Below are 57,671 nucleotides of genomic sequence, written 5' to 3' on the forward strand. Positions count from 1 at the left end.
AAATTCTAAAATATGACGAATAACAGGTTTAGTAAAATATAATGCAAAATTTAATTTCATTAAGTACTGGATTATTGATGAATTTTCTGTTATTCCTTTATTATGAGACATTTGCTCCATTCCTATGGTTAATATTGTTTTGGTACAGCAATATATTAATACAATAAAAGTGAGCATTTGTCTCTTATTGTTCATTAAATTTTTCATGTAAGTTTATTATGGTAATTTATGTTAGTGAATTTTCTCATCTATAGATTGAAGATTGTAGTTTTAGTTATTATTATGGGGAGTGGCGATTTTATGCTATCGAGAAGTTAAGAGACTTCAACACTAAAAAACTTTTCTTAAAATCCAGCTATCAATGCTCATCCTTAGAGTGATAGTGAGGTCTTTTTTTCAAAAAAACCTAAAAATACTTGACACGATCTGGGCCATATAAAATATTTGCATAATGACTTTAATGGTGCCTATAATTTACTTAAAAAATGTGAGAAGTATTTTTTAGCACGATACTATTATCTCGATTTATTGCTGCTTTATGATGATTTATACAATATGACAAAAGACATTTCTTATTAAAGCAAAGCAAAATGAGATTATGAATATGAATGGGAGAAAAAATATAGTGATGGATTCATTGCTGAACCATCACACATAGCTATACAAGTTTTTTCTCCTCTTTAATCCTTTCAAAAAGTGGCGACATCTGCCTCAATCTATCTACTATCTTAGGCAGCTTGTTTATTACCGTATCAATTTCTTCTTCCGTATTTTCTTCTCCTATGGTAATTCTCAATGAACCACGTGCTATTTCTTCTGGCAGGCCGATTGCCAATAGCACATGAGACGGATCAATGCTTCCTGCTGTACATGCAGAACCGCTGGATACGCAGATTCCTTCCATGTCAAGGCTTAGTATAAGCGATTCACCATCAACAAATTCGAAAGAAACATTGACATTCCCAGGAAGTCTTTTTGTTGGATGTCCATTTAATCGGGTATATGGAATTTTTAGTATCCCATCAATAAGCTTGTCTCTAAACATTGTCAGTTTCTTTATGTGCTCATCGATATTTTGAGTGATAAGTTCTATCGCCGTACCAAATCCTACAATTCCAGCCACATTTTCTGTCCCTGCTCTCCTATTTCTCTCCTGTGCACCACCTTGTAAAAGTGTATCAATTCTTAGGCCCTTTCTAATGTAAAGTGCTCCAACTCCTTTAGGCCCGTATATTTTATGGGCTGACATTGACAACATATCCACATCCAATTTTTTTACATCGATAGGCACATTCCCAACTGCTTGTACTGCATCTGTGTGAAACAATACGCCTTTCTCATGAGACACACTTGCAAGCTCTTGGATTGGCTCTATAGTGCCTATTTCATTGTTTGCGTACATTATCGATACAATTATCGTACTGCCTTTTATAGCTTTTTTCAATTCATTTGGATCTACTAATCCATACTCATCTACAGGTAAATAAGTTATTTCAAATCCTTGACTCTCAAGATATTGACAGGTATGCAGTATTGCATGGTGTTCTACGCTGGATGTTATTATGTGATTGCCTTTCTCTTTTAAGGCATATGCAGCACCTTTTAAAGCCCAATTATCTGATTCTGTACCTCCGCTTGTAAAAAAAATCTCATCTGCATTAGCGCAAATTGCAGCAGCTACTTTATCTCTGGCTTCTTCAATTGCCTTTTTAGCTTCTTGTCCATAAGAATAAAGTGAAGACGGATTGCCAAAGCGACTGTTTAAATACGGCATCATTACATCTAAAACTTCTTTTCTTAATGGAGTAGTCGCTGCATTATCGAGATAAATCCTATTCATAAAAGCCTCCTATATATAATACATGTAAGAATTTTTCTGTATCATCTTTTTGTAATCATCAACCATATCCTGGAGCGTAATAGAATCAATCACTTTATTTATAGCATCTCTGATTTTTTCTAATACAACTTTTGTCGGACATCCACCTGATCTGCTGCATTCAAACGGTATATCCTCTACAACACAATCTGAAGGAGCAAGTGACCCTTCCAAAGTTCTAATGACATCGCCTACTGTAATCTTATCAGGTGGAGCTGATAACATATACCCGCCTTGCGCTCCACGTATACTTTTAACCAAATCAGCTTTTCTCAAAACAGCAATAAGCTGTTCTAAATAATGTTCGGATAAACCCTCATTTTCAGCTATAACCTTTAAGGATATCGGTCCCTCACCATAATACAATGCAAGCTCAAACATGGCTTGAACTCCATATCTTCCCTTTGTCGATAATCTCATATAGACCCTCCTTAATACCGACTATTCTGCTCGGATTTCTACTAAATAAAATAACATTATAAATTTGTTTTGTCAATAATTTATTCGAATGTAAAACTAAATGTTATTGTATCCTTATGGCAAATAATTATCCTTAACTATCACCGCTATCTTTTATAAACTTAAGCCACTCAGATATTTTCTTTTCAAACCCCATTGAAGATGGATTGTAATATCTTTTTCCTATTAATTCGTCTGGAAGGTATTGTTGTTTTACATAGTGATTTTTAAAATCATGTGCATACTTATACCCAACACCTCGATTTAAATTTTTTGCATCTTTATAATGGGCATCTTGAAGGTGCATTGGAACAGCACCAGTTTTTAGATGTTTGATGTCATCAAGGGCACTATCTATGCCCATTATAGCTGAATTGCTTTTAGGCGCACAGGCAACATAAATTGCAGCCTGTGCAAGTATTATTCTTCCTTCAGGCATACCGATCTGATTTACTGCTTGCATAGCAGATACGGCTATATTAAGCGCATTAGGATCTGCATTTCCAACATCCTCTGCTGCACAAATAACTATTCTCCTTGCGATAAACATGGGGTCTTCTCCAGCGTATATCATCTTTGCAAGCCAATATAAAGCAGCATCAGGATCAGACCCCCTCATGCTTTTGATAAAAGCAGAAATAGTGTCATAATGATTGTCACCATTTTTGTCATACTTTAGCACTTTTCTTTGGATACACTCTTGAGCTACTTCAATGTCTATGTTAATTACTCCATTTTCATCTCTCTCTGTAGTTAAAAATGCTAATTCTATCGCGTTAAGTGCCGTCCTTGCATCACCATCAGAATATGCAATTATATGATTTAACGCATCATCTGTAACCTTAATCTTTTCATTTCCAAGTCCACGCTTTTCATCGTTTAAAGCTCGTAAAACTATTTCTCTTATATCATCATCACTAAGAGGGTATAGTTCAAATATCATAGACCTTGATACTAAAGGACGGATAACCTCAAAATAAGGATTTTCAGTTGTAGCACCAATCAAAATTATCGTCCCATCTTCAACATACGGAAGCAGTGCATCCTGCTGCGATTTATTAAATCTATGTATCTCATCAACAAATAATATGGTTCTTTTTCCATACATCGACAATCTATCTTTTGACTCATTTACTATTTTCTTTATATCTGTAACTCCTGATGTTACAGCATTTAATTTTTCAAAACTAGATTTCGTCGTATTAGCTATTATATTTGCAAGCGTTGTCTTACCTGTACCAGGTGGCCCATAAAATATAAGCGATCTGACTTTGTCAGCTTTTATGGCTCTATATAGAAGCTTATCATGCCCTAATATATGCTTTTGACCAACAAACTCATCAAGAGTAGTAGGCCTCATGCGATCTGCCAACGGTGCATTGCTTTTTCTAAAATTGTCTTGTGCAAATTGAAACATATCCATGATTTTCACCTTTTACAAACTTTATTCATACATCAGCATTATTATACTATACATATGTATATATATAAAAGTAATTGCAAATAAAAAATGCCACCTTTAATGATGACATTTATCCACCAAGTGTAATATCTTGTTTTGAATACCATTCAAGGGCATCGTAAAAATGTTGAGGCTTAAAATCCGGCCAATAATCATCAATTACATAAAAATCAGAATATATCGACTGGACAGGCAAAAATCCGCTTAACCTCCTTCTGCCACCCCACCTTATGATTAAATCTATTCGCGATATTTCTTTTGATGAAATTAGATCTAATATATCCCTTTTTTCTCCACTGCTTAAAGCCTTTAATGCATTATTCAAATCCCACTGCCATCCATAATTGACAAGAAAATTAACTTTCATCTTTCCACTGCCAATTCTTTTTCGTTTACAATATGGCAACAATTCTTGCGGAAACATGGGAGAATTATAATTTCCTATGACTAAAAGATTTGCATCTTCCTTTTCAAGCATTTTAACAGCATCAATACACGCTTTTTTAAATGCTTCTGTTTGAACAGATGGTCGCTTTGTGTTATCCTGCGTAAATCCATAGAAAGTTAATTCTTTAATGCCAATCTCTCTGCACATCTTATACAATGTAATTCCTGGTTCTAAACCGTATGAATATCCAGCTTCTTTAGGCATATTTCTATTTTGTGCCCAACGTCTATTTCCATCAGGAATAACGCCAATGTGATTGGGAATTCTATACATTTTGTCCTCCTTTCTTTGATTTGATATATACAGTTTTTCCAATTTAATATCTATTATACTCTAATGTATAAATATTTTAATTAAAAAAAACTGTTATGCTATAAAAGCGATAACAGTTTTTCCTTTGTTATAAATTTCTATTTATAAAATCTTCAAAATCAGATTTTGGCCTTGCTCCTATGATTTTATCTACCATTTTGCCACCTTTGAAAAGTCCTATGGTAGGGATGCTCATGATCCTAAATTGCATAGCAAGCTCGTTTTCTTCATCCACATTGATTTTGCCAACTTTCACTTTTCCTTCATAATCTTCAGCTAACTCTTCTATTATAGGCGAAACCATTCTGCAAGGTCCACACCACTCTGCCCAAAAATCTACCAAAACAGGTATATTTGAATTAACTACCTCCTCCTGAAAATTGTCCTTTGTTATTTTAACTTCAGCCATTTTTCTACCTCCTAATTATATTTTAAAAATTCTTTAACTATTAGCTTTTTCTTTTAGATTTATTTTATCCAATAAATAAACCTAAAAATCTTTAAGTCATTTCATAAATTTCATAAATGTCTCAACAAGCTCGTCAATCATGTCATCTTGCTTTTCAGTATTTATAGCATCTTTCACGCACCCAAGAGTATGACTTTTAAGCAATATTTTACCTACGCTATTTATTGCAGATCTAACGGCAGCAACCTGTATAAGGACATCTACACAGTATATGTCTTTTTCTATCATTTTTTGTATTCCCTTTATTTGTCCTTCGATTTTTTTTAGCCTTCTTAGCAAATCGTCTTTTTCATCTTGATATGAATTCATAATTACCTCCCATACCCCTATTAGGTACAAATTTAGTATAATCTTTCCGCGAAAATTTGTCAACATATTTTTCACTTGTACCCAAGTATATCCTTTATGACTTCACCAGCCAATATAAATCCTGCTACAGGTGGTACAAAAGATACACTACCTGGTATCTGCCTTCTTTTGACACAAGTTCTTTCTTTATTTGTGCATATACACTGTTTTTTACAAGTTTCCACATCCAAAAGAGGTTTTATGGGCTTTTCTTTAGAATAAACAACTTTTAGCGATTTTATACCACGTTTTCTAAGCTCATATCTCATAACTTTTGCAAGAGGACATATACTCGTATCGTATATATCAGCCACCTCAAACTTTGTAGGATCCAGTTTATTTGCTGCGCCCATGCAGCTTATAATAGGTATGCCCATCTCATTGCATTTAACGACAAGATCTATTTTCGACGATACTGTGTCAATAGCATCTACTACATAATCATAATCGCAGGACAACAAAATATTGCTATTCTCGCTACTATAGAAAGTTTGATGTGATATAACTTTAAGATTAGGATTTATCTCTAAAAGCCTCTCTTTCATAACTTCAACTTTTGGTTTACCAACTGTCTTTCTTGTAGCATGTATTTGTCTATTTATGTTAGTTAAGCAGACTGTGTCATCGTCTACTATTACCAATTTTCCAATGCCACTTCGTGCTAAAGCTTCTGCTGTGTACGATCCTACACCGCCCATCCCAAAAACAGCGACAGTAGATCTTTTTAATTTATCTAAATTATCTTTCCCTATTAATAGTTCCGTTCTCGAAAAAGCGTGTAACAATGCTGATTCCTCCAATAAAAAATCCCCATAGTGCCGTTAAGTCGGTGGTTTTGAACCTGCTCTCGCAGGTGGGTGCCCTCCTGATAACTTCATATGTCCATTCAAAGATGGCTTATATTCCATTACCAGAGCCCAGGCTCCCTTTTAATAGGTGTTGGCTCAAAACATTACCGCATTTCACGCACACCATAGGGTTTCTAAAAATATATTATCACATTTTTAAGCATTTTTCAAGGTTAAACGTTTATAGGTCAACCTTTATGTGTAATTCATCCAACTGTTCTTTCGAAACTTCAGATGGCGCATCCGACATAAGATCGCATGCATTCTGGGTTTTTGGAAATGCGATAACATCCCTTATATTATCTGTACCCGTAAGTATCATTGTCAATCTGTCAAGCCCATATGCAATGCCACCATGTGGCGGTGCTCCATATTTAAAAGCATTTAATAAAAATCCAAATCGTGCCTCAGCATCTTCATCGTTAAAACCAAGCACTTTAAACATCTTCTTCTGCAATTCTGTATCATGTATCCTGATACTGCCACCACCTATTTCCATACCATTTAGAACTATGTCATACGCTTTTGCTCTTACCTGGCCCGGATTCTTGTCAAGCATTTCTATATCCTCGTCTTTTGGAGCAGTAAACGGATGGTGCATCGCAACATACCTTTTTTCTTCTTCGCTGTATTCCAACAATGGAAAATCGACAACCCACAAAAATTCGTACTTGTTCTCGTCAATAAGATTGTATCTTCTCCCCATTTCCAATCTCAAATGACCTAAAGCATCATAAACTATCATATTGTTTCTGTCAGCTACTATTAATATCAAATCGCCTTTTTCTGCTTCCATGGCATTTAAAACCTGTGCCAACTCATCCTCTTTCAAAAATTTTGAGATTTGGGATTTTGGACCATCATCTGACATCTGTATCCATACAAGTCCTTTAGCTTTATATGTTTTTACGTATTCTACAAGCTCATCTAATTGTCTTCTAGGAATAGATGCTGCACCTTTCACATTTATTGCCCTTACAGAACCACCATTTTCTATTGCATCTCTAAAAACTTTAAATTCAGAGTCTGCAAATATTGATGAAAGATTTTTCAACTCCATTCCAAATCTTAAATCAGGCTTGTCAGAGCCAAACCTGTCCATTGCTTCCTGCCAAGAAATTCTCCTAAAAGGAACTTCCAAGTCGATATTCAAAATTTCCTTAAATATTTTAGCTATCATACGCTCATTTATGGATATGACATCATCTTCATCGACAAACGACATCTCTATATCGATCTGCGTAAACTCAGGCTGCCTATCTGCTCTTAAATCCTCATCTCTTAAGCATTTTGCAATCTGATAGTACCTATCAAAACCTGATATCATTAAAAGCTGCTTAAATATCTGCGGTGATTGTGGCAACGCAAAAAATTTGCCAGGTTGTACCCTACTTGGAACAAGATAATCTCTAGCTCCTTCTGGAGTGCTTTTTATGAGAAGCGGCGTTTCTATGTCTATAAAGCCGTTTTTATCCAAAAAGTCTCTCACAATTCTCGTTATCTTGTATCTTGTAATCAAAATCTTCTGCATCGATGGTCTTCTTAAATCCAAATACCTGTACTTTAATCTAATCGCCTCAGACACATTATTTCTATCCTCCACCATGAATGGTGGTGTCTCAGCTTTGCTTAAAATTTTAAATTCGCTTACGTAAATCTCTATGTTTCCTGTCTCAAGATTTGGATTCACATTTTCTTCCGATCTCTTTACAACTTTACCTGATGCAGCCAAAACATACTCATTTCTCACATGCTGAGCTTTATCAAATGCTTCCTTTGAAAGCTGCTCACTAAAAACAATCTGTATAAGCCCGGTCCTATCCCGCAATTCTAAAAATATGAGTCCTCCAAGATCTCTCCTTCTTTGAACCCATCCCATCACAACGACATTTTTCCCAACATCGTTAATTGTAAGTTCTCCGCACATATGTGTTCTTTTCATGCCTGCCAATTGCTCTCCCATCAATATACCTCCATCTATTCTGATATTTTATCATAAATTTTATCAAGCTCAATTGCACTTTCTTCTCCAGTGTCCATGTTTTTCATTTTTACCTTGCCATTTTTAAGTTCGTCTTCACCTAAAATTATCGTATACCTTACATTTAGTTTATTAGCGTATTTCATCTGTGCTTTAAGACTTCTTCCCATATTGTCAATCTCAACTGAAATTCCCAAACTCCTAAGTTTTGTAGCCATAGAAAACGCATATTTCTTTGCTTCATTTCCGATTGTGCATATGAAAAGATCTGGACGCTTTGGAGCGGGTATTTCAATGCCGCTGTTTTCAAGCGTCAGCAACAAACGTTCAAGTCCCAATCCAAACCCTACACCAGGTACAGAAGGACCTCCACATTCTTCTACTAAACCATCGTATCTTCCTCCACCACAAACAGTACCTTGTGCACCTATGTCGTTTGATATTATTTCAAAAGCTGTTTTAGTATAATAGTCAAGACCTCTAACTATCTTAGGATTAATGATAAAGTTAAATCCCGCTTCTTTTAAATAAGATTGAAGACTTTCAAAGTGATTTTTGCAATCATCACAAAGATAATTAAGCATTAACGGTGCGTCCTTCAATATTCTTTTACAACTTTCAACCTTGCAATCAAGGACTCTCATGGGATTTATCTTATATCTTTCTTTGCAATCATCACATAAATTTTCAATATTTTCTCCTAAAAATTCTTTCAACGCTTTGTTATATTCCCTTCTACAGTTAGGACATCCAATGCTGTTGATATTTAGCTCCAAATTTTTAAGTCCCAATTTATTGAATAGAGTCATAGCAACACTGATTACTTCAGCATCAGCCAATGCGTCATGTGACCCAAACATTTCTATTCCAAATTGATGGTGTTCTCTAAGCCTTCCTGACTGAGGTCTTTCATATCTATATACTGGTGTTATGTAGTAAATCTTAACTGGCATCGTTTCTGCGTATAAGTTGTGTTCAACAAACGCTCTTACAGCAGGCGAAGTTCCCTCAGGCTTTAAAGTAATACTTCTACCGCTCTTGTCATTAAAAGTGTACATTTCCTTTCTGACAATATCAGTTGATTCGCCAACACCTCTTAAAAATAGTTCAGTGTGCTCAAACCCAGGCGTCCTGATTTCTTTGAATCCAAAATCTGCACATATTTCTCTTATCATATTTTCTAAATACTGCCATTTATATGCTTCTGATGGAAGTACGTCTTTTGTCCCTCTAGGCGCTTTTGTAAGCATAAAATCAACTCCTCTTTATACTTAAGTATTATATAATATAAAATTCTCTCAATCCCGCAAATAAATTGCAGGGACGAGAGAATTTCCCGTGGTGCCACCCTGATTACAACTCTTTCCTTTAACGCAGGTTTACGTATTTGGCCTACATATCGACCAATATGCTAATAGGCGTCTTTCGCAAAGGCAGTGATATAAAGATACTCTCAGTCACGGTATCTTCTCCCTTTTATATGTGCTTTTGCTACTCTCCTACTCATCGCAGTATACTATATCAAGCTATTTATTTGATATTATAACTTTAATATATTGACGTGTCAAGCCAGAAAAGAACTACTGCTTTTCTTTTAATACTTTCATTAACTTTTCAAAATATTCAGGAGTTGGTGCCTCAAATTCCATATAAACTTTCTTAGATGGATGCACTAAGCCTAAAAGCTTTGAATGTAACACCTGACCTGAAAGATTAAATCTCTGTTTTTTATATCCGTAAACTTCGTCACCTACAATTGGATGCCCAATATATGCCATATGAACTCTAATCTGATGAGTGCGACCAGTTTTTATTATCGCTTCTACAAGAGAATTGTTTTTATACCTTTCGAGAACTCTGTATAATGTTAAAGCATAGCGTCCATCTTTTACAACAGCCATCTTTTTTCTCTCAATATGATCTCTTCCTATTGGAGCCTCTACAGCTCCTTCATCGTTTTTAATTACTCCCTCAACGATCGCTAAATATTTCTTTAAAATAGTCCTGTTTTTTATTTGATTTGAAAGCTCAAGATGAGCTTTGTCATTTTTAGCAACAACCATTACGCCAGAAGTATCTTTATCAAGCCTATGGACAATTCCCGGCCTTAATTCTCCATTTATGCCCGACAAATTTGTGCAATGGTATAAAAGCGCATTGACAAGTGTACCACTTAAATTACCAGGAGCAGGGTGAACCACCATGCCTTGAGGCTTATTTACAACAATTATATCATCATCTTCGTAAATAATATCAAGAGGAATATTTTCTGGTTTTAAGTCTATTTCTTCCGCTTCAGGTATATTTAAGTTTATCACATCACCTTCCCTTACCTTATAATTAGGCTTTACCGATTTGCCGTTAACTTTAACAAGTTCATCTAATATCAATTTCTTTAAATATGATCTTGTATAATCTACTTCCGAAGCTAAAAAAGAGTCTATTCTTTTATCTACATCATCTTTTTCTGCAATTATATTCACAATATTAACTATGTTCATGAATTACAACCCTTCCAAGCATATAACCTACTATTATTGACTTTCTTTTTTAAATATCAAAGTATAGCACAACAATATAGCGCCTACTACTATCATGGAATCAGCTAAATTAAAGACTGCTGGAAAAAACCTGAAGTCAATGAAATCTACAACATACCCTAATCTGACTCTATCGATCAAATTTCCGATGGCTCCACCGAGAATCATGGATAAAGTAAACTTATAAAATGTACTGCTGGGTATATTTATAATTGAATACACCAATATTGTCCCAACAATAACCGTTATTATTATAAAAAATACTGTCTTATTTTGCAATATTCCAAAAGCAGCACCTTTATTTTCAACGTACGTAAAGTTAAATACATTGTCTATTATAGGAAAAGTCCCAATGGGTTTTAAATACCTCACTACAAAGTATTTTGAAATTTGGTCAATTAAAATAGAAATAAAAACAATGATAATTTCCAAAATTTATCCTCCTAAGTAAAAGCTTAAAATTAGGGCTTGAAAATCGAGCCCTAATTTAGATTTCAATCTTTCAAAAATTATTTTACGTACTTGGATAACAATTCTTCTATCTCTTTTTCATCTATAGATGGTCTTTTAACATTATCGTATAAAATCCATTCTTCTAAATGCACAGTTGATGCACCAGGTTCTAATTTTACCATAGGACCTAATGACTCCATTTCCATCATCCAATCTGTCGTATATGTTTCGTAAGAAGCATTGTAATCCGGATAAACTGCATTTTCATCATGTTTAAATTTCTTTATAAAAAGATGTCCATGATTAAAGTACGCTGCCCATCCTTTTTCATTTTGAATTCCAAATTTAAATGGTTCTTTTTTATTAGGGTCTTGCTCAAAAATTATGTACTTGTCTCCAAAGTGTATTCTGTGATCTTTCATGTGGGAGTAAGGCCACAATACTAAAGCTCTATTTGGCAAAAGTCCAGTGTCTTTCATAGGTTGCTCAACGACTTGAAGACCTCCTGTTGCCATGACAGATATAGCCCATGGTGAAAGCTCTACCGCCCAAGCACCTTTATTTGTAAGCATATGCTTAACATTTACAACAGGTTTATCTGGTTCTAAAGTTATTTCAATTTCCTTTTGTATGTATGCATAATCTTTAGGCTCTTGAATAAGCTTAATGCCATTTTCTATTTCTTCGTACTTTATTGGAAAATTATCAAGTGTATATGTTCTTGGCATGGCTTCAGGGCTGTGCCACAATCTATGCCCACCATAATTTCTCCAAATGTCCTCACCTTTTTTACCTGCATCTTCTTCATTAATGCTGAATTCATTTTCTTGTCCTACAAACCCAAATCTCATTATCCTTGGACCTATTTCCGTTGTAGCTATAAAATCAACCACCCCATTAGAAACTTCAATGCAATTATTCCAACCCGAAAATGAAACCTTTTTAATCGTAACACTCATGATACCATTCCTTTCTTAAATAAAGCATACTTGTATGATTCCTAAAAATTTTTGAATAAGAGTGCGATAAAGCACTCTTATTCATCACTTTAATAGCTCTAATACCTTGTTGACGACATTTTCAACAGTGAATCCAAATTCTCTAAAGAGTATTTCACCAGGCGCAGATGCTCCAAAATGATCAAGACCAATTACACAGCCATCAAGACCAACGTATTTATACCAGCTCATAGTACTTGCAGCCTCTACTGCAATTCTGGCTCTCACATTATCAGGAAGCACTGTTTTTTTGTATTCATCTGGTTGCATATCAAATATCTCCATTGAAGGCATGCTTACTACCCTCGCCTTAATCCCCTTCTCTTTAAGCACTTTGTATGCCTCATAAATCAAACTAACCTCTGAACCACTGGCCAATAAAATCACATCTGGATTTCCATTTTCAGCATCACACAACACATATCCGCCTTTTAAAGCATCTTTTGATGTCTCATCGTAAACAGGAAGATTTTGCCTTGTCAATATCAATGCTGTTGGACCGTCTTTTTTGTTAAGAGCGTAGCACCATGCAGCAGAAACTTCTTTTGAGTCTGCAGGCCTTATAACCGTCAAGTTTGGAATGCTTCTTAACATTGGCAAATGTTCTATCGGTTCGTGTGTTGGACCATCCTCGCCAACGCCAATGCTGTCATGAGTAAATACGTAAATTACAGGAAGCTTCATCAATGCAGATAACCTTACAGCGCCCTTCATATAATCACTGAATACGAGGAATGTAGATACATAAGGTATAATACCGCCATAAGCAGCCATTCCATTCGCAATCGCTGCCATTGCATGTTCTCTAACGCCAAAGTGAAAATTAGAGCCACCTCTGTTTTCGCTGCTATAGTCGCCTCTATCTTTTGTGTAGGTCTTTGTAGATGGCGCAAGATCTGCAGAACCACCTATCAGATTTGGGACAAGCTTAACCAAATAATTCAAAACGTCTCCAGATGAAGACCTTGTAGCCGTCTTTACTTTAAAATTCCAAAGGCCTTCGTCAGCGACTAAATCAACCGGTAATTTCTCACTGTGCCATTTATCCCATTCTTCTGCTAATTCTGGATAGTCTTTTCTATAATTTTCAAACATTCTATTCCATTTTTCTTCTTCTTTATTTAATTCTTCTATGATATTTTCAAAATGCTTACGCACTTCATCTGGAACATAAAATTCCTCATCATAATCCCATCCCAAAAACTTTTTAGTTGCCTCTACATTTTTATCTCCCAGTGGCTCTCCATGTGCTGAAGCTTTTCCTTGTTTCTCTGGGCAGCCGTATCCAATCACTGTCTTTACTATGATAAGTGACGGCCTTTCTTTGTCTGCCTTTGCTTCTTCAATAGCTTTTCCTATCTTTTCTACGTCATTACCATCATCTACTTTTATAACTTGCCAACCATAAGCCTCAAATCTTTTACCAACATCTTCTGTAAAAGCAATATCTGTACCACCTTCGATAGAAATGTTATTGGAATCGTACAATGCTATCAATTTACCAAGCTTTAGCGTTCCAGCTAAAGAACACGCTTCAGACGAAATGCCCTCCATGAGGCATCCATCGCCAACGATAGCGTATGTATAATTATCTACTATGTCATACCCTGGACGGTTAAATTTGCTTGCCATATAAGTCTCGGCGATTGCCATGCCAACAGCGTTTGAAATACCTTGTCCCAATGGACCTGTAGTAATTTCAACACCTGGTGTATGCCCATATTCTGGATGTCCCGGAGTTAAACTTTGCCATTGTCTAAAATTCTTAAGATCTTCTATTGTAAGTCCATAGCCAAAAAGATGCAACAATGAATATAAAAGTGCAGAACCATGTCCAGCAGATAATATAAATCTATCTCGCCCAGCCCATTTAGGATTTTGGGGACTGTGCTTTAAATATTTGGCCCACAATGTATATGCCATTGGAGCAGAACCCATTGGCATACCTGGATGTCCAGAGTTAGCCTTTTGCACCTGTTCGATTGAAAGTATACGTATAGTATTAATTGCTAATTCATCAATCCTGTTCATACTTAACTCTCCTTTGCTTTTTAATTACCATTAATATTATAACATTGGATAAATCGTAATAAAAGAATTTAACTTAAAATTCGAGCAAGTTACGAATTATTTTTATATTTTGCACACTTTTTTTGTTGAGTTTTATGACAGAATAACAACGAAATAAATGCACTTAGTTATTGACTAGATAAATATACTATGATATAATAAATTTCGTCGCAGGGGAGTAGCTCAATTGGTAGAGCGGCGGTCTCCAAAACCGTAGGTTGCGAGTTCGATTCTTGTCTCCCCTGCCATTTTTATGCCTAAAATGCTTTTTAAACACAAGATTCGCTTTTATTTTAATGTTTTTTTGTAATCTTCATTGCTTATTTTGTCTACCTCTTCCACATATCCTGAATTATAATCATCGTAATCGTCATCATAATTATCAAGCCCTGCCTTAGTTTTATTATACCTTGCTACCGCTTGATACGAATCCTCAGCGTCAAATTGATTTTCGTCTTTAGAATCCATGTATCCCCATCCAAAAGGATATTTAATAGTTCTTTCTTCGTTGGGGCGTGAAAATCTAAGATCGCTTAATTTTAAATCATTATTTTTCGCACATTTTGCGCACAAAGGTGTATATGGCAATGCTTCTAACCTTTCTATTTCAATTTCTTTATGACAATGATTGCATATACCATACTTACCGCTAACCATCCGTGAAAGAGCATCATCGATTTGCCTCAAAACGTGTTGTTCGTTATCTTTTAATGCGTAATTTTTCTCTAATTCATATACTTCCGAAGCTATGTCTGCTGGATGATTGTCCGCTAATGATAGTTCCTGATAATATTCTCTCTCACCAATTTTCCCAGTTCCATTATTATCATCCATCTCGTTTAAAGTATGCAAAATTTTATTTCTTTCATCAATAAGTCTTTTTCTAAAGTACTCTAATTTTTTGTCATCCATAATAACCACATGCCTTTCTATCATAAATTTTGTTGAACAATTTTAATTATATGAGCAATAATATTGCCTATAATAGGCAAATTCAATAAAACCGCTCTTTGCAATATGTATATTACAATTGCTCCAAGCAATGTAAATCCTATAGCCATGCCAAAACCACGTGCAAGCCCGCCGACAAAGTTAAGCCATAGGAGTCTATAAGGGCTTTGCATCAATTCTACATAGTCAGCTATTTTCATTTTTTCCATCATCTCAGACATTTTTTCAATTTGCTTTTTTATTTCATTTAATAATTTATTATCCAAGCCCCATTCCTCCTATAAACTATTTTGTCTTTTTGGGCAAAGTTTATTAATAATTTATTGTTTTTTAAACTTAAATATGCTTAAATTAGTAATAAGAAGATGTATATTTTAATAAAATTATCTTAGTAAAATTGATGAGGGGAATAAAATGAAAAAAAAGAAAAATAAAGATTTTTTAAACCCTTTTTACAACAGAAAATGGCATAAATATGTAGCTTTGACTATTGTCATTGTAATGATAGTTGCATTAATAGCTGCTTTCAGTCTGCCTATTCTAAATTATTAAAAGTGCGCATAAAGCGCACTAAATCTTTAATCAATTTCTTCTAGCACTTTCAATATCTCATCTACGTGTCCATCAACTTTCACTTTCCTAAAAATTTTCTTTACTATGCCTTTCCTATCTATTACAAAAGTTGATCTTTCTATGCCCATTTTTTTCTTTCCATACATATTTTTTTCTTTATAGACACCGTACTCTGTTGAAACTTTAGCATCATCATCGCTTAAGAGTATAAATGGCAAATCAAATTTTTCAATAAATTTTTTATGAGACTCTAAATCATCTAAGCTTACCCCTATTACAACTGCGTCATTATCTTCAATAGAATTTATGTTGTCTCTAAACTGGCAAGCTTCCTTTGTGCATCCAGGCGTATTGTCCTTGGGATAAAAGTAAAGAACAACTTTTTTACCCCTATAATCTTTTAAAGAGACATTCTTTCCATCACTTGACATAAGAATGAAATCAGGGACTTCTTTTTCTACTTCAACCATCAACTTTTCCTCCTTTGATAATTATTTTCTTTTAATATTTCTTATCTTAATTATATCAGTTTTACAATAATAATCAATGATTAAATTTAAAAAGAGGCAAATAGCCTCCTTTTAAATTACATCTTTGACTGATGATATAAAATTTATCACACTGTTAAATATTTCATCATTATTTCTTGAATCATTTATCATTTTAACTATTGCACTGCCAATTATTATTCCATCACAGTACGGAGCAAATTTTTTCGCCATCTCAGGTCCAGATATGCCAAATCCAATTGCTTTTGGCAAATTAGTGTACTTTGACACCAAATCCATGTACTTTTCAATATCAGTTTCAATAGAATTCCTCACACCTGTAACGCCTTTTGTGGAAACACAATACACAAAGCCTTTTCCGTTTTCACAAATCTTTTTTATCCTGTCATTTGAAGTAGGTGCAACTAACGGTATCAAATAAACATGGTGTTTTTCAGATAATTCTTTTATGTCTTTTCTTTCCTCCAGTGGCAAATCGGGTATAATTAGTCCATCTACACCTGATTCTTTTGCATTCTTTAAAAATTTTTCAATTCCATATTTATAGATGGAATTGTAATAAACAAGGTACACAAGCGGTACATCTGTATTTTGTCTTATTATTTTAACAGCATTCATTATATTATCTATTTTAGTACCTTTTTTCAGCGCTCTGGCAGATGAAGCTTGTATTATAGGTCCATCTGCCAGCGGGTCCGAATATGGAATTCCGATCTCTATAATATCAGCCCCACCTTCGACCATTTTATACACTAAATTGATGGTTACATCTATATCGGGATCTCCAGCAGTTATAAATGTAATTAGTGCTTTTCGTCCTTTTTTCTTTAATTCATTGAATTTTTTATCAATCCTGTTTTCTCTTAAGTTGTTAACTTCCACACTTGACAACATCATAGCTCAACCTCCAAAACATTTGCTACTGTATTGACGTCTTTATCTCCTCTACCTGACAAATTTACAACTATAATATCATTTTTGCTAAGATTTGGAGCAAGTTTCATTGCATACGCAACAGCATGGGCACTTTCCAACGCCGGAATGATTCCTTCAATTTGAGATAAATCCATAAAAGCTGACAAAGCTTCTTCATCAGTTGCATATACATATTGCGCTCTGCCGATATCCCTCAAATAAGCATGTTCAGGCCCAACCCCAGGATAATCGAGTCCTGCTGATATTGAGTACACAGGCATTATCTGTCCTTCATCGTCTTGAAGAAGATAAGTCATCATGCCATGGAGAATGCCGATACTTCCTTTTGCCATTGTAGAAGCATGTTTATCTGTATCTATTCCAAGACCTGCAGCTTCTACACCTATAAGTTTAACTGATAAATCGTTTATAAAAGGGTAAAATATCCCCATAGAATTGCTACCACCGCCTACACATGCAACAATATAATCTGGCAATCTCTTTTCTTTGCTTAAAATTTGTTCTCTCGTCTCGTCACCGATCACTCTCTGAAAATCTCTAACCATTATCGGATATGGATGCGGTCCTACAACAGAACCCATCACGTAAAATGTATCATCGATATTTGTGACCCAATGGCGTATCGCTTCGTTAACAGCATCTTTCAATGTGCCAGTTCCCGTCCTAACAGGAGTAACTTTTGCACCCAACAACTTCATTCTAAATACGTTCAATGATTGCCTTTTTATGTCTTCTTCTCCCATAAATATCTCACATTCCATGTCAAACATCGCAGCACCTGTTGCAGTCGCTACACCGTGTTGCCCTGCACCTGTTTCAGCGATGACTTTCCTTTTGCCCATTCTTTTAGCCAACAATATTTGTCCTATTACGTTGTTTATTTTATGGGCACCAGTATGGTTTAAATCTTCTCTCTTCAAATATATTTTTGCGCCACCTAATCTCTCGGTTAAATTTCTTGCAAAATACAACGGTGTAGGCCTTCCAGAATATTCTCTTAAATAATATTTGTATTCATCAATAAAATTTTCATCGTTTATCGCCTTGTAAAATTCGTCTTCAAGTTCTATCAATGCATTCATAATTGTTTCCGGCACATATTGGCCACCAAATTTACCAAATCTTCCTACCATTTTACACTCCTCACTTTACATATTAAATCTTTCATCAATTGATAATTTTTAAAGCCACCGACTTCAACACCACTGGATACATCTATTACATCCGGTCTAGCTGTTTCTACAGCTTTTAAAACATTGTCAGGATTAATGCCTCCTGCTAAAATAAACTTGCACTTTAAGTTGTCCTTTACATCATTAACTAAATTCCAATCAAATTTCATACCTGAACCACCGTAAAAGCCATTTATCTTGCTGTCAAGGAGAATACCATCAACATTATAATCTCGCAATCTAAAAACATCGCTTTTTTCACTAATCCGAATTGCCTTCCATACAGTATAATCATCAAAATTGTCTATATAATCTTGTTGCTCATCGCCATGGAATTGCAAAACATCTAAATTCAGATAAACAGCTACATCCTTTACTACTGAAACTTTTTCATTTACAAAAACACCGACTTTTTTTATTTGTCTGTCGAGATTTTTAATAAGGCTATATGCCGTATTTACATCCACTTTCCGCTTGCTTTCAGCAAAGACAAAACCAGCATAATCAGGCTTTAAATTATTAAGGTATTCTATATCTTCTGCCCGCCTTATTCCACATATTTTCACCAATGTCATTTTAAACACCCTTTGATTGAATTACGAAATCATCAATTTTCCCACCATTTTTGATTATATTCATAAATGTTTCACCAATTAGGACAGCATTTACACCTAATGATTTTAAAAATTTTACGTCATCAGGGGTCTTTATGCCACTTTCAGATACCAACAGAACACCACTTGGCACGTATCTAATAAGCCTTTCTGTCGTCTTTAAATCAACGCGAAAATCCTTTAAGTCCCTGTTATTTATACCCAAAATATCTACATTCGCATTTAATGCTATTTCAAGTTCTCGTTCGTCATGAACCTCAACAATGGCATCTAATCCAATTTTTTTTGCAATATCGTAAAACTTCTTTAAATCATCTCCAAGTACAGCCACTATTAGCAAGACAGCATCTGCACCAATTAATTTGCTTTCGTATATTTGGTATTCGTCAAATATGAAGTCTTTTCTAAGAATTGACTTTGATGTTACTTCTTTCACATCGTTTATATATGCATCATCTCCTTTAAAATAATTTTTTTCTGTAAGAACAGATATGGCTTCGATATTGGCATCTTCATACAATTTAGCAATTTTTATATGATCAAAGTCATCTAAAATTGTTCCTCTCGACGGAGAAGCTTTTTTTATTTCAGCTATTATTGATATATCCTCAGCTTTCAACGCTTCTTTAAAATTCCTCACATCTTTGTCGTTTTTAATTTCTTTTAATATATCATCCAGCGTTTTTTTAATTTTTTTCATTTCCACCTGTTTTTTTTTCTTAAAGATAATATCATCAAGTATCATTGCAAATACACCTTCTGAAAACTTAATATGTCATTCAGCTTGCCTAATGCCTTGCCTGAATCAATGAGATATTCTGCAAGCTTAACACCTTCCTTAATGCTATCAACCGCTTTACCAACATACAAAGCTGCAGCGCTATTTAAAACTACAATGTCTCTTTTAGGGCCTTTTTCACCATTTAATATGTCTAAAATGATTTTTGCATTTTCCTTTGAATCACCGCCACCAATATCCGAATCTTTCGACAGTCTAATACCGTAATCATTAGGGTCAATTGTGTAATCAGTAACCTTACCATCTCTCACTTCTGAAACAGTTGTAGTAGTGGTAGTGGTTATTTCGTCAAGTCCATCATTTCCGTGAACAACTAAAGCTCTTTCACACCCCAATTTTAGCAAAACTTCTGCTAATATATGCGTCAGGTTTTTATCATAAACGCCTAAAACTTGGCCTTTAACAGAAGCCGGATTTGTCAATGGTCCTAATATATTAAAAACTGTTCTTAAACCAAGTTCTTTTCTTATGGGGGCTACGTTTTTCATAGCTGAATGATACAAAGGTGCGAAAAGGAATCCAAATCCTACCTCATCGATGAATTTCTTGGTCATCTCCGGTTCTGCATCGATTTTTACACCTAATTCATTTAATACATCGGCACTGCCGCTTTTACTGGAAACAGCTTTGTTGCCATGTTTGGCTATTTTGATTCCAGCAGACGAAGAAATTATTGCAACTGCAGTAGAAATATTAAATGTTTTTCCGCCGTCACCTCCCGTTCCACAGGTATCTATGACATATTGAGAATCAAGCTTCAATTTTTTTGCATTTTCTATCATTGACTTTGCAGAACCGGTTATCTCATCGATTGATTCGCCTTTCATCCTAAGGCCTATAAGATAACCACCAATCAATGGCGGGCTTGATTCCCCTTTCATTATTACATCCATGGCGCTTTTTGCCTCTGTCTCGGTTAAATTCTCCCCTTTAATGATCTTTTCAATGGCTTCCTTTAACATTGCAGATCCCCTCCACAAAATTTTTTAATATATTTTTACCATCATCTGTTAAAATAGACTCTGGATGAAATTGAAGTCCGTACACATGATAGAACTTATGCTTAACTGCCATAATAGTTCCATCATCTGTTTCTGCAGTTATTTCTAATGATTTTGGCAATGAGCTTTTGTCAATTACAAGCGAATGATATCTCATGGCTTTTATTGGACTTTTTATACCTTCAAATATTCCTTCACCAACATGATTGACAGATGAAGTCTTACCATGCATTATAGTGGTTGCTTTGATTATTTTTGCGCCATAAGCATATCCAATAGCTTGATGTCCAAGGCAAATCCCTAATATAGGTATTTTGCCTTCAAACTCATCGACTATGTCTACTGAAATCCCAGCATTTTCTGGCCTTCCCGGCCCAGGTGATATAATTATTCCCTTTGGATTCATTAAAGCTATGTCATTTAATCCTATTTTATCGTTGCGGACAACTAATATATCGCTGTAAATTTCACCTATGAATTGATATAAGTTATAGGTAAATGAATCATAATTATCCACGAGAAGAAGCATCAAAGCACCTCCTTTAAGACCATTGCCTTATTTAAAGTTTCATAGTATTCAGCTTCTGGCTGAGAATCATATACAATTCCACATCCAGCTTGAATAAATGCAGTACCACTTTTTAATAACAACGTTCTTATTGCTATGCACATATCCATATCCCCATTGTAGGAAAAATAGCCGACTGCCCCAGCATAAAATGACCTCTTTACATTCTCCAGCTCATCAATTATCTCCATCGCTCTTATTTTCGGTGCACCCGAAACTGTTCCAGCAGGAAGACATGCAATTAGTGCATCAAACGCTGTAAGACCTTTTCTCAAGATGCCTGAAACTTTCGATACAATGTGCATTACATGTGAATAAAAATCGACTTCCATGAATCTATCCAATCTGACAGTACCAAATTCACTTACTTTACCTATATCATTTCTTCCAAGGTCAACTAACATGACGTGTTCCGCCTTTTCCTTTTCATCATTTAAAAGCTCATCTTTCAATATTAAATCTTCTTCAGTGCTTTTTCCTCTTTTTCTGGTTCCTGCAATCGGATTTGTAGTAACTTTATTGCCAAATACGGATACAAGGCTTTCTGGCGACGAACCTATCAGTTGGAAATCGTCAAAGTCGATGTAAAACATGTATGGTGATGGATTTGCATTCCTCAGTCTCCTGTATACATCAAAAGGTACAGAATCTGTTTTAACTTTAAGTCTCTGAGACGGAACTACCTGAAATATGTCGCCGTTTTTTATATATTCTTTTGCTTTAATTACAATATTGCAAAATTCTTCTTTAGTAAGATTATAATCAATATCAGAAATGAGTTTTTTTGGCTTTATATCGTGAATTTTTACATTACTCTTTATGTCTAAGATCACTTTCCTCAATTTTCCTTTTATAGCGTCATACTCTTCATTCTCATCGGGAAATACATTGTAAATAACAGATAAATTATGTTTATAGTGATCATAGCAAATTATGGTCTTATAAAACATAAAATACGCATCAGGTATTCCTATTTCATCTACATTTTTCGATGGAAGATATTCATATTGCCTTATGACATCATATCCAGCATAGCCTATTGCTCCACCTGTAAATGGAAATTCAAGACCGCAATTATCATACTCGTACATCATATTTTCTCTTATAGAGTCAAGAATCCTGCCGTATTTTATTTTCTTCTCATCACCATCAATCTGGATTAAATCATCATTACTTTTGATCTTCAAATACGGATTTGAACCTATAAACGAATATCTACCCCACATTTTACTGCTTTCAGCACTTTCCAAAAGGAATTTATTTTCACCATCTAGATTGTAAAAAATATTGATTGGCGTTAATTCATCACCGTTTATCTCCTCGTAAACAGGAAAAACGATTTTCTTTTTTACAAGCCTTTCATATTCTTTTTCAGTAATATTCAACCAATACACCTCCTTAATATGCAAAAAAGTCACTCCATCCAATGGGACGAAGTGACTTCGCGGTGCCACCCAAATTATTTTATACTTATGTGGTTTAAAAAAAACATCTCATCCACTAAGGACGAAATGCTTTCATTTCGCTTTGCCACCTAAGTACAAAACATCTCATTCAGGTACAGATTTCTCGATACCCTGTCATTTTAACGGTAGACTACCGGGCAATGCTACTTTTATTTCACACGCCATCTCGCAGGCCCATTCAATAACGCCGTCAGTACCTAGCTTCCACCATCCCAGGCTCGCTTTAACCTAATGCGATATTTACTATTCCTGCTCATCGATTTTTTTCATTTCGATTGATTTAATTATATAACGTGTTAAAATATATGTCAATAGTTTTAATCTTGTCTAAAATATAAATTATCTCACATCAACAATCATCTCTATATTTGCCTATTTTCTCCTCAATTGTCACACCATCAGGTTTAAAGTCTATCTTTACAATCGAAATTACTCTCTTGGCACCTTCATCTGCGCATATATTTTGAACCTTTTTCACAATATCCAAGAGAACATCGATATCTCCTTCCATAGTCGTTTCCATAGGGCTTACAAAATACTTAACACCTGTTGATTTTATGTAATCAATAACTTTATCTACGACTGGATAGATTCTTTCTTCTTCAACTATAGGTAATACTTGTAGGCTTACATTTACAGCACTCATGTTTAATTCTCCTTGATTAGATTTATCATCTCTTTAACTATGTTACTGGATACTATTGCTGCTTCCTTGACAAATTGGCTAAAATCTTTTGTCGCATTTCCATCGGCATTATCTGAAATGCTTCTTATTATAACAAATGGTATATTGTTAAGGTATGAAGTATGTGCAATTGCTGCGCCTTCCATCTCAACTGCTAATGCATTAAAAAGCCTCCCCAATTTTAAAGCCTCATCTTTTGATGAAATAAATTTATCACCTGAAACAATCCTGCCAATATACGCTTTCCCATCAATATTATCATTAGCAGCCTTATAAGCCACATCTATAAGATATTCGTCAGCTTTAAATACGCTTGTCTTCATGCGAGGTATTACTCCTAATTCGTCTCCAAATGCTGTTGTGTCAAAATCATGTTCTATCGCATCAGAAGAAATGACTATATCTCCAACATTTATGCCTTTTTTTAATCCTCCAGCAACACCTGTGTTTATTATGCAATCAACTTTAAATTCAGATATCAATATCTGTGTTGCAATCGCTGCATTTACCTTTCCTATTCCTGATTTTACAACAACTGCATCTACCCCATTTATTATACCGCTAAAAAAATCCATATCTGCCCTATTTATCGTAAGTTCATTAACAATAGCTTCCTTGAGTAGCTCCACTTCTTCCTCCATAGCGCCGATAAAGCCTATCTTTTTCACACTTATACTCTCCTTTCGTCTTTAATTAAAAAAGGGAGAAATCTCCCTTTAGATATGTGCGGCACACCTACTGCAAATTGTTGGGTGCTCTTTATCTTCACCTACAGTTTCACTGTACATCCAACATCTTTCGCATTTTTCACCAGGTGCATGACTTACCTTTATGGCAATATCGTAATCTTCACTTCTGTACGCATCATCAGGTATAACCCCATCATTTTCGTGAAGAACAGTTTTTGATACTATAAAGACTGTATTAAAATCTTCTTCAAACTGCTTCAAAAATTCGTACAGCTCTTTCGACGCATAAATATCGACTTGAGCTTCCAAAGAATGACCTATTTCCTTGTTTGCCCGGGATATCTCCAATGCCTTAGATACATCTTTTCTTATATCAAAAAGCTTGTTCCAATTGTCGATTAACTGTTTATTATCGTAGATATCATTAGGTTCTGGCCAATCAGCAAGCTGAACGCTCTCAAAACTATTTTTTGCATCGTGTTGCATATAACTCCATATTTCATCTGCCGTAAATGTCAGCACTGGTGCTATGATTCTTACAAAACCATTTAATATAATATATAAAGTAGTTTGAGCTGCTTTCCTTTCCTTTGATGTGGCTGGGAAAGTATATAGCCTGTCTTTCAATATGTCAAGGTACAGATTGCTCATATCTACAATGCAGAAGGTATGAACAAGATGCAAGAACTCATAAAATTTATATTTGTCAAAAGCCTCAGTTACATCCTTCACAAGCTCATTGTATTTGTACAAAGCCCATTTATCTATATCTAACAATTCATCATATGGCAACAAATCTTTATCAGCATCAAAATCGTAAAGGTTGCTTAATAAAAATTTTGCTGTGTTTCTGATTTTCCTGTATGACTCAGTCATCTGCTTTAAAATTTCTTTTGATATCCTCATGTCTGAAGTGAAATCTGCAGAAACAGCCCACAACCTCAATATATCAGCACCATACTCTTTTACAACATCGGCTGGATCGATTCCATTTCCAAGGGATTTAGACATTTTTCGCCCTTCACCATCTACAACAAAACCGTGTGTCAATACATTTTTATACGGAGCGATACCTTTTGTAGCGACAGATGTAAGAAGCGATGACTGGAACCATCCCCTGTGTTGGTCAGAACCTTCCAAGTACAAGTCTGCTGGCCATCTAAGTCCCTCAGTTGTCTCTAAAACCGCTACATGGCTGGAACCAGAGTCAAACCATACATCCATAATATCCGTTTCTTTTCTAAACTCTGTAGAACCACATTCACACCTTGTACCTTGTGGCAGTATTTCTTCGGCCGATAGTTCATACCAAGCGTCAGAACCCTTTTCTGCAAACAACTTCTTTACCGCATTTATCGTATCATCGTTTATCAATTCTTTCCCACAGTGTTTGCAGTAAAAAATAGGAATTGGAACACCCCATATCCTTTGCCTGGATATACACCAGTCGTGCCTATCTCTAACCATGTTTGTAATCCTATCTTCGCCCCATTCAGGAATCCAATTTACTTCTTTTATCGCTTTCAGCGCTTCATCTCTAAAGCCATCTACAGATGCAAACCACTGCTCTGTAGCGCGGAATATAACAGGATTTTTGCATCTCCAGCAATGAGGATACGAGTGTGTGAAAGTCTTTGAAGCCAATAAAGCATTGGCTTTTTCAAGATCCTCTTTTATGACCTTATTTGCATCAGAGTAAAATAGTCCATTGTATTTTCCTGCTTTTTCAGTAAATCGCCCTTTATCATCAACAGGATTCAAAACATCAAGTCCATATTTTTGACCAACTACAAAGTCCTCTTCACCGTGGCCAGGTGCTGTGTGTACACATCCTGTACCTGCCTCTTGTGTTACATGTTCGCCTAATATTATAAGCGATGTCCTGTCAAAAAGAGGATGCTTAGCCTTCATTCCTTCCAGTTCTGAACCTTTAAAAGTAGCAATTATTTCATGGTTTGAAAGTCCTGTCTCTTTTTCAATGCTGTCAAGCATATCTTTTGCCATTATGTAAATTTCATTTCCGTATTTCGCCAAAGCATAGTCAAAATCTGGGTTCAAGCAAATTGCAAGATTAGCAGGAATTGTCCAAGTCGTTGTAGTCCATATTACAAAGTACAAATTACTTAAATCATCAACAATGCCTTTAAATTTGCCCAAGTCATCTACAATTCTGAATTTAACGTAGATCGAATCAGATTTTTCATCAGAATACTCTATCTCTGCTTCTGCCAATGCAGTTTCACAATCTGTACACCAGTATACAGGCTTAAGTCCTTTATATATATATCCTTTCTTTGCCATCTCCCCAAATACTTCTATCTGCTTTGCCTCATATTCCGGTTTCAGCGTCAAATATGGATTTTGCCAATCTCCTCTTACACCTAATCTAATAAATTGTTCTTTTTGCTTTTCAATTTGCGAAAAAGCAAAATCACGACACACCCTTCTAAATTCTACTGGACCTACATCATTTCTCTTTATCCCTAATGTCTTGATTGCCTGTTGCTCTATTGGCAAGCCATGAGTATCCCAACCTGGCACATATGGTGATTCATATCCCCTCATCGTCTTATATTTAACCACCATGTCCTTCAAAACTTTGTTCATGGCAGTGCCAAGGTGTATATTGCCATTTGCGTATGGAGGACCATCATGAAGAATGAACTTTTCTTTGCCCTTGTTTTTATCTAATGATTTGTGGTATATGTCCATGTTCTCCCATTTCTTTAATATTTCTGGCTCTCTCATCGGCAAATTCGCCTTCATTGGAAAATCAGTCTTTGGCAGATTTAATGTTTTGTTGTAATCCATAAACATACCTCCTATTTCAAATTGCATAAATGCAGAAAAAATAAAAACCTCTCATCCAAAGGGACGAGAAGTCGCGGTACCACCCTAATTATTAAGGCTAAATGCCTTAATCACTCATGAGATAACGGGATTTTCCCGGCTTAGCTTACTAAATTTCAGCCAGCAGCTTCGAGGTGATATATGACAAACTAACTTATTGGCTTCCACCGACCGCCAACTCTCTTAAAAGTTTTGTTTGCATAAATTGTCCTCTTCATCGCTTTTTTCGCATTTTAAATAATTATACAATATGTAAAAAAAGACGTCAACATCTTAAGTCGTAATGGCAGACCTTACTTTTACACCTTCAATGCTACCAAGCTTGCCAGTTAAAGCACCGATGTCATCCGTCGTACCGTCGACAATCAGCGATATGATTGACACATTTCTTTCCTTATATGGAATACCCATTCTGCCCACTATGATATCGGCATACTCGCTTAAAATATGATTAACTTTTTCAGACGCCAACTCTCTATTTTGGACTAAGATCCCGATTACAGCAAGTCTATTCCTCATCATTTCTCACATCATTCTCATCATCAAAAAATTCTCTGTCGTCTATAGATAATATCGCCTCAAGTTCTCCTTCAAGGAGTGTTTTGAATTTAGCCTTAAATACATTCAATTTTTTCCTTTGACTTTCAAGCTCTGCTCTAATCCTTACTACTTCTTGATTGGCTTTCTGCATTATTTTTTCTGCTTCTTGTTGTGCTTGCTGTATTATTAAATCAGCTTCTTTCTTAGCATTTAACTTTAAATCTTCAGCCGACTTTTGGGCAACGACCAGCGTATTATTTAGCGTTTTTTCTATATCTGTGTAGTTCTGCAACTTATCATTTAATATATTTACTCTGTCCTTTAGATCAGAATTTTCTTTATACAATAGTTCATAGTCTTCCATAACTTTGTCTAAAAACTCATCAACTTCATTTTCATTGTAACCTCTAAATGAACGCTTAAACTCCTTATTGTGTATGTCCATAGGTGTTAACATGCCAATCCACTCCTTGTCATCTTATTGTTATTTGTATTTTAAAATATGAACATATACCCTGCCTTTTCTCGATGTACCCAAAATTTCTTGGAATTTGATCCTTCCATAACCTCTTAAAGATATGATGTCACCTTCTTTTACTTCAAATGAAGGCGATATATTTGTCTCCCAATTCACTTCAGTAAGTCCAGCTTTTATCAAATCCGAAGCCTTTGTTCTGGATATTTTAAACCCCGCCGCGATTATGCTATCAAGCCTTACAGATGCAACTGTTGTTTTAATGTCCTCATATTCTATTACAGGCTCTATAACCTCATCTAAGTCAATTGAACTAACAATAACCTTCTCTCGACCTATTTTTTTCAAATTCATCAAAACAAAATCAGCTATATCCCTATGCACTATTACATCGCAGATTTCTTGTCTTTTAATTATATCACCAATTTTCTCTCTTTTTATACCTAGACCTAGCAGTGAACCTAACACATCTCTATGTGACAACCTTATTAAGTCGCCATTTATCCTTATCCCCTTTATTGCATCAAAATGTTCACCATCGGAAATCGCAAGAAACGATGGATATATACAGGCTATTTTTCTCTCAGCCTCTTTAAATCCACCATCAAATCTACAATCTATATCGTCATGTTTATCAATCAACTTTAGCAGTATTTTCTGATCTTTCATACTTAGAAAATCTGTAAATCTATCACGCCTATTTTTCTGTACCCAATTTATCATATCATTAAGTCTTGCAATGCTGTATTCCATTCCTTCACCCTTTTAAAGTAAATAAATCATATTAACGAAATCAAGCTTACTAATATTGGTCTTATCACATATTGGATAGCCAACATAGCAAGGATAGGTGAAAAATCTATCATCATATTCCTTCCAATCGATGACTTAAATTGCAACCTTCTAAAAGGATCTAAAATAGGTTCTGTCACGATGATGACAAATCGCGATATAGGATTTCCCATATTCTCCATTCTCAAAAGAGATAATACCACCCTTATTACAATAAGCCAATTTACAATCTCAAAAAAGTAGTTTAATGTTAAGATCAAAGCATAGTTTGTCGTCAAATCATACCCTCCTCATTACTTTAAGTTGAACATTGAATCGACTTCATCTTGTATATCGCCAGCAATATCAAAATTATCCGGCACAATTAAAAATATGCTATTAGCAATTTTCTTAATTTCTCCATTTAACGCAAAAACAGCACCGCTTAAAAAGTCTATGAGTCTCTGAGCATCATTTCTCTCCATATTTTGAAGATCAATAATTATAGGCTTTTTATTTTTTATGTTTTCAAGTATTGTCTGCGCCTGTTCAAAACTATCTGGCTTCAAAATAATTACTTTTATCTGCGATTGTGTATGTATATTAACTATTTTTGGCTTTTGGCTAAAGGGTAATTCGTTTTCAACTTTTTCAGCATCCCCTTCGTCTTCCTGCTCATCAAATCCAAAAAAATTCATAAGCTTTTCAATCACTTTTACAGCCATTTATTTTACCTCCATATCATATAATCTTTTCCCAAAAATTCCTGTACCTATACGTATGATGTTGGCGCCTTCTTCAACGGCAACAGTGTAATCATTCGTCATACCCATAGACAAATATTTAAAATCTAAATTTTTTTGATTTAAAGATTTAGTGTTATCAAATAACTCCTTCATTTTTCTAAAATAAGACCTTACATCTTCAGCATCTACATACGGCGCCACAGTCATCAGACCTTTTATTTTCAAGTTGTCAAAGCTTTCAAGCTCCTTTATGAATTCCAACAAGCTTGACGGTTCAATTCCATACTTTGATTCTTCTGAACCTACATTTACCTCGATCAAGCAGTCCATAATCCTATTGCATTTTTTGGCTCTTTTATCTATTTCTTCTGCAAGGCGCACACTGTCAAGTGAATGAATCATCTTCACTTTATCTATTATGTACTTCACCTTATTTGTTTGAAGATGACCTATAAAATGGAACTGCACCTTATCCATTAATGTTGGATATTTGTCTACTAACTCTTGTACTTTATTTTCTCCAATATCCGTAATACCGTATTTTATCGCTTCTTCTATTCTTGAGACATCGACGGTTTTAGTCACTGCCACAATTAATATATCGTCAGGATTTCTATTAACTTTTAATGCATGCTTCTTGACATTTTCTTTTACTTTATCAATATTATAACGTATATCCATAATAATCCCTCTTACTTCTTTAAATAGTCTTTACCATATACTAATATTTCGTCATACATTTTTAAATTTCCATCTGGACTTTCTACAACGGCATTTTCTGAATTTTGCGCTTTTACGTCGACTTCTTCAAAGAGAGGAATGCCATTATTTAATTTATACACGCCATATTTTCCATCAACTTTTACGATAGCCGTATTTGGCACAATAAAGCCTTCATAGTTATTTACTGTTATGTCGACTTTAACCTTCCTTTTTTTATAAAAATCGTCATAAGCATCATCCATCTTTATCACTACGCCAAATAAATTGTCGGATATCGAATATATTTTCATTATGTTTCCATCTAACAATTGACTATATTTATCATCTATTTCTACTTTTACATTGTTCCCTTCTTTTAATTTTTGGCTCTTACTTTTGTCCAATACAGACAATACATACCAGTCATAATTGTCTATTAATTTTAATATCGGTTCACCTTGCTTTACTTCACCTTTTATTTCTGCTGGCTCTTTTTGTACTGCATTTATATCATTTAATGTGATGTTAAACAATTTGTTTACACTAAAAATATCTTCATATCCATCAAAATAATCGCTTACGACTCCAGCTTCAGGCGAATATACCTTGTACAAACCATTAGAAATAATGCTTTCTAATTGTTTTTTTTGACTATAAAGATCATCTAAATTTCTAATCGACGAAGGACCATTTTTGATTATCTGCTCTTTTTTGCTTATTAAATCATCTATTTTTTTGCTTAAACTGTTTAAAACGCTCTTGTCTTTTGTCTGCTGATATTCCTTGTTTAATTCATCTATCTGAGCATTTATACTTTCTATATCTTTTGCATAGGGATTTGCGTCTTTATCATCCTTAATGCTCTGAATCTTTTCATTTATAGAATTTAGCTCATCCAATTTCGACTTATCAAAGTTTGGCGATATGACTTCTGCTATTTCTTTGCCTTTTGGCACTCTTGTCCCATCTTTTACTAACATATTTATTTTCCCATCAATAGGAGAATTTATGACCATTGCATCAACCACTATGTAACCATAAGCGTCTATTGACTCCGATAAGTTACCGGGCTTAAGTGGTATTGTCTTATCTTTTCCACTTATAGTATTTACTGCAACTTTTCCTATGTAAAGTATGACAACAATTGCTATGATAATATTCAAAATTCTTTTCATAAAACCACCTATGATTATATTCTATAAAAAATCAATTTTTCCTTCTTAAAATTTACTCTTTAGCACTTATTTTATAAACTTTTTATCTGTAGTTCAAATTATCTTTTTCAGAATTTCATCGATTAATTGGTGTGTTTTTAAAGAAAGTTTTATTTCATCATCATTTATTTCTTTAGAATTTATAGAATATAAGAAATTATTTACTGCACTCTCAAAACCTCTCACATATGATACACTATCCCAAGAATTATGACTATAAATAGATACATTGTTTTTGTCAGATACTATCAATTTTTCAAAATTTTCAACTATGACACTTTTCCCATACCCATGCACCTCAAGCACTTCTCTGTCTGCACCACTATTTCTATGCATCACCCCAATTGCGATCCCATTATCCGAAGTAATTTCAACATTTATATATTTCATGCTATTATTTTCTTCTATCATTCTCACATGTGAAATATTTATACTTGCAACATTGCCAAGTTGATGACACAGTGTATCAACCACATGTATAAAGTCATCATAAAGGGTGAATTTGATATCACCCCCAACACCGCCACTTCTATTTTTCTCCATCATGTACAATTCAGGTTTTTGCTCTCCGAAATTCTCTGATGCTTTAACATACAATGGTGCATATCTTCTATTAAACCCAACAGTCAAAATAAGTGAATTGTTAAGTGCAATATTATAAAGTTCTTCAGTTTTTTTTAAGTCATCTGTCAAAGGTTTGTCCACATAAACATGAATATTATTTGTAAGAAGTTTTTTCACAATCTCATAATGGCTATCAGTAGAAGTGTGCACAAAAGCACAATCAGGTTTTAAAGCAATTGCTTCATCTATAGAAGTATATGTGCTAACTTTATAATTCTCCTTATACTTTAAAAGCTTTTTTTCATCTCTGCCTACAATGCCAACTACTTCAAGCATATCTACATTAAATATAAATGGCAAATATGCCCTTTTGAATATATTACCCGGTCCTACGATTATAGCTTTCAACTTATTCATAACCTCACCTCTATAATTCATTTGCTGTCTTAGAAAATTTGTAAACCTCTATTTCTTTTATGCATATTATATAACAAATCAGGAATATAACCAAGAAAAGTACATGACTTTTTAAAAATGAAGTACTTGCATTTACATGAAATTTGTGATAATATTTAATTAATTATTTGTGAGAAAATTTAATAGTTAAAAATGAGACAAGGGCGTTTCATTAATATATTTTGTGTGTATTAATGGCGTCCTTGTTTTGTTTATATTTTCCATTAATACCAAAAAAATAAATGAAAGGGGATTTTTATGTCAGAAAATTCTTTGAAAAATATTTTTGGCGCCAATGTATTTAATGACGCAGTGATGAGAGAGCGTCTACCAAAGCAAACATACAATGCTTTAAGAAAGACAATCGATGAGGGACTACCACTTGACCCAAAAGTTGCCGACGTAGTAGCAAACGCTATGAAAGATTGGGCTATCGAAAAAGGAGCGACGCATTTTACACATTGGTTTCAACCATTAACAGGTATTACTGCAGAAAAACACGAATCTTTTATCTCTCCTACACCAGACGGTAAAGTCATCACAGAATTTTCAGGCAAAGAACTTATAAAAGGCGAGCCTGATGCATCGTCATTCCCTTCAGGCGGATTAAGGGCTACATTCGAAGCAAGAGGCTATACTGCATGGGATTGTACATCTCCTGCATTTGTCAAAGATAATGTCCTATACATCCCAACCGCATTTTGCTCATACACTGGCGAAGCATTAGACTTAAAGACACCTTTATTGCGCTCTATGGAAGCATTATCAAAGGAAGCATTAAGAGTTCTTAAGTTATTTGGAAATAACACTTCAAAAAGAGTCATAACAACTGTTGGTCCAGAGCAAGAGTATTTTTTGATAGATAAAAAATTGTATGAAAAACGCAAAGACTTAATATTGACAGGCAGAACATTATTTGGCGCAAAACCACCAAAAGGTCAAGAAATGGAAGATCATTATTTCGGCACTATTAGGGAAAGAGTTTTCGAATTCATGAAAGAGCTTGATGAGGAGCTTTGGAAATTAGGAATATCAGCTAAGACCGAGCACAACGAAGTCGCACCTGCTCAACATGAATTAGCGCCAATCTTCAATACGACAAACATAGCAACGGATCACAATCAATTGACAATGGATATAATGAAAAAAGTTGCTTTAAGAAATGACCTAGTATGTCTATTGCACGAAAAACCATTTGCCGGTGTCAACGGATCTGGAAAGCACAACAACTGGTCTATGAGTACAGATGACGGTTTAAATTTATTAGATCCCGGAAAGACTCCACACGAAAATGCACAATTTTTAGTTTTCCTGTGTGCAGTTATCAAAGCAATCGATGAATACTCTGATTTACTAAGAGTATCTGCTGCAACACCTGGAAATGACCACAGGCTTGGTGCAAATGAAGCTCCACCGGCAATAATCTCGATTTTCTTAGGCGATCAATTAACTGATATTTTAGAACAAATAGGCGAAACTGGCGGTGCCACAAACTCAAAGCAAGGTGGAGAATTGAAAATTGGCGTAACAACGCTTCCTACGCTTCACAAAGATTCCACCGACAGAAACAGAACATCTCCATTCGCATTTACTGGAAACAAATTTGAGTTTAGGATGGTAGGTTCTTCATCATCAGTAGCAACTGCAAACTATATTTTAAACACGATTGTAGCAGATGTTTTATCTGAAATTGCAGATAGACTTGAAAAAGCCGATAATTTTGATGAAGAAGTTCAAAAAATATTAAAGGAGATCGTAGTAAATCATAAAAGAGTTATCTTCAACGGAAACGGGTATTCAGAAGAATGGGTAAAAGAAGCTGAAAAGAGAGGACTTCCAAATATAGCTTCAACAGTTGATGCTATTCCTGCCCTTTTGAAAGACAAAAATGTAAAAGTCATGGAAAAACACGGCGTATTAAGCAAGGTAGAATTAGAAGCTCGCTATGAAATAATGTTGGAAAATTACTCAAAGACTATAAACATAGAAGCGTTGACAATGATTGATATGGCTAAAAAGCAAATTCTTCCGGCAGTTTTAAAATTCATTAAAAATGTTGCAGACTCTATAAACGCAGTAAAAGAAACTGGATTAGACGCTTCAGTTGACGCACAAGCCGATTTATTGAAGGAAGTTTCTTCATTGACAGCCGAATTTAAGAGAAGAATCGACAATCTTGAAAGCGCTGTAAATAATGCATCAAATATTGAAGGAGATTCTTTTGCCGTAGCTAAATATTACAGAGATGAAGTATTTGCAAAAATGGGAGAGCTTAGAGAAATAGGTGACAAATTAGAAACTTTGGTAGACGCTGATATTTGGCCACTTCCAACATATGCAGACATGCTTTTCTACGTGTAGATATAATAAAAAAACTATTGGGGTATTTAACCTCAATAGTTTTTTTATATGATAATTCATATTTAAATTACAAATCAATCGGTTCTCAAGGCTTTTTTTAATGGAGATAAGGGGATTCGAACCCCTGGCCTCTACAATGCCATTGTAGCGCTCTCCCAACTGAGCTATATCCCCGAATATGTATGGTGGAGGTGCGGGGAGTCGAACCCCGGTCCGAAGGTGTCACAGTAAAAGCTTCTCCGAGCGCAGTCACTGTTTTAACATTCCCTCTGCAGCTCTCCCAGTGACAGGATAACTGCTTCGGTAGCTTCATAAAATCCGATTTATCTCAAAGCTTTGATAAATCAGTTCCCCCACTAAATCGACGCCCAATCCTTTGATGTGGGAATCAAAGGTTGAACGGCTGCTTGTAATTAAGCAGCGTAAGCTAAATTATCGTTTGCGTTTATATTTAAGTCCACCGTTTTACGAGCAGATGGAACCTCGGCTCGCTACTTTTACCTCAACTACCCCCGTCGAAACCAGTACACCCCCGTATATCATATATGCTGACTTTCTTTAAAGTGCCTTTCTATCTCCCTCTTAGCATCTCTTCTTGCCATATCTTCTCTTTTATCGTACAATTTTTTACCTCTGGCAACTGCTAATTCCACCTTTACAAGCCCATGTTTAAGATAAACCCTTAAAGGAACCAATGTATAGCCTTTTTGAGTGACATAGCCAGTCAATTTATTAATCTCTCTTCTATTAAGAAGCAATTTCCTCGTTCTAAGTGGATCTTTGTTAAAAATATTGCCTTTTTCATATGGGCTTATATGCATATTGTATAAGAAAACCTCATTGTTTTCTATACGTGCAAAGCTGTCCTTCAAATTCACTTTGCCCATGCGTACAGATTTGACTTCTGTACCAAAAAGCACAATGCCTGCTTCATAAACTTCATCTATAAAATAGTCGTGACTGGCTTTTTTGTTTTGTGCAAGCACCTTTATATTTTCACTACTCATAAGAATAACACCTTTTCTGTAAAATACATTGTTCCCTCACAGTACATGGGTCTGCGCTTAATTATTATAGCACATTAAATTCACATGTCAAGCACCTTCAACATTGCGGATTTCATCTGGTGTAGCCAAGACAAAATCTATTTCTCTCCTGTCCACGTTAGCACCTACTACCTTTACGTACACAATATCACCTATAGAAAACTTTCTATTCGTTCTTTCGCCTATTAACGTATATGTTTCATCATCATAATGGTAATAGTCATCATCAAGTGTATCAATATCGACTAATCCTTCTACTGTGTTATCTAACTCTACAAAGAAGCCATAATTTGTCACGTTGGCGATTATAGCTTTGTAGATATTCCCAATTCTTTCTTTCATGTATTCTACTTTCTTCAAATCTTCAATCTCTTTTTCCGCCGAATCAGCCGCTCTTTCCCTCTCTGAAGCTTTTAATGAAATGTCATTTAATATTTTGTTATAATGTTCCTGCCGCTTCTCATTCAATTTACCATGAATATTCTCTTTGATAATCCTATGGATTATCAGATCGGGATATCTCCTTATAGGCGATGTAAAGTGTGTATAATACTGCGTCGCCAAAGCATAATGTCCTAAATCCTCTGGGCTATATCTGGCCCTCTTTAAAGACCTTAGTAGAAGCGTCTCAACAACTCTTTGTTCATTTTTGCCCCTCACTTGCTTTATAAGCTCTTGCAATGCTTTTGGATGTATTTCATCTCCTCCAATGCCCTTTATGTGATAACCTAAATTATGTATAAATTTATTAAATGCCATCAGTTTCTCCATGTCCGGATGCTCATGAACCCTGTATACAAAAGGCACATTGATCCAATGCATGTGCTCAGCAACTGTCTCATTTGCAACAAGCATAAATTCCTCAATAATCCTATGGGCTACATTCCTTTCGATCTTTACAATATCAATTGGTTTTCCCTTTTCATCTACAATTATTTTTGCTTCTTCAAAATCAAAGTCTACACTACCGCGCCTTTTCCTTCTTTCTAACAAAATCTTTGCCAAATCTCTCATATTATTAAAATCTTCTATTAAATCTTTATATCGCTCTTTTAATTTTTCATCATTTTCTTCTAAGATTTTGTACACATTAGTATAAGTCATTCTTTCTTTGCTTCGTATTATACTTTCAAATATATCGTGATCTATAACATTACCATTTTTGTCTATCTTCATCTTTACCGTAAGTGTCAATCTGTCCTCAGATGGATTGAGGCTGCAAATTCCATTTGACAATCTGTGTGGCAACATTGGTATGACTCTATCTATAAAGTACACACTGCAACCTCTATTTAAAGCTTCCTTATCAAGCTCAGAACCTTCTTTGACGTAATGACTGACGTCTGCAATGCTGACATAAAGTACATAATCGCCGCTCTCAAGTTTTTCTACTGCCACAGCATCATCAAGGTCTTTTGCATCTTCACCATCTATCGTTACAATATTTAAGTGACGCAAATCTATCCTTCCTGTTATTTCTTCACTTGATATTTTCTCTTGTATATTTTCTGCTTCTTTTATGACTTTCTTTGGAAATTCTTCAGGTATATTGTACGAGCGAATCACTGACAATACATCTACTCCAGGATCATTTTTCCTGCCTAAAATTTCAATTATTTTTCCTTCAGGACTTCTCCGCTTTTCAGGCCACTTAGTTATTTTAACTACCACCTTCATACCATCTTCGGCATTCATGGTATCAGCTTTTGAAATAAATACATCTTGCGTAATGCTTCTATCATCAGGAACTACGAAACCAAAATTGCGGCTTTTCTCAAAAGTACCTACAATGGTAGAATTAGCCCTCTTGAGTATTTTTACAACTTCTCCTTCCCACTTCTTCCCTTCAACTTTCTTTGTAACCCGAACAAGAACTGTATCATTCTGCATTGCACTGTTTAAATTATCTTTAGAAATAAATATATCCTTAATGCTTTCATTTTCAGGTATCAAAAAAGCAAATCCTCTTGATGTGGCATCTATTTTGCCTTTTATTATATCCAATCTTTCTGACAAAGCGTACTTTTCATTTTTTGTCTTATATATTGTTCCATCTTTTTCTAAATCCTTTAATAGCTCCTCAACAATGCCCTTTTGACTATAATCCACATCAAGCATTTTTAAAATATTCTCAATCTTTGAAGGTTTGTAATTTTCGTCGCTAAAAAGCTCTAATAATTTATCTTTAAAATTCATACCGATTCCTCTCAATCCATTAAAATAAAAATTTACATAATTAATTTTCCATTTATCTATTATAATTATAACATCTACTATGAGAAATATTAAAGAAAAACTGTTTGTGTCAAGTAGTCGTTAGCAAATTTTTTCTTCAAATTTTATCCACATAATGTTTAATGTATTGTGAATTCTCTTGCAATTGTTTTTGCTCCATTTCTGTCTTCATATTGCGCCTTTTATATGACTTTTAGTTCGCTTAGGCATTTGTATCTGAGTGTATTTCCCCTATTGCTTTTCGACTGTTTGTCATTGCACAACCTTCAAACGGCATACCACCTTTTTGTATGTGATATGTCTTTACTTTTTTCTGCTTTTTGTTTACATCCGCTGCTGATAGTTTTATTTCTTCTTTTATCTCTGCTAATTTTTCTTCTGATATTATCACATTAAAATATGCTTCTACAACACTATTAAGTTTTCCGCTTATCTTTAAGGCTAATATCTTTGCTAAATTGTTTGCTCCTTTTTCTGTCTAACTCATTTTCCCTGCATTCATTCCGTTTGCTAATATACACTGCTAATTTTATTTCTTTCTTCCCTTTGCTTTTTACCTTTCGGTCTGTCTTCGCCTTGCAAAGCATTTTAGGTAAAATTAGAGTGTTTATAAATAATTACTTGCTTTTCTCAAGAAAAATTTAATGAAAAATTTATTTTTTGTAATTTTTAGCAAAACCAATTATGATATAATTACACTAAATAGATAAAAATTTAAAAACATGAAAGGATATGATATGATAAAATTACCTCATATATGATTTTTAATATATTTTAAAAGAAAAATAATTTTCAAATGAGGAGATGTTTTCTGTGTTAAAGAAATTAGTTTTATTGCTTCTGGTTGTTACTCTTCTTACAGTTTCTACCTTTAGTTTTGTTTTTGCTATGGATAACACTGTAGATAAAGATGTTGAAGTACAAATAAAGAACATTTCAAATTACGGTGAATTTATGATTTGGAATGGAGAAAAAATAAGTGAAAGAATAAATTTATATAATTCGGACGATCAATTATCAGCTTACCTTTATAATATATTGCATGGTAACAAAATAATTGGATATGTCATTGTAGACCCTAAAACTGATAAAGTTGTTGAATATGCTCTTGGCCAATCACCATATTCAGACTATCTTTCTGAATATATAAAAGCCAAATCAGACAAATTTAATAATAAGAAAATAACATTATTGTATGATGGACCATCAAACTATGGTGTAGCCGCAGGAAATGAAAAATCAAAATCCAAAGAAATATTTGATTTCACATATGATAGTAGTGTAAAATTAAGTGTAGATACAAGTAAGGATGCAAAAAATTTATTAAAAACAAAAAACATTACAACTAATGTAACCGCATTATCATCTGGTAAAATACTTTATAATGTTGGAACAGAACAAGTTGTTGGTAATAGATCTTGTGGACCAGTAGCAGCTTATAATTTATTATACTTCTGGGCGCATAATGGTTATCCTAAATTAATAACAGGTAATGCAGATAATGATATAGCACAACTTGCAAAAGATATAGGAACAACAGTCGGCGCAACACCTTTTTTATGGTATAAAAATGGATTAAATCAATATACAAATAGAGTTTACTATGGTCAGTTCTATACTGGGGATCTTGTAACAAGTTATGACTCAATTAAAAATGAGATAAATAATAACAGACCAGGTACTGTACTTTATTTATTACACCCATATTACGGCAGTCATTATGTAGTATTTATGGGTTATACAACAAATTATTGGTATGTTGTTCATGATGGTTGGAATACCAATGATGTATATAGAGATTTTAATTATGATAAATCCTATATTAGTAATCTTGCATATACAATATGGGGTATGTAAATGTAATCACTAAATAAAATTGATATTATAAACTTAGATTCAGCAGAAAGATTGAATTATTTAGTAAAATTTGATATATAAAATTAATTTATAAAATAATATTTGATTTAGATTTTTTACTTGCTGAATCTAAGTAAAGATTATTGTTTATATATTACTGCAAAAAGTAATTTTTTATAGCAAATTCAAGCTGCAAAATAATAACTGAATATGAATCAGTTTTAAAGCCTAATATGTTGTTTGAGGCATTAGAGCTAAGGCACCGTGTAATAAATTGCAAGTCAAAGCATTACCGATTAAAAATATGTTCCGGAAAATGACTTTTTACAGTAAAATTATTATCAAGCCTATTAAAATTCTAAGGAGGGTATTATTATAAAAAAGAAATACAAAATATTGTTATTATTTATTCTAATAATCTGTTTTTTTATATTGCTTTTTTTAAGGCAAATACAAGCAATTTCTATAGTTATTTATGAAGGACATACGGTTAAAATTACTTCTTTACATTTTAATAATATTGGTAGACCATTAACTGTAGTAAATGCTATTGACAGTAAAGGCAATAAAAATATTTATTTTATAAATCAAATTCATTTTTTTAATCCACATTTGGAATATGTTGTTAACTCAAAAGATGGTATTTCAAGCGAAGATGCAATATCAATTGTAAATAATAATAAGTTATGCGATGAGATTTGGAAAATAGAGTTGAAACACGAGACAACAGAAAATCCCAGAAAAGAATTAGTTTATTGGGAGATATTAACAAATAAATACAGCTCATATCCAATGATTTTTATTGATTTTTATACAGGGAAGTATAAAGTTATAGATAAAAATGGTAAGGTAATTAAAAGCAATATGTAAAAGGCTGCTGGACAAAATATGCCAGCAGCCTAAAATATTATATATTATTCTTTATTTTTCATCCTTTATTGCGGCTTGTGCAGCAGCAAGTCTTGCGATTGGAACCCTGAATGGTGAACATGATACATAATCAAGTCCTACTTTATGGCAGAACTCAATTGATGACGGATCTCCACCATGCTCGCCACAAATTCCTACATTTAATTCAGGTCTTGTCTGTCTGCCAAGTTTTGTACCCATTTCAACAAGTTTGCCTACGCCAGTCTGATCGAGTTTTGCAAATGGGTCAAAGTCGTAAATCTTCTTATCATAGTATGATTCTAAGAACTTACCAGCATCATCTCTTGAGAATGCAAATGTAAGCTGTGTCAAGTCATTTGTACCAAACGAGAAGAATTCTGCTTCTTTCGCAATCTCATCTGCTGTAAGAGCAGCCCTTGGAACTTCAATCATTGTTCCAACTAAATACTTAATGTTGGAATTCTTTTCTTTTAATACCTCTTCAGCTGTTTTTACGATTATGTCTTTTACATACTTCATTTCTTTTACATCGCCAATAAGAGGTATCATTATCTGTGGTTCAATACTAATGCCAAGTTTATTTGATACATTTATAGCTGCTTCAATTATAGCTCTTGTCTGCATTTCAGCTATTTCAGGATACTTGACAGCAAGTCTACAACCTCTAAAACCAAGCATTGGGTTAAACTCTTTGAGGCTTTCTACAGTTGCTTTAAGATCCTCAAATGTCATTCCCATTTCATCAGCCAATGCTTTTATATCATCATCTTCATGTGGTAAGAATTCATGCAATGGTGGATCGAGAAGACGTATTGTAACAGGATGTTCGCCCATTGTCTCAAACAATCCTTCAAAGTCTGACCTTTGCATAGGCAGAAGTTTATTTAGTGCATTCCTTCTTTGTTCTTCTGTCTTTGATACTATCATTTCTCTCATGGCAGGTATTCTATCTTCAGCAAAGAACATATGCTCTGTTCTGCAAAGACCTATTCCTTCAGCACCAAACTCTACAGCAACTTTAGCATCCCTCGGTATATCAGCATTTGCTTTTACTTTTAACTTCCTGTATTTGTCTGCCCAGCTCATCAATGTAGCAAAATTACCTGTAAGAGAAGGTGGAACAGTCTTTATTTCTCCCAAATATACATTGCCAGTGCTTCCATCAATTGATATGTAATCCCCCTCTTTAACTACAATGTCACCGATCTTCATTATCTTTTGATTCTCATCAATTAATGCAGCACTGCATCCAGCAACACAACATGTACCCATTCCTCTGGCAACAACAGCAGCATGTGATGTCATACCACCACGGCCTGTTAAAATACCTTGTGCAACAACCATACCCTCTATGTCTTCAGGAGATGTTTCCATCCTTACAAGTACCACTTTTTCGCCTCTACCTTTTACAGCTTCAACAGCATCATCTGCTGTAAAATACACTTTTCCTGCTGCTGCACCTGGTGATGCCGGTAAACCTTTTGCAATAGGCTTTGCTGCTTTTAATGCATCTGCATCAAACATTGGGTGCAATAATTGGTCAAGCTGTTTTGGATCAACCCTTAGCACTGCCTCTTTTTCATCTATTAAGCCTTCATTTACTAAGTCTATTGCAACTTTTAATGCTGCTTGAGCAGTTCTCTTACCATTTCTCGTCTGAAGCATGTAAAGCTTTGATCTTTCTATAGTAAACTCGATATCTTGCATATCCCTGTAGTGATTTTCCAATTTATTTGCAATTTCTGTAAATTGATTGTACACTTCAGGCATTATGTCTTTTAATGTAGATATTGGCTGTGGCGTTCTTATACCTGCAACGACATCTTCACCCTGAGCATTCATCAAGAATTCGCCAAACAATGCTTTTTCACCTGTTGCAGGATTTCTCGTAAATGCCACACCTGTACCAGAATCATTACCCATATTGCCAAATACCATTGTCTGAACATTTACAGCAGTACCCCAATCACTTGGTATATCATTTAACCTTCTGTAAACAATAGCTCTCGGATTATCCCATGATCTAAATACGGCTTTGACAGCTTCTAAGAGCTGAATCTTTGGATCTTGTGGGAAGTCAACGCCCATCTCTTTCTTGTACAGTTCTTTGTATCTCTTTACAACTTCTTTTAAGTTTTCTGCAGTCAAATCTGTATCGTATTTTGCACCGTTTTCTTCTTTGACAGCGTCCAATATTGCTTCGAATTTATTCTTTTCAATTCCCATAACGACATCTGAAAACATCTGAATGAATCTTCTGTAGCTGTCGTATGCAAATCTCTCGTTGTTAGTAGCTTCAGCAAGTCCTACAACAGTATCATCGTTTAACCCAAGATTTAAAATTGTATCCATCATTCCAGGCATAGAAACTCTTGCACCTGAACGCACTGAAACCAATAACGGATTTTTCTTATCTCCAAACTTTTTGTTATTTATTTCCTCTAAAATAGCCATATTCTTGTAGATTTCTTCTACTATTTCATCAGATATTTTTTTACCATCTTCATAATATTTTGTGCAAGCTTCTGTTGTAACAGTGAAGCCTTGCGGAACAGGTAAGCCCAGATTTGTCATTTCAGCAAGGTTTGCCCCTTTTCCGCCCAGTAAATTTCTCATGGACGCATTTCCTTCGCTAAACAAATATACATATTTCTTAGCCATTTATAGTCCTCCTTTATTGATTTTATTTAATATTATGCTTGCTGTTTCCTCGACAGCTTTATTCGTTACATCAATCACTGTACAATCTAACCGCTCCATCACCTCCTTAGCGTAGTTAAGCTCTTTTATGATTCTATCTTTAGCAGCATAAACTGCCTTAGAATCCAAACCCAATGACTTAAGCCTTTCTTTTCGTATTTCTACCAAGTTATCAATATTTATCATAAGACCAAATATTTTGTTGTGATCTATTTCAAACAATTCTTTTGGCGGATCCACCTCAGGCACCAGTGGAAAATTTGCAGCTTTAATATACTTATGTGCAAGATACATACATAGTGGTGTCTTTGATGTCCTTGAAACACCAAGTATTACAACATCAGCCAACAAAAGACCATTCACATCTTTTCCATCATCATGTTTTACTGCAAACTCAATTGCATCCATCTTTCTGAAGTAGTCTTCATCAAGCTTACGCTTATGAAAAAATAATTCTGTAGGTGCAATGCCAGTAGTACCTTCTATAGCATCCATAATAGGCCCCATCACATCAACGATGCGCAAATCATACTGTCTCGCCTTATTTAGAAGGTATCGTTTTAATTCATCGACTACCATCGTATGTATTATAAGGCTGTTCTTATTATTAGAAGCATCTATTATTATTTCATCTATCTGATTTTTATCACCAACATAAGGAAACTTTTTGATTTGACTTATATTGGTGCCAAATCTGGATGCGGCTATGGCTGCTACATGCTCCGCCGTATCAATGCTTGAATCAGACACAAGGTAAATGGCTACATTCTCATCCACAATAATTTTAGCCTCCTAAATAATAGCTGATACTAAAACAGTCATGTGGGACAGTTTTACTCCCGTTATGACAATACCTTTCAGATTAACGTTTTCTAACTATATACAACAACATTCTATCATTTAAGTCAATTACAATAATGTCCAATTAATATTATAGCATAAAATATAAAAAAAACCAGGCACTCGCCTGATTTTTTTTATATTTTTAATTTAGCTTCCAAATACGACTTTACTTCGTTTATCTTAATCCTTATCTGCTGCATCGTATCTCTATCCCTTATTGTCACCGATTCATCATTCAATGAATCAAAGTCGTACGTTATGCAGTATGGTGTCCCTATTTCATCCTGTCTTCTGTACCTTTTTCCAATGCTTCCTGTCTCATCGTAATCAACCACAAAATCTTTTCTTAGTTCATCATACAATTTATAAGCATTTTCACCCAGCTTTTTAGACAAAGGAAGAACTGCTGCCTTTATCGGTGACAATGCAGGATGCAATTTTAAAACGACTCTTGTGTCATTTTCTTCTATCACTTCTTCATTGTAAGCATCTATCAAAAAAGCCAAAGCTACTCTATCAGCCCCTACAGATGGTTCAATGCAGTATGGTATGTACTTTTCATTTGTAACAGGGTCAAAATATGTTAAATCTGCTCCTGAATGTTCCATATGACGTCTAAGATCGAAATCAGTCCTGTCAGCTATTCCCCATAACTCTCCCCATCCAAATGGAAATCTGTATTCTATATCTGTAGTAGCATTGCTGTAATGCGAAAGCTCTTCCTTACTGTGATCCCTAAATCTCAGGTTTTCTTTTCTCAAGCCTAAATTTAAGAGCCAATTCATACAGAATTCTTTCCAGTAATTAAACCATTCTAAATCTTCACCAGGTTTACAGAAAAATTCTAATTCCATCTGTTCAAATTCTCTCGTCCTAAAAGTAAAATTTCCAGGTGTAATCTCATTTCTAAATGATTTGCCAATTTGCCCTATCCCAAATGGTATCTTCTTCCTGGATGTTCTTAGCACATTTTTAAAGTTGACAAATATGCCCTGTGCAGTTTCAGGTCTTAAGTATATTTCTGACTTCGAATCTTCAGTAACGCCTTGAAACGTCTTAAACATCAAATTAAATTTTCTAATATCTGTAAAATTATGAGCACCACAAACTGGACACGGCACGTTGTTGTCATCTATAAACTGCTTTAATCTTTCATTTGTCCAACCATCTACATTTGTTTCTTCTCCATGTTCTTTTAAATAATCTTCTACAAGCTTATCAGCACGAAATCTAGATTTGCACTCTTTACAGTCCATCAATGGATCGCTAAATCCGCCAACATGTCCAGATGCCACCCATGTTTCAGGATTCATCAGAATTGCAGAGTCTATACCCACATTGTACTGACTTTCCTGTATAAATTTCCTCCACCAAGCTCTTTTTACATTGTTTTTAAATTCAACACCAAGCGGACCGTAGTCCCATGTGTTTGCCAAACCTCCATAGATCTCAGACCCAGGAAATATAAAGCCACGATTTTTTGCAAGAGACACTATTTTATCCATGGTTACATCAAAAGCCATCAACAAACACTCCTTTTTATGTATAAACAAAACCCTTTTTCCTCCTCGGCAAAAAGGGCTAAACTCAATTTATTTTAGAATATCAAATAGTTTTAAATATGTCAATATCGCTTAATGAAAGCATTGGATTTTATTGTTTTTCTTCTTTTAATACAGTTATTTCTTTATTTGGTCTTTCTATTTCAACAGTACAGTTTGTGAAAAAAGCCAATGCAGCACCTATGACAGTAAGCTGAGGAACTATGATGGCTGATATGGCTCCAGCGGTGACAGGAACCTCAAGTATCACATTGTCGTCTTTTTTTATTCTTATTTTTGTGACATTGCCTTTTTTGACAATTTCTTTTATCTTGTCGATTACTTCAGAACCTGCAACCGATATGCTCTCTGTCCAATTCTTTTTATTTTCTTCAATGTATATAAGGGCATCTACCACATCACCATTGCACTTTTCTAAGGCTTCCTTCGCTTCCTTGTAGCTTACACCTGTTCTAGCCACAATCTGATCGATCTTTTCAAGCTCATTATCCATTTAAATCACCTCCTACATATTTTTTAACTTGTCTAAAAAATATTTTGACTCAAAATTTTTGTCAAAATGAACACTCATATAATCAGTAACTATTTTATCTAGTTCTACTAATATATCTTTTTGTATTCTAAGTTTTGCAATATTGCCAAAACCATTGCTAAGCAAATACCTTAACATATTTAGTGTTTCTCTTTTTATGTAGAATATGTCATCAGCACTGCTTTTACAATCTCTGCACAATACACCACCTTTCAATGGCGAAAAATACATAATGTTATCATCTCTGCCACAGGATAAACAGTGGTGCACTTCAGGCATATATCCCATAAATGTGACAAACTTCAGACAAAAAGTGATTGAAAGCAAATCGCAATCGAAAAGATCTTTTTCCAAAAGAAACATAGAATACTTTAATAGATTATATATATTCGTGTTTTTTTCGTTTTCTTCAAGTAGCTTATAAACAATATCTGCAAAATACGATGCATAAGAAAGCTTCAAAATATCATCGTCTATCTTTAAAAATGAATGGATCAACTCCCATTGGTCAATATAATAGTAATTTTGCCCTTCAAACAAAACATAATATCCTATTGAAAAAGGATGGGATGAACCCAAATATTTACTTTTCGAGTTCCTTGCACCTTTTGCTATTGCATCTATCTTACCATTTGATTTCGTAAAAAGTGTAACGACTTTGTCTGATTCACCTATTAACCTGCTTTTTAAGACAATGGACTCTGTTTTTATAAATTTCATGATAATTTGACCTTTGTTGATTTTACCATCCTTTTACGATTTGAATTCCAGAGCTTGTACCAATCCTGTTAGCACCTGCTTTTACAATTTCTTTAGCAAAATCTGCAGTTCTTATGCCACCTGATGCTTTAACACCAAAATTTTCGCCAACAGTTTTTCTCATCAATTCAACATCGTGTACAGTTGCGCCACCACTGCCAAATCCAGTTGATGTTTTAACAAAATCTGCCCCTGCATCAACTGTAATTTCACAGGCTTTTACTTTTTCTTCATCAGTAAGATAACATGTCTCTAAGATAACTTTAACTATGATTTCTCCAAAAGATTTAGCTGCCTTTGTCACAGCTTCTATGTCCTTTTTCACATAATTGTAGTCGCCAGATTTCAGTTTGCCTATGTTTAAAACCATGTCTATTTCATTTGCCCCATTTGATATGGCTTCTTTTGCTTCAAACACCTTGGTTTCAGTCGTATTAGCGCCAAGAGGAAAACCGATAACTGTACATACCTTTACATCACTGTCTTTTAAAACATCAGCTACAAGTTTTACATGGCATGGATTTACGCACACAGACGCAAAACCGTATTCCTTAGCTTCATCAGCCAATTTTTTAATATCAGAATCAGTTGCATCCGGTTTTAATAAAGTATGATCTATCATCTTTGCAATTTCCACAATATCTCCACCTTTCTTAAGTATACTTTAACACTACCAATTAATTTTTGTCAATTACATAGCCAAAATTCCTTAAAATGCTGACATTATCTCTCCAACCTTTTCTCACCTTTACCCACAGATCCAAATATATCTTTTGGCCAAATAAACTTTCCAACTCTATTCTGGCACTACTTCCTATTCTTCTTAACATCTGTCCGTTTTTCCCTATGATAATAGCCTTGTGAGACTCTTTTTCACAGTATATAAACGCTTCTATGTCCAATATGTCTTTATCTTCTCTTGCTTTCATCGAGTCAACTTCTACGTATACACCGTGTGGTACCTCATCTTCAAGGTAATTTAATATTTTTTCTCTTATTATTTCTGATACGAGAAACTTCTCAGGCCTATCTGTTATATAATCGCTTGGAAAGTATTGCGGCCCTTCTGGTATATACGATACTATTGTGTGTTTTAAAAGATCTATATTCATATTTTTTAAAGCAGATATTGGCAGTATATCTTTAAAATTATAAAGTTGCTTAAATATCTGTATTGACATATCTACAGTTTCATGGAAAACGGTGTCTATTTTATTTATGACCAAAATTACTGGTGTTTCAATGTTTATAAGATGATCGATGATATATTTATCACCTGGTCCTACTTCAACATCTGGTTCTACCATGTAGATTATTAAATCTACTTCTGCCAAAGTTTTTTTTACGGATTCAATCATGAATTCGCTTAATTTGTGTTTTGGCTTATGTATACCAGGTGTGTCAATAAAAATCACTTGATAGTCCTCACCTGTCAAAATACCTTGGATGGTGTTTCTGGTGGTTTGCGGCTTGTCTGAAGTTATAGCCACCTTTTCATTTAACAATGCGTTTAAAAGAGTAGATTTACCAACATTAGTTCTTCCAATCAATGCAGCAAATCCTGACTTAAATGCCATATCATCACCTCAAAATTTTATTTAAAAATCTGAAAAAACAATATCGTTATAAGTATCCCAATAATAGCACCTACTATTACCTGAAAAGCAGAATGTATTTTACCTTCAACTCTGCTTTGTGCCACTAAAAAAGCCATAATAAAGCTTATGGTTGATATCAGCATGTTTTTAGATATAAAAGTTGATGCTGTTGCAAGGCAAAATGCTATTGCACTGTGCCCGCTTGGCAAACCACCTCTCAGTGGCGTCCCTTTGCCGAAATAGGCTTTTAAAATTATGGTCAATATCATCACAACTATAAGTGTAATGAATGTAATATGGGTAGGAGAGTTTCTTATCCTTGTAAGCAAAATATTAACCCACGGATTAAGCCTATGGAAAAATAGCAAGTATGCGACAAATACAGCGTTTAAAGCAGATATCAACACAGCACCAGCAGCCACATCTTTGGCTATTTTAGCTAAAGCATGATATTCATCAGTTATTAAATCGACTATAGTCTCTATAGCTGTGTTTATCATTTCAGCGATTAAGACAAGAGATATTGTAACTATTATGGCTATCATCTCAAGTTTGCTAAAATTGTAAAACAAACTTAAAACTAACACAAAAAGGGCCGCCACAAAGTGTATTTTCATGTTTTTTTCTGTTTTAAATGCGTATATGATTCCTTCTATAGCATAGTTAAAACTATCTATCAATTTTTTTATCTTCAAAAATGTATCACCTTTCTATTTTTAGACGTCGCATAACTTCTTCTTCTTTTTCCCTCATTACCTTTTTTTCGTCTTCTGTCTCATGATCGTATCCCATCAAATGAAACATGCTGTGTGCTGTAAGATACGCAACTTCCCTTATAAAGGAATGACCATATTCTTCAGCTTGTTGCTTTGCCTTCTCCAAAGAAATTACTATATCACCTATAGGTTGTACTTCATCTAAATCATCATCTTCTTCGTCTATATCTGTATATATTTCTTCAAACTCCACCAGTGGAAAAGATAATACATCAGTTTCTTTATCGACATTTCTGTAATACTTATTTAACTTATGAATTTCCTCATTGTCGACAAAAGATACACTTACCTCCACATCATCGACAACGCCTTCCACTTCCAACGCTGTTCGCACCACATCTTCTACTATCCTATCCAATCCCTGTGCATCAACTTTATCCTGTCTATTATCAATTAAAATATTCATTGTAACACCTCTGCCTTATTATTTTCTATTTCAGGATACTCTATCCTGCGATGAAATATTCCGTTTAAAGATGTCAAAAATGACTTTGACAAATCCTTTATGTCCTTTAAAGTTAAATTGCTTTCATTAAGCTGACCATCTTTTAATCTGTCATCAATTATTTTGTTGACCATAGCTTCAATTTCATCATCTGTAGGATCGCGAAGGGACCTTACAGCAGCTTCAATAGAATCTGCCAACATTAAAATTGCAGATTCTTTAGTCTGAGGTTTTGGACCCGGATACCTAAACGAGTCTTCCTCACATAAATCATCTGTCTTTAACGCTTTACTGTAAAAATATTTTACGAGAGATGTACCATGGTGTTCTCGTATTAAATTTATTATATCTTCAGGCAACTTATACTTTTTAGCAAGCTCAACACCGTCTTTAACGTGAGATGTAATCACCAGTGAGCTTAGATCCGGCGATATTTTGTCATGCAAATTTTCATCCGTAAATTGATTTTCTTTGAAAAAATACGGTCTTTTTACTTTACCTATATCATGGTAATATGCCCCAACTCGTGTCAATAGGCTGTTTGCACCAATTGCATCAGATCCTGCTTCAGCCAAATTAGCGACTATTATGCTATGATGATATGTACCAGGAGCATCCATCATCAGCTTCTTCAACAAAGGATTATTTGGGTTTGAAAGCTCCAGCAATTTCAAAGGTGTTATAATGTCAAAACCAGATTCCCAAAATGGAAGTAACCCTATGGCTAATATGACACTAAAAGCACCGCTAATTATTCCCCAAAGGCTGTTTTCTAAAACAGATAAAATATTATTACTATTAATAAGCCCTACTCCTAATATAGACAATGTATTAGCAGCACTTACATATATGCCAGCTTTGACAAAATCGATTCTCTGCTTTGAATTAGCCATCTTTATGGCTCCAATTGTCCCTCCAAATATGGACATTACAAAGAAAGCCTGATTAAAATTTAGCATCATGCCACTTATAATAGAAAAGAATGTATTAAGCGTTATGGCAATAAAAGGATCTAATATGACCGAAACAGATAAGGCAATAAGCTCTGATGGAATAAGCAACGGATTTATGTTTTTTAATGCTATAACTATGAAATAATATATTACCCCCAAAAGATAAAGTATTTGGATATACGCATACTTCTCCCTCACTTTTTTATTAAGCTTAATTATATAATAGCCAGCAATAAATAAAGACACGCCCAATAAGACGATGATGCCAGATAGCATCGCAAAATCTACTCTGCTATTATTTTTAAGAAGTCCCAATGCTTGTAATACCTGGATTTGATCGTCTGTAACTACTTCACCGCTTACAATGATATTTTGCCCCTTCTTATAGACGACAGGCTCTACCTTTGAGGCAGCTTCTTTTCTTGCCATCTCAGTCTCAGTTGCATTGTATATCATATTAGGAGATATGACAGAAGATAGTATTTTATACACTATCGGCTTTAGATCTTGATTTAGATCTGAGCTATCTACAATACTTTTTACACTGCTTAACGCGCCAGATAAAGCATCATCTGTAATCTGACGTGACATCGTGGCTTTTTCAGTTGAAATAGCCAAAGATTCCACCGCAATTATTGTATTGTCTTCAGCAGAAAGCAAAACTTTAAGAGATTGGTCATCAAGTTTAATTGGTAGTGTTTCTTTTAGTGTATTGAGCTTTTCGTCAATCTGTCCACTTGACTTTCTAACACTCCTAAGTTTATTAAAAAAATCAGTAAGCTTAATGTAAGATTCTTGTGCAACATTTTCATCGTAATCGTATTTAGGATTTACACTGTTCATGGCTTCTTGAATCTTTTTTTGTGTTGCTAAATTGTCAACAATGTCCTTAGGTGCTTTAATATCTATCTGAGCAACATCTCCAGCTTTTATATCGATTTTAGGCGGCGTTATTGCTGTGTAAAACAGAAATATCGATACAATGATGTATATAGTTGTAATATATATCAAATATGCCTTTTGACTTAAAAATATTTTTCTAATCGGCATGTCCTTTATATGCATCTAAATTAATCCTCCCAAGAAGAATTTTCTTCTTCCGCATCATCAGTTTTTTTAGACTTTTCAAATACTTCATAAGCTTTTACTATCTTAGCAACAAGGGGATGTCTTATAACATCCTGCTCTTTTAGTAAAACAAATTCTATGCCTTCTATACCATTTAAAATCTCAATGACATCTTTAAGTCCAGATCTTTTTCCTTTAGGCAAATCCACCTGTGTAACGTCGCCTGTTATAACCGCTTTAGAACCAAATCCAATCCTTGTTAAAAACATCTTCATTTGCTCTGGAGTAGTATTTTGAGCTTCATCAAGTATTATAAATGAATCGTCCAAAGTTCTGCCTCTCATATACGCTAATGGGGCAACTTCAATAAGGCCCTTTTCCATGTATTTTTGAAATGTTTCAGCTCCAAGAATATCATATAATGCATCATACAACGGTCTTAAATATGGATCAACCTTCTCTTGCAAATCGCCTGGCAAAAAGCCCAGTCGCTCTCCTGCTTCAACTGCCGGCCTTGTCAAAATAATTCGCCCGACTTCTTTATTTTTCAAAGATGTTACAGCCATTGCCATAGCAAGATACGTTTTTCCTGTACCTGCAGGTCCAATTCCAAAGACAATCTCATTACTTCTTATGGCGTTTACGTAGCGTTTCTGACCATAAGTTTTACATCTTATCTGCTTTCCTCTTGATGTAATGCATACAATGTCAGATAAGATAGATTTTAGCTTCTCTTCCTCTCCCATATTGACTAATCTCATGGCATATAAGACGTTTTGAGCTGTTATAATCTCACCACTATTGATTATATCTATAAGCTCACTAAACACCTTTTCTGCACCATCCACATTGGCTTCTTCACCATTGATCTTAATCATATCATCTCTGACGACAATTTTTACATCCATTCCTTCTTCAATCAATTTTATATTTTCATCAAACTTGCCAAATAAATTTGCAGCTTGTTCAATATTATTGATATCAATTGTTACTTCTTTCAATTTTTACCTCCGCATTATAATTGATGTTTTCTTGCGTTCCAATATCCTCTATCACTTCCACTATAACATCAGCCCGCAGCACGTTTGCGTTTATCATTGTCATCTTTTCTTGTCTATTGACTATTTTAGCATCTTTTCCAAAAGCAGATGAAATGTTTTTAAGAGCACTTTCCACAGCTAATTTTTCTGCTTCATCTTTTGTCAACTTTACTTCAATCGGCACCGTCTCATAATATGTCTCATTTATGATTTTTATTGGAGAAGCGGATGAAGTCAAATTTCTCACTTCTCTATCATAATTTTTAAAATTGATTTTTCGCGACAAAAGAGTCAATGTGCTGCTTCCCATTGAAATTTTTGTCATAGTGACTTTTCTACCAGTCCTCTTGTACTTTTGCTGCACTAAATTAACATCTGCGTAGCCTTCATACCAGACTCTTGCCAATATTGTACCCATTGAATGTACAAATCGCGTGTTTGTATTAGGTCTTTCTATTATCCCAGATACTAAGACGTCTCCCATCTTTACTGTGTCTCCAACTTTTTTTAAAGCATCACCTTCTAATACTGTCATTTTATATATTATACCATCTTTTTTAGCTATTATATTACATGGCACATTTTCATCTAATACAGCAGGTGGTGCAGTTTTCTTCACAACTTTAACTATTGCTTTTGTACCTTTTATGTCAATACCAATCCATGCCACATCTTTTTCATCCACCAAAAATTCTTGTTGAATCTTATGAATATTTACTGACGACTTTAAAACACCAGCCTTAAGCCCCAATTTATCAAGTTCTGAAATTATAGAAGCTTCACTTATATTTTGTCCACCATCTATCTCAATAGACCATATAAACATCGAAAAAATATATGCTAGTATCACACACGCTATTGCACCTAAAACCAACATTCTTCTTCTCTTTAGATAAAAGACAATAAACGGCAACCCTCTTTTTTCGACGATGTAAACTCTGCAATTTGTCATTTTCGTATACGGCAGTAGAAGCTTGAACCCTTTTAAACTGATCTTTGCTACTATTGCGGTATAGTTCATCCTTTCTACATCCCATACATATATGTTTTTAGATATAACAATATTTAAAAATCTCTCTATCGACAAGCCTTCTATTTTTATAATAGCATACCCGTATAAAAAATTCCACAATTTTATGGCCAGCAAGCAAATACCTCCTTTTGCCTTTTAGATTGTGAACAAAGCAAATAAATTACCTTATACAATTATCTCTATGTTTAATATTTTACCAGTAATAACCAGTATCTCTGTCATAACTGAATTTATAATCATATTTTTACCTGTTATTCTAATCATGCCTATCGTAGAATTGATTCTTATCCTTTCAGGAATATATTCTATTATGCCTCTATGATTTTCTACAGTAATTTGCGTGTTGCCTATTACTGTTATCTTAGGAAGGTTTAATAAAACATCTTTAGGGAAATCAACTAAATTTAGAATTCCTTCTTTTATGGTATTTGACTTCATGATAAAGCCTCCTCCCGTTAAATCTTATGAATCTTCAAGTAAAAACATTCTTTTAAGGAATTTTAAAATAAAATAAAAAAAGCATGGATCTACTTTCCATGCAATAAAAGTAAAAAACTTGATACATCTAAGTACCAAGTTTTTTTATCATTGTAAGTGCTGCGAAACTATCATTTTAACTTTATTGCCATCAGCTTTACCTTTTACAAGAGGCATCACTTTACTCATAACCATTCCTATATCATTTTTGTTTGTAGCACCAGTCTCATCAATAACGCCTCTTACGATTTCATCTATTTCATCATCAGTCAACTGCTGTGGCATATATTCCAGCATAATTTCTATTTCACGATTCGCTTTATCTACCAAATCTTGCCTGCCACCTTTTTCGTATTCAGGCAAAACCTCTTTTCTTTGTTTTATTTCTCTTGAAATTACATTAATGACCCCTTCATCATCAAGGACTTTTCCTGTATCCTTTTCTACTTGCAATATCGAAGATCTAACCATACTTAGAATATTTTTTCTGAATACATCTTTTGATTTCATAGCATCAACCATATCTTTGTACAATCGATCCTTAAGGGCCATAATCACACTTCCTTATTTCCCAAATTTGTACTTTCTTTTTCTTGCTGCTTCTGATTTCTTTTTGCGTTTTACGCTTGGGCTTTCATAATGTTCCCTTTTTCTTAATTCAGAAAGAACGCCACTTCTTGAGCATTGGCGCTTAAATCTTCTCAATGCATTATCAAGGGACTCATTTTCTCCAACTCGAACTTCTGACACTGTAATCTCCCTCCCTCCGGATAAACTGCCAAATGTAAGCTGCATTTATTGCTGCAAATATTATTGGGATATCTTAATATATTATAATCTAAAAACCAATTTGTGTCAATGTTTACCCTGGAGGCCATGTCATAAATCTTCCGCCTAAAAGATGAAAATGTATATGGTGAACAGTTTGTCCGCCGTCGTCACCACAATTAGACACTATCCTGTATCCTTTGCTATCAATCCCATACCGCTTAGCCAGCTTTTTTGCAATTACATAGACATGGCCTACAAGCTCTTTATTCCTTTCATCAATGTCCAATGGAGAATCAATATGAGCTTTTGGGACTATAAGCAAGTGAACTGGCGCTTGTGGATTAATATCGGGAAAGGCAACCACATAATCATCTTCATAAATTATTTTTGATTCAATCTCCCTATTTATGATCTTGCAAAAAATGCAATCGCTCAACCATCTCACCTCCTTCAACTATATTTCCTATGGCAAAATCTTTCTTTAAGTCTATCAATTTTACAGGTAGTATTTTATTCTTAATGTTTAAATCTGACTTTACTGCTACTCTTATATAATTGTCAGTAAGTCCTTCCACATAATCATTTAACTCTTTAGTCCTCTGTTCAAATAGCACATTTAAAGTGCTACCTAAAAACTTTCTGTAAAATTTCAATTCGCATTCTTCTGAAAGCTTAATTAATATTTTACTTCTTTCTTCTTTGACAGAGTTTTTAATTTGATCAGGGTAGTCTGCCGCTTTTGTACCGGCTCGCCTTGAATACTTAAATACATGCATCTTGCTGAATTCTATATCCTTAGCAAATTCATAGGTTTCATTAAACTCTCTCTCCGTTTCTCCTGGAAACCCTACCATTACATCAGTGGTTATCGCCACGTCCTTGATGTACTTTCTGACTCTCTCTATGATCGTTTTGTATTCGCTTGTTGTATATCTTCTACCCATTCTTTTAAGAACACTGTCCGAACCGCTTTGCAATGATATATGGTAGTGTCTGCAAAATTTCGGCAAAAGAGAAACTTCTCTTACAAAATCTTCGGTTAAAAATGTAGGCTCAATTGAACTTAAGCGTATTCTTTCGATGCCTTCGATTTCGTGTATCATCTTTATTATATCAAGCAAATCCACATTTTCCAAGTCTTTGCCATATGATGCAACGTGTATGCCTGTCAACACCACTTCTTTATAGCCATTATCCCTCAGCCTTTTAACTTCATCAAATATGTCATTGGGCTTTCTGCTTCTTATAGGCCCTCTGGCATACGGTATAATACAATAAGTGCAGTATTGATTACATCCATCCTGTATCTTTAAATACGCCCGCGTATGACCTTCTTGAGCCGATATTTTAAGTTCTTCGAATTTTCTATCTTTAAATATATCTTCAACAGCATTCACCTTATTAGCATTTGCTGCTTTCTCTACTAATTTAACTATTTCTCCTTTGTTTTTAGTTCCTAAAACAACATTGACTTCAGGTATATTTAAGACTTCATTTGAAGCCACTTGCGAATAACAGCCAACCACAGCTACTACAGAATCTGGATTTATTTTTTTAGCCTTTCTTATTTCCTGTCTTGATTTCATATCACCTCGACCAGTCACAGTGCATGTATTTATGACATATACATCAGCATATTCATCAAACCCTACAACATCATATCCTAAACTCTTGAAAATCTCAGCCATAGCTTCCGTTTCATATTGATTTACTTTACAACCTAATGTGAAAAATGACACGGTTTTTTTGCGGCCATATATATCATAAAATTCGTCAGCGTCTAAAGCTATGTTTGCCTTTGCCACTTCGTAATATTCCTCCCATATTGTTTGTTATAAAGCTCAAGATTTATTATAACATTTAACTAAATATAAAAAAATAAGCCTCGAAAATTATTTAAGAGGCAAAGTAAAAATCATCTATCCTAGATCTCCTAATTCGTACAAAATTATAGAACCAGCCACAATACCAGCCGTTTCTGTTCTTAAAATCCTTGGACCCAATGTAACAATTACAGCACCATTTTTAGTCGCCGTGTCTACTTCACTAGGCGAGAAGCCACCTTCAGGCCCGATAAAAATGCAAATATTTTTTGCACCATTATTCTCTTTTAAAACGTCTTTTAACCTAACATTGGTCTCTCTTTCATACGGCATTACGCATAAATCAAACTCAT

At 34.5% G+C, this 57,671-nt stretch carries 59 protein-coding genes, 2 tRNA genes, 2 other RNA genes and 3 other annotated features (1 of these 66 running past the window's edge); of the genes, 5 read left to right on the forward strand and 58 right to left on the reverse strand.

Annotated features, from left to right (window positions below; genetic code table 11):
• Window positions 1-658: 658 nt before the first annotated feature.
• The 14 genes from nifS to tkt all read right to left on the reverse strand — a co-directional run bounded on the left by nifS (window position 659) and on the right by tkt (window position 14,228).
• Window positions 659-1,840 (reverse strand): cysteine desulfurase NifS, encoded by a 1,182-nt coding sequence (gene nifS, locus HNR52_RS00715; protein WP_013788220.1) that lies wholly within the window; start codon window positions 1,838-1,840, stop codon window positions 659-661.
• Between the two features lie 9 nt (window positions 1,841-1,849).
• A complete protein-coding gene (locus HNR52_RS00720; protein WP_013788221.1) occupies window positions 1,850-2,299 on the reverse strand; it encodes an RrF2 family transcriptional regulator in 450 nt (149 codons plus the stop codon).
• Between the two features lie 133 nt (window positions 2,300-2,432).
• Window positions 2,433-3,761 (reverse strand): replication-associated recombination protein A, encoded by a 1,329-nt coding sequence (locus tag HNR52_RS00725; protein ID WP_013788222.1) that lies wholly within the window; start codon window positions 3,759-3,761, stop codon window positions 2,433-2,435.
• Window positions 3,762-3,870: 109 nt separating this feature from the next.
• Window positions 3,871-4,521, reverse strand: coding sequence for a polyprenyl diphosphate synthase (gene uppS, locus HNR52_RS00730; protein WP_013788223.1), 651 nt, complete (start codon window positions 4,519-4,521; stop codon window positions 3,871-3,873).
• A gap of 127 nt (window positions 4,522-4,648) precedes the next feature.
• Entirely contained in the window at window positions 4,649-4,969 is a 321-nt protein-coding gene (gene trxA / locus HNR52_RS00735) for a thioredoxin (RefSeq protein WP_013788224.1), read from the reverse strand.
• Between the two features lie 96 nt (window positions 4,970-5,065).
• Entirely contained in the window at window positions 5,066-5,338 is a 273-nt protein-coding gene (locus HNR52_RS00740; RefSeq protein WP_013788225.1) for a metal-sensitive transcriptional regulator, read from the reverse strand.
• Between the two features lie 71 nt (window positions 5,339-5,409).
• Entirely contained in the window at window positions 5,410-6,162 is a 753-nt protein-coding gene (locus HNR52_RS00745) for a tRNA threonylcarbamoyladenosine dehydratase (RefSeq protein ID WP_013788226.1), read from the reverse strand.
• A gap of 18 nt (window positions 6,163-6,180) precedes the next feature.
• A non-coding RNA gene (ssrS, locus tag HNR52_RS00750) (6S RNA) lies at window positions 6,181-6,360 on the reverse strand.
• Between the two features lie 46 nt (window positions 6,361-6,406).
• Window positions 6,407-8,188 (reverse strand): aspartate--tRNA ligase, encoded by a 1,782-nt coding sequence (gene aspS / locus HNR52_RS00755; protein ID WP_013788227.1) that lies wholly within the window; start codon window positions 8,186-8,188, stop codon window positions 6,407-6,409.
• A gap of 14 nt (window positions 8,189-8,202) precedes the next feature.
• A complete protein-coding gene (hisS, locus tag HNR52_RS00760) occupies window positions 8,203-9,456 on the reverse strand; it encodes a histidine--tRNA ligase (RefSeq protein WP_435619422.1) in 1,254 nt (417 codons plus the stop codon).
• Between the two features lie 66 nt (window positions 9,457-9,522).
• Window positions 9,523-9,722, reverse strand: a binding site (T-box leader).
• A 64-nt stretch (window positions 9,723-9,786) separates the two neighbouring features.
• A complete protein-coding gene (locus tag HNR52_RS00765; RefSeq protein ID WP_013788229.1) occupies window positions 9,787-10,707 on the reverse strand; it encodes an RluA family pseudouridine synthase in 921 nt (306 codons plus the stop codon).
• 33 nt (window positions 10,708-10,740) lie between these two features.
• Window positions 10,741-11,178, reverse strand: coding sequence for a signal peptidase II (gene lspA, locus HNR52_RS00770; protein WP_013788230.1), 438 nt, complete (start codon window positions 11,176-11,178; stop codon window positions 10,741-10,743).
• Between the two features lie 77 nt (window positions 11,179-11,255).
• Window positions 11,256-12,158, reverse strand: a complete 903-nt coding sequence (locus HNR52_RS00775; protein WP_435619423.1) for a TTE1925 family mutarotase — start codon at window positions 12,156-12,158, stop codon at window positions 11,256-11,258.
• An 84-nt stretch (window positions 12,159-12,242) separates the two neighbouring features.
• On the reverse strand, window positions 12,243-14,228 hold the full coding sequence (tkt, locus tag HNR52_RS00780) for a transketolase (RefSeq protein ID WP_435619424.1): 1,986 nt from the start codon (window positions 14,226-14,228) through the stop codon (window positions 12,243-12,245).
• Window positions 14,229-14,439: 211 nt separating this feature from the next.
• Between tkt and HNR52_RS00785 the strand changes: the two genes are divergently transcribed.
• Window positions 14,440-14,515, forward strand: a tRNA-Trp gene (locus tag HNR52_RS00785).
• A gap of 40 nt (window positions 14,516-14,555) precedes the next feature.
• Here HNR52_RS00785 and HNR52_RS00790 read toward each other — a convergent pair.
• Entirely contained in the window at window positions 14,556-15,179 is a 624-nt protein-coding gene (locus HNR52_RS00790) for a TraR/DksA C4-type zinc finger protein (RefSeq protein WP_435619470.1), read from the reverse strand.
• A gap of 20 nt (window positions 15,180-15,199) precedes the next feature.
• Window positions 15,200-15,439 carry a DUF5665 domain-containing protein gene (locus tag HNR52_RS00795; protein WP_349265819.1) on the reverse strand — a complete coding sequence of 80 codons (240 nt, stop codon included), beginning with the start codon at window positions 15,437-15,439 and terminating at the stop codon, window positions 15,200-15,202.
• Window positions 15,440-15,632: 193 nt separating this feature from the next.
• Here HNR52_RS00795 and HNR52_RS00800 point away from each other — a divergent pair, with 193 nt between their 5' ends.
• Window positions 15,633-15,770 carry a hypothetical protein gene (locus tag HNR52_RS00800; protein ID WP_013788235.1) on the forward strand — a complete coding sequence of 46 codons (138 nt, stop codon included), beginning with the start codon at window positions 15,633-15,635 and terminating at the stop codon, window positions 15,768-15,770.
• 26 nt (window positions 15,771-15,796) lie between these two features.
• Here the strand turns inward: HNR52_RS00800 and bcp are convergent, their stop codons facing one another.
• The 19 genes from bcp to HNR52_RS00895 all read right to left on the reverse strand — a co-directional run bounded on the left by bcp (window position 15,797) and on the right by HNR52_RS00895 (window position 32,509).
• Window positions 15,797-16,261, reverse strand: a complete 465-nt coding sequence (gene bcp, locus HNR52_RS00805) for a thioredoxin-dependent thiol peroxidase (RefSeq protein WP_435619425.1) — start codon at window positions 16,259-16,261, stop codon at window positions 15,797-15,799.
• A gap of 111 nt (window positions 16,262-16,372) precedes the next feature.
• Window positions 16,373-17,194 (reverse strand): tryptophan synthase subunit alpha, encoded by an 822-nt coding sequence (gene trpA, locus HNR52_RS00810; protein WP_435619471.1) that lies wholly within the window; start codon window positions 17,192-17,194, stop codon window positions 16,373-16,375.
• The gene (gene trpB, locus HNR52_RS00815) at window positions 17,194-18,369 is read right to left on the reverse strand and encodes a tryptophan synthase subunit beta (protein ID WP_435619426.1); all 1,176 of its coding nucleotides are present in this window, start codon (window positions 18,367-18,369) and stop codon (window positions 17,194-17,196) included. The genes trpA and trpB overlap by 1 nt, the downstream gene beginning before the upstream one ends.
• On the reverse strand, window positions 18,363-18,983 hold the full coding sequence (locus HNR52_RS00820; RefSeq protein ID WP_013788239.1) for a phosphoribosylanthranilate isomerase: 621 nt from the start codon (window positions 18,981-18,983) through the stop codon (window positions 18,363-18,365). The genes trpB and HNR52_RS00820 overlap by 7 nt, the downstream gene beginning before the upstream one ends.
• 1 nt (window position 18,984) lies before the next feature.
• Complete coding sequence (trpC, locus tag HNR52_RS00825; RefSeq protein WP_435619427.1) at window positions 18,985-19,767, reverse strand: indole-3-glycerol phosphate synthase TrpC; 783 nt, start codon at window positions 19,765-19,767, stop codon at window positions 18,985-18,987.
• Window positions 19,764-20,783, reverse strand: coding sequence for an anthranilate phosphoribosyltransferase (trpD, locus tag HNR52_RS00830; protein WP_013788241.1), 1,020 nt, complete (start codon window positions 20,781-20,783; stop codon window positions 19,764-19,766). The genes trpC and trpD overlap by 4 nt, the downstream gene beginning before the upstream one ends.
• Window positions 20,764-21,351 (reverse strand): anthranilate synthase component II, encoded by a 588-nt coding sequence (locus HNR52_RS00835; RefSeq protein ID WP_435619428.1) that lies wholly within the window; start codon window positions 21,349-21,351, stop codon window positions 20,764-20,766. The genes trpD and HNR52_RS00835 overlap by 20 nt, the downstream gene beginning before the upstream one ends.
• Window positions 21,351-22,775 (reverse strand): anthranilate synthase component I, encoded by a 1,425-nt coding sequence (gene trpE / locus HNR52_RS00840; protein ID WP_435619429.1) that lies wholly within the window; start codon window positions 22,773-22,775, stop codon window positions 21,351-21,353. The genes HNR52_RS00835 and trpE overlap by 1 nt, the downstream gene beginning before the upstream one ends.
• Window positions 22,776-22,814: 39 nt before the next feature.
• Window positions 22,815-23,122, reverse strand: a binding site (T-box leader).
• An 83-nt stretch (window positions 23,123-23,205) separates the two neighbouring features.
• Window positions 23,206-23,502 carry a thiamine-binding protein gene (locus tag HNR52_RS00845; protein WP_435619430.1) on the reverse strand — a complete coding sequence of 99 codons (297 nt, stop codon included), beginning with the start codon at window positions 23,500-23,502 and terminating at the stop codon, window positions 23,206-23,208.
• A gap of 2 nt (window positions 23,503-23,504) precedes the next feature.
• Entirely contained in the window at window positions 23,505-24,209 is a 705-nt protein-coding gene (locus tag HNR52_RS00850; RefSeq protein WP_013788245.1) for a 5'-methylthioadenosine/adenosylhomocysteine nucleosidase, read from the reverse strand.
• A 48-nt stretch (window positions 24,210-24,257) separates the two neighbouring features.
• Window positions 24,258-27,041, reverse strand: coding sequence for an isoleucine--tRNA ligase (gene ileS / locus HNR52_RS00855; protein ID WP_013788246.1), 2,784 nt, complete (start codon window positions 27,039-27,041; stop codon window positions 24,258-24,260).
• A 56-nt stretch (window positions 27,042-27,097) separates the two neighbouring features.
• Window positions 27,098-27,307, reverse strand: a binding site (T-box leader).
• Window positions 27,308-27,353: 46 nt separating this feature from the next.
• A complete protein-coding gene (locus tag HNR52_RS00860; RefSeq protein ID WP_013788247.1) occupies window positions 27,354-27,599 on the reverse strand; it encodes a TM1266 family iron-only hydrogenase system putative regulator in 246 nt (81 codons plus the stop codon).
• Window positions 27,589-28,077, reverse strand: coding sequence for a DivIVA domain-containing protein (locus HNR52_RS00865; RefSeq protein ID WP_013788248.1), 489 nt, complete (start codon window positions 28,075-28,077; stop codon window positions 27,589-27,591). The genes HNR52_RS00860 and HNR52_RS00865 overlap by 11 nt, the downstream gene beginning before the upstream one ends.
• A gap of 27 nt (window positions 28,078-28,104) precedes the next feature.
• Window positions 28,105-28,848, reverse strand: a complete 744-nt coding sequence (locus HNR52_RS00870; protein ID WP_013788249.1) for a YlmH family RNA-binding protein — start codon at window positions 28,846-28,848, stop codon at window positions 28,105-28,107.
• Between the two features lie 26 nt (window positions 28,849-28,874).
• Window positions 28,875-29,165 (reverse strand): YggT family protein, encoded by a 291-nt coding sequence (locus HNR52_RS00875; protein ID WP_013788250.1) that lies wholly within the window; start codon window positions 29,163-29,165, stop codon window positions 28,875-28,877.
• A gap of 15 nt (window positions 29,166-29,180) precedes the next feature.
• Window positions 29,181-29,591 carry a cell division protein SepF gene (locus HNR52_RS00880; protein ID WP_013788251.1) on the reverse strand — a complete coding sequence of 137 codons (411 nt, stop codon included), beginning with the start codon at window positions 29,589-29,591 and terminating at the stop codon, window positions 29,181-29,183.
• Window positions 29,592-30,293, reverse strand: a complete 702-nt coding sequence (locus HNR52_RS00885; protein ID WP_435619431.1) for a YggS family pyridoxal phosphate-dependent enzyme — start codon at window positions 30,291-30,293, stop codon at window positions 29,592-29,594.
• A gap of 11 nt (window positions 30,294-30,304) precedes the next feature.
• On the reverse strand, window positions 30,305-31,489 hold the full coding sequence (locus HNR52_RS00890; RefSeq protein WP_435619432.1) for a biotin/lipoyl attachment domain-containing protein: 1,185 nt from the start codon (window positions 31,487-31,489) through the stop codon (window positions 30,305-30,307).
• Between the two features lie 93 nt (window positions 31,490-31,582).
• A complete protein-coding gene (locus tag HNR52_RS00895) occupies window positions 31,583-32,509 on the reverse strand; it encodes a Gfo/Idh/MocA family protein (RefSeq protein ID WP_013788254.1) in 927 nt (308 codons plus the stop codon).
• A 297-nt stretch (window positions 32,510-32,806) separates the two neighbouring features.
• Between HNR52_RS00895 and HNR52_RS00900 the strand changes: the two genes are divergently transcribed.
• A complete protein-coding gene (locus tag HNR52_RS00900; protein WP_435619433.1) occupies window positions 32,807-34,909 on the forward strand; it encodes a glutamine synthetase III family protein in 2,103 nt (700 codons plus the stop codon).
• Between the two features lie 101 nt (window positions 34,910-35,010).
• Here the strand turns inward: HNR52_RS00900 and HNR52_RS00905 are convergent.
• The 5 genes from HNR52_RS00905 to HNR52_RS00925 all read right to left on the reverse strand — a co-directional run bounded on the left by HNR52_RS00905 (window position 35,011) and on the right by HNR52_RS00925 (window position 38,581).
• Window positions 35,011-35,083: transfer RNA gene (locus tag HNR52_RS00905), tRNA-Ala, on the reverse strand.
• Between the two features lie 9 nt (window positions 35,084-35,092).
• Window positions 35,093-35,443, reverse strand: a transfer-messenger RNA (tmRNA) gene (gene ssrA / locus HNR52_RS00910).
• Between the two features lie 5 nt (window positions 35,444-35,448).
• Window positions 35,449-35,916 (reverse strand): SsrA-binding protein SmpB, encoded by a 468-nt coding sequence (gene smpB / locus HNR52_RS00915; protein ID WP_274892674.1) that lies wholly within the window; start codon window positions 35,914-35,916, stop codon window positions 35,449-35,451.
• Window positions 35,917-36,003: 87 nt separating this feature from the next.
• On the reverse strand, window positions 36,004-38,151 hold the full coding sequence (gene rnr / locus HNR52_RS00920; RefSeq protein ID WP_013788257.1) for a ribonuclease R: 2,148 nt from the start codon (window positions 38,149-38,151) through the stop codon (window positions 36,004-36,006).
• A 241-nt stretch (window positions 38,152-38,392) separates the two neighbouring features.
• Window positions 38,393-38,581 (reverse strand): hypothetical protein, encoded by a 189-nt coding sequence (locus tag HNR52_RS00925; protein ID WP_013788258.1) that lies wholly within the window; start codon window positions 38,579-38,581, stop codon window positions 38,393-38,395.
• A 422-nt stretch (window positions 38,582-39,003) separates the two neighbouring features.
• On the opposite strand from HNR52_RS00925, the gene HNR52_RS00930 reads away from it, so the two are divergent.
• Window positions 39,004-40,047, forward strand: a complete 1,044-nt coding sequence (locus tag HNR52_RS00930; RefSeq protein WP_013788259.1) for a C39 family peptidase — start codon at window positions 39,004-39,006, stop codon at window positions 40,045-40,047.
• Window positions 40,048-40,443: 396 nt separating this feature from the next.
• A complete protein-coding gene (locus tag HNR52_RS00935) occupies window positions 40,444-40,917 on the forward strand; it encodes a hypothetical protein (protein ID WP_230197565.1) in 474 nt (157 codons plus the stop codon).
• Between the two features lie 51 nt (window positions 40,918-40,968).
• On the opposite strand, the gene ppdK is transcribed toward HNR52_RS00935, so the two are convergent.
• From ppdK to HNR52_RS01025, 18 genes are all read right to left on the reverse strand, one after another.
• Window positions 40,969-43,599: a pyruvate, phosphate dikinase gene (gene ppdK, locus HNR52_RS00940; protein ID WP_013788261.1), complete on the reverse strand. Its 2,631-nt coding sequence runs from the start codon at window positions 43,597-43,599 to the stop codon at window positions 40,969-40,971.
• Window positions 43,600-44,415 carry a pyruvate, water dikinase regulatory protein gene (locus HNR52_RS00945; protein ID WP_013788262.1) on the reverse strand — a complete coding sequence of 272 codons (816 nt, stop codon included), beginning with the start codon at window positions 44,413-44,415 and terminating at the stop codon, window positions 43,600-43,602.
• Between the two features lie 200 nt (window positions 44,416-44,615).
• Window positions 44,616-46,004, reverse strand: coding sequence for a glycine--tRNA ligase (locus HNR52_RS00950; protein WP_435619434.1), 1,389 nt, complete (start codon window positions 46,002-46,004; stop codon window positions 44,616-44,618).
• 130 nt (window positions 46,005-46,134) lie between these two features.
• A complete protein-coding gene (locus HNR52_RS00955; protein ID WP_013788264.1) occupies window positions 46,135-46,536 on the reverse strand; it encodes a DUF4342 domain-containing protein in 402 nt (133 codons plus the stop codon).
• Between the two features lie 12 nt (window positions 46,537-46,548).
• The gene (gene recO, locus HNR52_RS00960; RefSeq protein WP_435619435.1) at window positions 46,549-47,295 is read right to left on the reverse strand and encodes a DNA repair protein RecO; all 747 of its coding nucleotides are present in this window, start codon (window positions 47,293-47,295) and stop codon (window positions 46,549-46,551) included.
• Between the two features lie 22 nt (window positions 47,296-47,317).
• The gene (gene deoC / locus HNR52_RS00965) at window positions 47,318-47,971 is read right to left on the reverse strand and encodes a deoxyribose-phosphate aldolase (protein ID WP_013788266.1); all 654 of its coding nucleotides are present in this window, start codon (window positions 47,969-47,971) and stop codon (window positions 47,318-47,320) included.
• Window positions 47,972-48,011: 40 nt separating this feature from the next.
• Window positions 48,012-48,911: a GTPase Era gene (era, locus tag HNR52_RS00970; protein ID WP_435619436.1), complete on the reverse strand. Its 900-nt coding sequence runs from the start codon at window positions 48,909-48,911 to the stop codon at window positions 48,012-48,014.
• A gap of 17 nt (window positions 48,912-48,928) precedes the next feature.
• Complete coding sequence (locus tag HNR52_RS00975) at window positions 48,929-49,627, reverse strand: diacylglycerol kinase (RefSeq protein WP_013788268.1); 699 nt, start codon at window positions 49,625-49,627, stop codon at window positions 48,929-48,931.
• 7 nt (window positions 49,628-49,634) lie between these two features.
• Window positions 49,635-50,114, reverse strand: coding sequence for an rRNA maturation RNase YbeY (gene ybeY, locus HNR52_RS00980; RefSeq protein WP_435619437.1), 480 nt, complete (start codon window positions 50,112-50,114; stop codon window positions 49,635-49,637).
• Window positions 50,111-52,171 (reverse strand): HD family phosphohydrolase, encoded by a 2,061-nt coding sequence (locus HNR52_RS00985; protein WP_435619438.1) that lies wholly within the window; start codon window positions 52,169-52,171, stop codon window positions 50,111-50,113. Before HNR52_RS00985 ends, ybeY begins: the two co-directional genes overlap by 4 nt.
• Window positions 52,172-52,176: 5 nt before the next feature.
• The gene (locus HNR52_RS00990; protein ID WP_435619439.1) at window positions 52,177-53,175 is read right to left on the reverse strand and encodes a PhoH family protein; all 999 of its coding nucleotides are present in this window, start codon (window positions 53,173-53,175) and stop codon (window positions 52,177-52,179) included.
• Complete coding sequence (gene yqfD, locus HNR52_RS00995; protein WP_435619440.1) at window positions 53,156-54,361, reverse strand: sporulation protein YqfD; 1,206 nt, start codon at window positions 54,359-54,361, stop codon at window positions 53,156-53,158. The genes HNR52_RS00990 and yqfD overlap by 20 nt, the downstream gene beginning before the upstream one ends.
• A 51-nt stretch (window positions 54,362-54,412) precedes the next feature.
• Complete coding sequence (yqfC, locus tag HNR52_RS01000) at window positions 54,413-54,685, reverse strand: sporulation protein YqfC (RefSeq protein WP_013788273.1); 273 nt, start codon at window positions 54,683-54,685, stop codon at window positions 54,413-54,415.
• Window positions 54,686-54,832: 147 nt separating this feature from the next.
• Complete coding sequence (locus HNR52_RS01005) at window positions 54,833-55,276, reverse strand: GatB/YqeY domain-containing protein (protein WP_013788274.1); 444 nt, start codon at window positions 55,274-55,276, stop codon at window positions 54,833-54,835.
• 12 nt (window positions 55,277-55,288) lie between these two features.
• Complete coding sequence (rpsU, locus tag HNR52_RS01010) at window positions 55,289-55,474, reverse strand: 30S ribosomal protein S21 (protein WP_013297679.1); 186 nt, start codon at window positions 55,472-55,474, stop codon at window positions 55,289-55,291.
• A gap of 112 nt (window positions 55,475-55,586) precedes the next feature.
• Window positions 55,587-55,931: a histidine triad nucleotide-binding protein gene (locus HNR52_RS01015; protein WP_435619441.1), complete on the reverse strand. Its 345-nt coding sequence runs from the start codon at window positions 55,929-55,931 to the stop codon at window positions 55,587-55,589.
• A complete protein-coding gene (gene mtaB / locus HNR52_RS01020; RefSeq protein ID WP_435619442.1) occupies window positions 55,897-57,300 on the reverse strand; it encodes a tRNA (N(6)-L-threonylcarbamoyladenosine(37)-C(2))-methylthiotransferase MtaB in 1,404 nt (467 codons plus the stop codon). The genes HNR52_RS01015 and mtaB overlap by 35 nt, the downstream gene beginning before the upstream one ends.
• A gap of 114 nt (window positions 57,301-57,414) precedes the next feature.
• Window positions 57,415-57,671, reverse strand: partial view of an RsmE family RNA methyltransferase gene (locus HNR52_RS01025; RefSeq protein WP_435619443.1) — the 3' portion only. 517 nt of this gene lie beyond the right edge of the window; only the last 257 of its 774 coding nucleotides appear in the window; its start codon lies beyond the right edge, outside the window; the stop codon is at window positions 57,415-57,417.

The organism is Thermoanaerobacterium thermosulfurigenes, from assembly GCF_051201035.1.
Classification (GTDB): Bacteria; Bacillota; Thermoanaerobacteria; order Thermoanaerobacterales; family Thermoanaerobacteraceae; genus Thermoanaerobacterium; species Thermoanaerobacterium thermosulfurigenes.

What these genes read in the sequence shown, in the direction of transcription:
- HNR52_RS00835 (WP_435619428.1), bottom strand. Translation starts at nt 21,351, where the DNA reads ATGCTTCTTCTCGTGGATAATTATGATTCATTTACCTATAACTTATAT.
- trpC (WP_435619427.1), bottom strand. Translation starts at nt 19,767, where the DNA reads ATGATACTTGATGATATTATCTTTAAGAAAAAAAAACAGGTGGAAATG.
- HNR52_RS00820 (WP_013788239.1), bottom strand. Translation starts at nt 18,983, where the DNA reads ATGACATTGGTGAAAATATGTGGAATAAGGCGGGCAGAAGATATAGAA.
- HNR52_RS00880 (WP_013788251.1), bottom strand. Translation starts at nt 29,591, where the DNA reads ATGGCTGTAAAAGTGATTGAAAAGCTTATGAATTTTTTTGGATTTGAT.
- HNR52_RS00725 (WP_013788222.1), bottom strand. Translation starts at nt 3,761, where the DNA reads ATGGATATGTTTCAATTTGCACAAGACAATTTTAGAAAAAGCAATGCA.
- HNR52_RS00950 (WP_435619434.1), bottom strand. Translation starts at nt 46,004, where the DNA reads ATGGCTTTTGATGTAACCATGGATAAAATAGTGTCTCTTGCAAAAAAT.
- trpA (WP_435619471.1), bottom strand. Translation starts at nt 17,194, where the DNA reads ATGTTGTCAAGTGTGGAAGTTAACAACTTAAGAGAAAACAGGATTGAT.
- HNR52_RS00765 (WP_013788229.1), bottom strand. Translation starts at nt 10,707, where the DNA reads ATGAACATAGTTAATATTGTGAATATAATTGCAGAAAAAGATGATGTA.
- hisS (WP_435619422.1), bottom strand. Translation starts at nt 9,456, where the DNA reads ATGCTTACAAAAGCGCCTAGAGGGACAAAAGACGTACTTCCATCAGAA.
- rnr (WP_013788257.1), bottom strand. Translation starts at nt 38,151, where the DNA reads ATGAATTTTAAAGATAAATTATTAGAGCTTTTTAGCGACGAAAATTAC.
- uppS (WP_013788223.1), bottom strand. Translation starts at nt 4,521, where the DNA reads ATGTATAGAATTCCCAATCACATTGGCGTTATTCCTGATGGAAATAGA.
- era (WP_435619436.1), bottom strand. Translation starts at nt 48,911, where the DNA reads ATGGCATTTAAGTCAGGATTTGCTGCATTGATTGGAAGAACTAATGTT.
- aspS (WP_013788227.1), bottom strand. Translation starts at nt 8,188, where the DNA reads ATGGGAGAGCAATTGGCAGGCATGAAAAGAACACATATGTGCGGAGAA.
- trxA (WP_013788224.1), bottom strand. Translation starts at nt 4,969, where the DNA reads ATGGCTGAAGTTAAAATAACAAAGGACAATTTTCAGGAGGAGGTAGTT.
- HNR52_RS00860 (WP_013788247.1), bottom strand. Translation starts at nt 27,599, where the DNA reads ATGAGGAATAGACTTGCTGTAATCGGGATCTTAGTCCAAAATAGAGAG.
- trpD (WP_013788241.1), bottom strand. Translation starts at nt 20,783, where the DNA reads ATGTTAAAGGAAGCCATTGAAAAGATCATTAAAGGGGAGAATTTAACC.
- ileS (WP_013788246.1), bottom strand. Translation starts at nt 27,041, where the DNA reads ATGGATTACAACAAAACATTAAATCTGCCAAAGACTGATTTTCCAATG.
- HNR52_RS00720 (WP_013788221.1), bottom strand. Translation starts at nt 2,299, where the DNA reads ATGAGATTATCGACAAAGGGAAGATATGGAGTTCAAGCCATGTTTGAG.
- HNR52_RS00890 (WP_435619432.1), bottom strand. Translation starts at nt 31,489, where the DNA reads ATGAAAAGAATTTTGAATATTATCATAGCAATTGTTGTCATACTTTAC.
- HNR52_RS00740 (WP_013788225.1), bottom strand. Translation starts at nt 5,338, where the DNA reads ATGAATTCATATCAAGATGAAAAAGACGATTTGCTAAGAAGGCTAAAA.
- HNR52_RS00985 (WP_435619438.1), bottom strand. Translation starts at nt 52,171, where the DNA reads ATGCATATAAAGGACATGCCGATTAGAAAAATATTTTTAAGTCAAAAG.
- bcp (WP_435619425.1), bottom strand. Translation starts at nt 16,261, where the DNA reads ATGGTTGAAGTAGAAAAAGAAGTCCCTGATTTCATTCTTATGTCAAGT.
- smpB (WP_274892674.1), bottom strand. Translation starts at nt 35,916, where the DNA reads ATGAGTAGTGAAAATATAAAGGTGCTTGCACAAAACAAAAAAGCCAGT.
- HNR52_RS01005 (WP_013788274.1), bottom strand. Translation starts at nt 55,276, where the DNA reads ATGGCCCTTAAGGATCGATTGTACAAAGATATGGTTGATGCTATGAAA.
- HNR52_RS00845 (WP_435619430.1), bottom strand. Translation starts at nt 23,502, where the DNA reads ATGAGTGCTGTAAATGTAAGCCTACAAGTATTACCTATAGTTGAAGAA.
- recO (WP_435619435.1), bottom strand. Translation starts at nt 47,295, where the DNA reads ATGAAATTTATAAAAACAGAGTCCATTGTCTTAAAAAGCAGGTTAATA.
- HNR52_RS00895 (WP_013788254.1), bottom strand. Translation starts at nt 32,509, where the DNA reads ATGAATAAGTTGAAAGCTATAATCGTAGGACCGGGTAATATATTCAAA.
- tkt (WP_435619424.1), bottom strand. Translation starts at nt 14,228, where the DNA reads ATGAACAGGATTGATGAATTAGCAATTAATACTATACGTATACTTTCA.
- HNR52_RS00800 (WP_013788235.1), top strand. Translation starts at nt 15,633, where the DNA reads ATGAAAAAAAAGAAAAATAAAGATTTTTTAAACCCTTTTTACAACAGA.
- nifS (WP_013788220.1), bottom strand. Translation starts at nt 1,840, where the DNA reads ATGAATAGGATTTATCTCGATAATGCAGCGACTACTCCATTAAGAAAA.
- ybeY (WP_435619437.1), bottom strand. Translation starts at nt 50,114, where the DNA reads ATGAATATTTTAATTGATAATAGACAGGATAAAGTTGATGCACAGGGA.
- HNR52_RS00870 (WP_013788249.1), bottom strand. Translation starts at nt 28,848, where the DNA reads ATGGAATACAGCATTGCAAGACTTAATGATATGATAAATTGGGTACAG.
- HNR52_RS00775 (WP_435619423.1), bottom strand. Translation starts at nt 12,158, where the DNA reads ATGAGTGTTACGATTAAAAAGGTTTCATTTTCGGGTTGGAATAATTGC.
- HNR52_RS00790 (WP_435619470.1), bottom strand. Translation starts at nt 15,179, where the DNA reads ATGGATGACAAAAAATTAGAGTACTTTAGAAAAAGACTTATTGATGAA.
- HNR52_RS00955 (WP_013788264.1), bottom strand. Translation starts at nt 46,536, where the DNA reads ATGGATAATGAGCTTGAAAAGATCGATCAGATTGTGGCTAGAACAGGT.
- ppdK (WP_013788261.1), bottom strand. Translation starts at nt 43,599, where the DNA reads ATGGCTAAGAAATATGTATATTTGTTTAGCGAAGGAAATGCGTCCATG.
- HNR52_RS00900 (WP_435619433.1), top strand. Translation starts at nt 32,807, where the DNA reads ATGTCAGAAAATTCTTTGAAAAATATTTTTGGCGCCAATGTATTTAAT.
- yqfC (WP_013788273.1), bottom strand. Translation starts at nt 54,685, where the DNA reads ATGAAGTCAAATACCATAAAAGAAGGAATTCTAAATTTAGTTGATTTC.
- trpB (WP_435619426.1), bottom strand. Translation starts at nt 18,369, where the DNA reads ATGGTAGGAAGATTTGGTAAATTTGGTGGCCAATATGTGCCGGAAACA.
- HNR52_RS00865 (WP_013788248.1), bottom strand. Translation starts at nt 28,077, where the DNA reads ATGTTAACACCTATGGACATACACAATAAGGAGTTTAAGCGTTCATTT.
- HNR52_RS00885 (WP_435619431.1), bottom strand. Translation starts at nt 30,293, where the DNA reads ATGGATATACGTTATAATATTGATAAAGTAAAAGAAAATGTCAAGAAG.
- HNR52_RS00795 (WP_349265819.1), bottom strand. Translation starts at nt 15,439, where the DNA reads ATGTCTGAGATGATGGAAAAAATGAAAATAGCTGACTATGTAGAATTG.